The sequence below is a fragment of the Congzhengia minquanensis genome, assembly GCF_014384785.1.
Classification (GTDB): Bacteria; Bacillota; Clostridia; order UBA1381; family UBA9506; genus Congzhengia; species Congzhengia minquanensis.
Window position 1 is genome coordinate 633,113 of sequence record NZ_JACRSU010000001.1, and the last position, 55,459, is coordinate 688,571.

Annotated in this window: 61 protein-coding genes and 1 tRNA gene (2 of these 62 cut by a window edge); 25 read left to right on the plus strand and 37 right to left on the minus strand. The window is 46.8% G+C overall.

The window, feature by feature from the left end:
- The 4 genes from H8698_RS02955 to H8698_RS02970 all read right to left on the minus strand — a co-directional run.
- Positions 1 to 618 carry the 5' portion of a FecCD family ABC transporter permease gene (locus H8698_RS02955; RefSeq protein WP_249311105.1) on the minus strand. It extends 390 nt beyond the left edge of the window, so the window shows 618 of its 1,008 coding nt (coding positions 1–618); it begins with the start codon at positions 616 to 618; its stop codon lies off the left edge, out of view.
- Positions 618 to 1,586 (minus strand): ABC transporter substrate-binding protein, encoded by a 969-nt coding sequence (locus H8698_RS02960; protein ID WP_249311106.1) that lies wholly within the window; start codon positions 1,584 to 1,586, stop codon positions 618 to 620. Before H8698_RS02960 ends, H8698_RS02955 begins: the two co-directional genes overlap by 1 nt.
- Positions 1,586 to 4,174, minus strand: coding sequence for an FAD-dependent oxidoreductase (locus H8698_RS02965; protein ID WP_249311107.1), 2,589 nt, complete (start codon positions 4,172 to 4,174; stop codon positions 1,586 to 1,588). Before H8698_RS02965 ends, H8698_RS02960 begins: the two co-directional genes overlap by 1 nt.
- A gap of 128 nt (positions 4,175 to 4,302) precedes the next feature.
- Positions 4,303 to 4,815 (minus strand): P-loop NTPase family protein, encoded by a 513-nt coding sequence (locus H8698_RS02970; protein WP_249311108.1) that lies wholly within the window; start codon positions 4,813 to 4,815, stop codon positions 4,303 to 4,305.
- 142 nt (positions 4,816 to 4,957) lie between these two features.
- On the opposite strand from H8698_RS02970, the gene H8698_RS02975 reads away from it, so the two are divergent.
- The 4 genes from H8698_RS02975 to H8698_RS02990 all read left to right on the plus strand — a co-directional run bounded on the left by H8698_RS02975 (position 4,958) and on the right by H8698_RS02990 (position 8,568).
- Entirely contained in the window at positions 4,958 to 5,545 is a 588-nt protein-coding gene (locus H8698_RS02975; protein WP_249311109.1) for an AAA family ATPase, read from the plus strand.
- 155 nt (positions 5,546 to 5,700) lie between these two features.
- On the plus strand, positions 5,701 to 6,828 hold the full coding sequence (gene rodA / locus H8698_RS02980) for a rod shape-determining protein RodA (RefSeq protein ID WP_177677271.1): 1,128 nt from the start codon (positions 5,701 to 5,703) through the stop codon (positions 6,826 to 6,828).
- Positions 6,829 to 6,844: 16 nt separating this feature from the next.
- Positions 6,845 to 7,696 (plus strand): DegV family protein, encoded by an 852-nt coding sequence (locus tag H8698_RS02985; protein WP_249311110.1) that lies wholly within the window; start codon positions 6,845 to 6,847, stop codon positions 7,694 to 7,696.
- A 32-nt stretch (positions 7,697 to 7,728) separates the two neighbouring features.
- Positions 7,729 to 8,568: a carbon-nitrogen hydrolase family protein gene (locus tag H8698_RS02990; protein ID WP_249311111.1), complete on the plus strand. Its 840-nt coding sequence runs from the start codon at positions 7,729 to 7,731 to the stop codon at positions 8,566 to 8,568.
- A gap of 90 nt (positions 8,569 to 8,658) precedes the next feature.
- Here the strand turns inward: H8698_RS02990 and H8698_RS02995 are convergent, their stop codons facing one another.
- The 4 genes from H8698_RS02995 to H8698_RS03010 all read right to left on the minus strand — a co-directional run bounded on the left by H8698_RS02995 (position 8,659) and on the right by H8698_RS03010 (position 12,916).
- Positions 8,659 to 8,901 (minus strand): helix-turn-helix domain-containing protein, encoded by a 243-nt coding sequence (locus tag H8698_RS02995; RefSeq protein WP_249311112.1) that lies wholly within the window; start codon positions 8,899 to 8,901, stop codon positions 8,659 to 8,661.
- A gap of 350 nt (positions 8,902 to 9,251) precedes the next feature.
- Entirely contained in the window at positions 9,252 to 10,016 is a 765-nt protein-coding gene (locus H8698_RS03000) for a polysaccharide deacetylase family protein (RefSeq protein WP_249311113.1), read from the minus strand.
- Between the two features lie 121 nt (positions 10,017 to 10,137).
- Positions 10,138 to 11,508, minus strand: a complete 1,371-nt coding sequence (locus H8698_RS03005) for a TrpB-like pyridoxal phosphate-dependent enzyme (protein WP_177677263.1) — start codon at positions 11,506 to 11,508, stop codon at positions 10,138 to 10,140.
- 220 nt (positions 11,509 to 11,728) lie between these two features.
- Complete coding sequence (locus tag H8698_RS03010; protein ID WP_249311114.1) at positions 11,729 to 12,916, minus strand: copper amine oxidase N-terminal domain-containing protein; 1,188 nt, start codon at positions 12,914 to 12,916, stop codon at positions 11,729 to 11,731.
- Between the two features lie 156 nt (positions 12,917 to 13,072).
- Between H8698_RS03010 and H8698_RS03015 the strand changes: the two genes are divergently transcribed.
- Complete coding sequence (locus tag H8698_RS03015; protein ID WP_249311115.1) at positions 13,073 to 13,939, plus strand: helix-turn-helix domain-containing protein; 867 nt, start codon at positions 13,073 to 13,075, stop codon at positions 13,937 to 13,939.
- Between the two features lie 6 nt (positions 13,940 to 13,945).
- Here H8698_RS03015 and H8698_RS03020 read toward each other — a convergent pair whose 3' ends face one another.
- Positions 13,946 to 15,094: an FAD-dependent oxidoreductase gene (locus tag H8698_RS03020; RefSeq protein WP_177677259.1), complete on the minus strand. Its 1,149-nt coding sequence runs from the start codon at positions 15,092 to 15,094 to the stop codon at positions 13,946 to 13,948.
- A gap of 135 nt (positions 15,095 to 15,229) precedes the next feature.
- Between H8698_RS03020 and H8698_RS03025 the strand changes: the two genes are divergently transcribed.
- The 5 genes from H8698_RS03025 (at position 15,230) to H8698_RS03045 (ending at position 20,998) form a co-directional block, all read left to right on the plus strand.
- Entirely contained in the window at positions 15,230 to 17,182 is a 1,953-nt protein-coding gene (locus H8698_RS03025; protein ID WP_249311116.1) for a carbohydrate-binding domain-containing protein, read from the plus strand.
- Positions 17,183 to 17,198: 16 nt separating this feature from the next.
- Positions 17,199 to 17,948, plus strand: coding sequence for a polyphosphate polymerase domain-containing protein (locus tag H8698_RS03030; protein ID WP_249311117.1), 750 nt, complete (start codon positions 17,199 to 17,201; stop codon positions 17,946 to 17,948).
- Positions 17,949 to 18,030: 82 nt separating this feature from the next.
- Positions 18,031 to 18,717 carry a DUF4956 domain-containing protein gene (locus H8698_RS03035; protein WP_249311118.1) on the plus strand — a complete coding sequence of 229 codons (687 nt, stop codon included), beginning with the start codon at positions 18,031 to 18,033 and terminating at the stop codon, positions 18,715 to 18,717.
- 53 nt (positions 18,718 to 18,770) lie between these two features.
- Complete coding sequence (locus H8698_RS03040) at positions 18,771 to 19,445, plus strand: response regulator transcription factor (protein WP_177677251.1); 675 nt, start codon at positions 18,771 to 18,773, stop codon at positions 19,443 to 19,445.
- The gene (locus H8698_RS03045; RefSeq protein ID WP_249311119.1) at positions 19,445 to 20,998 is read left to right on the plus strand and encodes a sensor histidine kinase; all 1,554 of its coding nucleotides are present in this window, start codon (positions 19,445 to 19,447) and stop codon (positions 20,996 to 20,998) included. Before H8698_RS03040 ends, H8698_RS03045 begins: the two co-directional genes overlap by 1 nt.
- A gap of 74 nt (positions 20,999 to 21,072) precedes the next feature.
- On the opposite strand, the gene H8698_RS03050 is transcribed toward H8698_RS03045, so the two are convergent.
- A complete protein-coding gene (locus tag H8698_RS03050; protein ID WP_249311120.1) occupies positions 21,073 to 21,318 on the minus strand; it encodes a DUF6809 family protein in 246 nt (81 codons plus the stop codon).
- A gap of 124 nt (positions 21,319 to 21,442) precedes the next feature.
- On the opposite strand from H8698_RS03050, the gene H8698_RS03055 reads away from it, so the two are divergent.
- Complete coding sequence (locus H8698_RS03055) at positions 21,443 to 21,730, plus strand: DUF6809 family protein (RefSeq protein ID WP_249311121.1); 288 nt, start codon at positions 21,443 to 21,445, stop codon at positions 21,728 to 21,730.
- A 48-nt stretch (positions 21,731 to 21,778) separates the two neighbouring features.
- Here H8698_RS03055 and H8698_RS03060 read toward each other — a convergent pair whose 3' ends face one another.
- The 4 genes from H8698_RS03060 to H8698_RS03075 form a co-directional block, all read right to left on the minus strand.
- Entirely contained in the window at positions 21,779 to 23,149 is a 1,371-nt protein-coding gene (locus tag H8698_RS03060) for a hypothetical protein (protein ID WP_249311122.1), read from the minus strand.
- 150 nt (positions 23,150 to 23,299) lie between these two features.
- Positions 23,300 to 24,031: an amino acid ABC transporter ATP-binding protein gene (locus H8698_RS03065; RefSeq protein WP_249311123.1), complete on the minus strand. Its 732-nt coding sequence runs from the start codon at positions 24,029 to 24,031 to the stop codon at positions 23,300 to 23,302.
- A complete protein-coding gene (locus H8698_RS03070) occupies positions 24,015 to 24,710 on the minus strand; it encodes an amino acid ABC transporter permease (RefSeq protein ID WP_177677565.1) in 696 nt (231 codons plus the stop codon). Before H8698_RS03070 ends, H8698_RS03065 begins: the two co-directional genes overlap by 17 nt.
- A 91-nt stretch (positions 24,711 to 24,801) precedes the next feature.
- Positions 24,802 to 25,605: a transporter substrate-binding domain-containing protein gene (locus tag H8698_RS03075; protein WP_249311124.1), complete on the minus strand. Its 804-nt coding sequence runs from the start codon at positions 25,603 to 25,605 to the stop codon at positions 24,802 to 24,804.
- Between the two features lie 227 nt (positions 25,606 to 25,832).
- On the opposite strand from H8698_RS03075, the gene H8698_RS03080 reads away from it, so the two are divergent.
- From H8698_RS03080 to H8698_RS13480, 3 genes are all read left to right on the plus strand, one after another.
- Entirely contained in the window at positions 25,833 to 26,762 is a 930-nt protein-coding gene (locus H8698_RS03080; protein ID WP_249311125.1) for a copper amine oxidase N-terminal domain-containing protein, read from the plus strand.
- Positions 26,763 to 26,781: 19 nt separating this feature from the next.
- Entirely contained in the window at positions 26,782 to 27,336 is a 555-nt protein-coding gene (locus tag H8698_RS03085) for a hypothetical protein (RefSeq protein ID WP_249311126.1), read from the plus strand.
- A 97-nt stretch (positions 27,337 to 27,433) separates the two neighbouring features.
- Positions 27,434 to 27,535 (plus strand): TnpV protein, encoded by a 102-nt coding sequence (locus tag H8698_RS13480; RefSeq protein ID WP_430393565.1) that lies wholly within the window; start codon positions 27,434 to 27,436, stop codon positions 27,533 to 27,535.
- A 127-nt stretch (positions 27,536 to 27,662) separates the two neighbouring features.
- Here the strand turns inward: H8698_RS13480 and H8698_RS03090 are convergent, their stop codons facing one another.
- The 6 genes from H8698_RS03090 to mtaB form a co-directional block, all read right to left on the minus strand.
- Positions 27,663 to 29,228 carry a sigma-70 family RNA polymerase sigma factor gene (locus tag H8698_RS03090; protein WP_249311127.1) on the minus strand — a complete coding sequence of 522 codons (1,566 nt, stop codon included), beginning with the start codon at positions 29,226 to 29,228 and terminating at the stop codon, positions 27,663 to 27,665.
- A 355-nt stretch (positions 29,229 to 29,583) separates the two neighbouring features.
- A complete protein-coding gene (locus tag H8698_RS03095; RefSeq protein WP_249311128.1) occupies positions 29,584 to 30,798 on the minus strand; it encodes a hypothetical protein in 1,215 nt (404 codons plus the stop codon).
- Position 30,799: 1 nt separating this feature from the next.
- Positions 30,800 to 31,921 (minus strand): DUF58 domain-containing protein, encoded by a 1,122-nt coding sequence (locus H8698_RS03100; protein WP_249311129.1) that lies wholly within the window; start codon positions 31,919 to 31,921, stop codon positions 30,800 to 30,802.
- The gene (locus tag H8698_RS03105) at positions 31,918 to 32,862 is read right to left on the minus strand and encodes an AAA family ATPase (protein WP_249311130.1); all 945 of its coding nucleotides are present in this window, start codon (positions 32,860 to 32,862) and stop codon (positions 31,918 to 31,920) included. The genes H8698_RS03100 and H8698_RS03105 overlap by 4 nt, the downstream gene beginning before the upstream one ends.
- Positions 32,863 to 32,886: 24 nt before the next feature.
- Positions 32,887 to 34,476 (minus strand): hypothetical protein, encoded by a 1,590-nt coding sequence (locus H8698_RS03110; protein ID WP_249311131.1) that lies wholly within the window; start codon positions 34,474 to 34,476, stop codon positions 32,887 to 32,889.
- Positions 34,477 to 34,525: 49 nt separating this feature from the next.
- Complete coding sequence (gene mtaB / locus H8698_RS03115) at positions 34,526 to 35,845, minus strand: tRNA (N(6)-L-threonylcarbamoyladenosine(37)-C(2))-methylthiotransferase MtaB (RefSeq protein ID WP_249311132.1); 1,320 nt, start codon at positions 35,843 to 35,845, stop codon at positions 34,526 to 34,528.
- A gap of 170 nt (positions 35,846 to 36,015) precedes the next feature.
- Between mtaB and H8698_RS03120 the strand changes: the two genes are divergently transcribed.
- A tRNA-Pro gene (locus tag H8698_RS03120) sits at positions 36,016 to 36,092 on the plus strand.
- A gap of 204 nt (positions 36,093 to 36,296) precedes the next feature.
- Here the strand turns inward: H8698_RS03120 and H8698_RS03125 are convergent.
- Positions 36,297 to 36,461: a toxin-antitoxin system protein gene (locus H8698_RS03125; RefSeq protein WP_249311133.1), complete on the minus strand. Its 165-nt coding sequence runs from the start codon at positions 36,459 to 36,461 to the stop codon at positions 36,297 to 36,299.
- Between the two features lie 191 nt (positions 36,462 to 36,652).
- Here H8698_RS03125 and H8698_RS03130 point away from each other — a divergent pair, with 191 nt between their 5' ends.
- Complete coding sequence (locus H8698_RS03130) at positions 36,653 to 36,919, plus strand: hypothetical protein (RefSeq protein ID WP_249311134.1); 267 nt, start codon at positions 36,653 to 36,655, stop codon at positions 36,917 to 36,919.
- Between the two features lie 16 nt (positions 36,920 to 36,935).
- Positions 36,936 to 37,373 (plus strand): DUF6591 domain-containing protein, encoded by a 438-nt coding sequence (locus H8698_RS03135; protein ID WP_249311135.1) that lies wholly within the window; start codon positions 36,936 to 36,938, stop codon positions 37,371 to 37,373.
- A gap of 492 nt (positions 37,374 to 37,865) precedes the next feature.
- Here the strand turns inward: H8698_RS03135 and H8698_RS03140 are convergent, their stop codons facing one another.
- On the minus strand, positions 37,866 to 39,332 hold the full coding sequence (locus H8698_RS03140) for a lectin-like protein (RefSeq protein ID WP_249311136.1): 1,467 nt from the start codon (positions 39,330 to 39,332) through the stop codon (positions 37,866 to 37,868).
- An 824-nt stretch (positions 39,333 to 40,156) separates the two neighbouring features.
- On the opposite strand from H8698_RS03140, the gene H8698_RS03145 reads away from it, so the two are divergent.
- From H8698_RS03145 to H8698_RS03155, 3 genes are all read left to right on the plus strand, one after another.
- Positions 40,157 to 42,064 (plus strand): N-6 DNA methylase, encoded by a 1,908-nt coding sequence (locus H8698_RS03145; protein WP_249311137.1) that lies wholly within the window; start codon positions 40,157 to 40,159, stop codon positions 42,062 to 42,064.
- Positions 42,051 to 42,395 (plus strand): type II toxin-antitoxin system PemK/MazF family toxin, encoded by a 345-nt coding sequence (locus tag H8698_RS03150; RefSeq protein ID WP_249311138.1) that lies wholly within the window; start codon positions 42,051 to 42,053, stop codon positions 42,393 to 42,395. The genes H8698_RS03145 and H8698_RS03150 overlap by 14 nt, the downstream gene beginning before the upstream one ends.
- Before the next feature lie 295 nt (positions 42,396 to 42,690).
- Entirely contained in the window at positions 42,691 to 43,581 is an 891-nt protein-coding gene (locus H8698_RS03155; protein ID WP_249311139.1) for a DUF3737 family protein, read from the plus strand.
- Here the strand turns inward: H8698_RS03155 and H8698_RS03160 are convergent.
- Positions 43,511 to 44,290, minus strand: coding sequence for a MerR family transcriptional regulator (locus H8698_RS03160; RefSeq protein WP_249311140.1), 780 nt, complete (start codon positions 44,288 to 44,290; stop codon positions 43,511 to 43,513). The two genes, H8698_RS03155 and H8698_RS03160, sit on opposite strands and share 71 nt — an antisense overlap.
- A gap of 87 nt (positions 44,291 to 44,377) precedes the next feature.
- Between H8698_RS03160 and H8698_RS03165 the strand changes: the two genes are divergently transcribed.
- Positions 44,378 to 45,082 carry a DUF4097 family beta strand repeat-containing protein gene (locus H8698_RS03165; protein ID WP_249311141.1) on the plus strand — a complete coding sequence of 235 codons (705 nt, stop codon included), beginning with the start codon at positions 44,378 to 44,380 and terminating at the stop codon, positions 45,080 to 45,082.
- 104 nt (positions 45,083 to 45,186) lie between these two features.
- Here the strand turns inward: H8698_RS03165 and H8698_RS03170 are convergent, their stop codons facing one another.
- Positions 45,187 to 45,549 carry a response regulator gene (locus H8698_RS03170; protein WP_430393557.1) on the minus strand — a complete coding sequence of 121 codons (363 nt, stop codon included), beginning with the start codon at positions 45,547 to 45,549 and terminating at the stop codon, positions 45,187 to 45,189.
- Between the two features lie 152 nt (positions 45,550 to 45,701).
- Here H8698_RS03170 and H8698_RS03175 point away from each other — a divergent pair, with 152 nt between their 5' ends.
- The 3 genes from H8698_RS03175 (at position 45,702) to H8698_RS03185 (ending at position 48,661) form a co-directional block, all read left to right on the plus strand.
- A complete protein-coding gene (locus tag H8698_RS03175) occupies positions 45,702 to 46,373 on the plus strand; it encodes a nitroreductase family protein (RefSeq protein ID WP_249311142.1) in 672 nt (223 codons plus the stop codon).
- A gap of 117 nt (positions 46,374 to 46,490) precedes the next feature.
- Complete coding sequence (locus H8698_RS03180) at positions 46,491 to 48,299, plus strand: 5'-nucleotidase C-terminal domain-containing protein (RefSeq protein ID WP_249311143.1); 1,809 nt, start codon at positions 46,491 to 46,493, stop codon at positions 48,297 to 48,299.
- Between the two features lie 122 nt (positions 48,300 to 48,421).
- Positions 48,422 to 48,661, plus strand: a complete 240-nt coding sequence (locus tag H8698_RS03185; RefSeq protein WP_249311144.1) for a hypothetical protein — start codon at positions 48,422 to 48,424, stop codon at positions 48,659 to 48,661.
- Positions 48,662 to 48,694: 33 nt separating this feature from the next.
- Here H8698_RS03185 and H8698_RS03190 read toward each other — a convergent pair whose 3' ends face one another.
- The gene (locus H8698_RS03190; protein ID WP_249311145.1) at positions 48,695 to 49,072 is read right to left on the minus strand and encodes a type II toxin-antitoxin system death-on-curing family toxin; all 378 of its coding nucleotides are present in this window, start codon (positions 49,070 to 49,072) and stop codon (positions 48,695 to 48,697) included.
- Positions 49,069 to 49,311, minus strand: coding sequence for a type II toxin-antitoxin system Phd/YefM family antitoxin (locus H8698_RS03195; RefSeq protein ID WP_249311146.1), 243 nt, complete (start codon positions 49,309 to 49,311; stop codon positions 49,069 to 49,071). Before H8698_RS03195 ends, H8698_RS03190 begins: the two co-directional genes overlap by 4 nt.
- Before the next feature lie 148 nt (positions 49,312 to 49,459).
- Between H8698_RS03195 and H8698_RS03200 the strand changes: the two genes are divergently transcribed.
- Complete coding sequence (locus H8698_RS03200) at positions 49,460 to 49,711, plus strand: DUF6809 family protein (RefSeq protein ID WP_177679839.1); 252 nt, start codon at positions 49,460 to 49,462, stop codon at positions 49,709 to 49,711.
- A 74-nt stretch (positions 49,712 to 49,785) separates the two neighbouring features.
- Here the strand turns inward: H8698_RS03200 and rplQ are convergent, their stop codons facing one another.
- The 11 genes from rplQ to secY form a co-directional block, all read right to left on the minus strand.
- Positions 49,786 to 50,127, minus strand: a complete 342-nt coding sequence (gene rplQ, locus H8698_RS03205) for a 50S ribosomal protein L17 (protein WP_177679838.1) — start codon at positions 50,125 to 50,127, stop codon at positions 49,786 to 49,788.
- 33 nt (positions 50,128 to 50,160) lie between these two features.
- The gene (locus H8698_RS03210; RefSeq protein WP_177679837.1) at positions 50,161 to 51,111 is read right to left on the minus strand and encodes a DNA-directed RNA polymerase subunit alpha; all 951 of its coding nucleotides are present in this window, start codon (positions 51,109 to 51,111) and stop codon (positions 50,161 to 50,163) included.
- Between the two features lie 109 nt (positions 51,112 to 51,220).
- A complete protein-coding gene (rpsD, locus tag H8698_RS03215) occupies positions 51,221 to 51,847 on the minus strand; it encodes a 30S ribosomal protein S4 (protein WP_177679836.1) in 627 nt (208 codons plus the stop codon).
- 44 nt (positions 51,848 to 51,891) lie between these two features.
- Positions 51,892 to 52,284 carry a 30S ribosomal protein S11 gene (gene rpsK / locus H8698_RS03220; RefSeq protein WP_177679835.1) on the minus strand — a complete coding sequence of 131 codons (393 nt, stop codon included), beginning with the start codon at positions 52,282 to 52,284 and terminating at the stop codon, positions 51,892 to 51,894.
- A gap of 47 nt (positions 52,285 to 52,331) precedes the next feature.
- Positions 52,332 to 52,700 (minus strand): 30S ribosomal protein S13, encoded by a 369-nt coding sequence (gene rpsM / locus H8698_RS03225; protein ID WP_177679834.1) that lies wholly within the window; start codon positions 52,698 to 52,700, stop codon positions 52,332 to 52,334.
- Positions 52,701 to 52,808: 108 nt separating this feature from the next.
- Entirely contained in the window at positions 52,809 to 52,922 is a 114-nt protein-coding gene (gene rpmJ / locus H8698_RS03230) for a 50S ribosomal protein L36 (RefSeq protein WP_018590391.1), read from the minus strand.
- 61 nt (positions 52,923 to 52,983) lie between these two features.
- Positions 52,984 to 53,202, minus strand: coding sequence for a translation initiation factor IF-1 (infA, locus tag H8698_RS03235; protein ID WP_177679833.1), 219 nt, complete (start codon positions 53,200 to 53,202; stop codon positions 52,984 to 52,986).
- A 14-nt stretch (positions 53,203 to 53,216) separates the two neighbouring features.
- Positions 53,217 to 53,486, minus strand: a complete 270-nt coding sequence (locus H8698_RS03240; protein ID WP_177679832.1) for a KOW domain-containing RNA-binding protein — start codon at positions 53,484 to 53,486, stop codon at positions 53,217 to 53,219.
- A gap of 18 nt (positions 53,487 to 53,504) precedes the next feature.
- Complete coding sequence (gene map, locus H8698_RS03245) at positions 53,505 to 54,254, minus strand: type I methionyl aminopeptidase (protein ID WP_249311147.1); 750 nt, start codon at positions 54,252 to 54,254, stop codon at positions 53,505 to 53,507.
- Positions 54,251 to 54,904 carry an adenylate kinase gene (locus H8698_RS03250; RefSeq protein WP_177679830.1) on the minus strand — a complete coding sequence of 218 codons (654 nt, stop codon included), beginning with the start codon at positions 54,902 to 54,904 and terminating at the stop codon, positions 54,251 to 54,253. Before H8698_RS03250 ends, map begins: the two co-directional genes overlap by 4 nt.
- A 15-nt stretch (positions 54,905 to 54,919) precedes the next feature.
- On the minus strand, positions 54,920 to 55,459 hold the end of the coding sequence (gene secY / locus H8698_RS03255; RefSeq protein ID WP_249311148.1) for a preprotein translocase subunit SecY. It continues 756 nt past the right edge of the window; 540 of the gene's 1,296 nt are visible here — the last part of the coding sequence; its start codon lies off the right edge, out of view; it ends in the stop codon at positions 54,920 to 54,922.

The window sequence follows — 55,459 nt, forward strand, 5'->3', positions numbered from 1 at the left end:
AATGCACACAAAAATCACTGCGCCGGGCACAATTAGGCTTTTTGTCTGCACACCGGAAAGGCCGCCCACGCTGAAATAGTTATAAGCTGTGAGCACGTCGGTGTCTAACAGCGAAAGAAACGAAATGGCGGCGTTTAGAATTGCCGTAAACGCAATGCCCGCCAAAATGAACGTTTGTTTGCCGCCGCCGATTTTGTTTGCCGCAGTCAAAATGAGCAATGTGGTGCCAAACGCGCCGGCAAACGCCGCGGCAGGCACAAAAACAAACGCCGCCGGAAAAAAGCTAAGGCACAAAATTACCATAAAGCCCGCGCCGGAGCTAACGCCGATAATGCCTGGGCTTGCCAAATCGTTGCCCGTTACGCTTTGCAAAAGCACGCCGGAAACAGAAAGCCCCGCCCCGGCAAGCACCGCGGCGGTTAGGCGCGGCAGACGCACGGCATAGAGAATGAGCGTTTCGGTTTCAAACCCCTTTTGATGAAAAAGACCGCCGAAAAATGCGCTCCACGAAAGGTGTGCGCTGCCCAGCCGCAGGGACAGCACGGCTACAGCCAGCAAAATAGCCGTAAGCGCCGCCAGCGCCAGCGAAAAGGGCAGGCGTTTTTTTATTGCTTCCATCAGCTTAGTCCCGTGTAGAGCAGGTCGTAAAGATATTCATAGGCCTCGCCCCACCGCGCGTTGGGCTTAAACTGGAACAGGTCTTTGGGCAAAAAGTGCACCTGTCCGGTTTGCACGGCGGAAAGCCCCTGCCACGGGTCGCCGGCAAGCACACTTTCCATATAGGTCTTTGCCGCGGCTTCGTTTCCCATGGTGGAAACAAAAATGTGGGCCGGGTTTTCGGCCAGAATTTCTTCAATGCTTAAGCCGTCCAGCAGCACGGCGGCGTTTTCCGCTATGTTGCGTGTGCCCAGCTCGTTTAACATAACGCACACAAAATTGTCTTTTGCGGTTTTCGCCTTGGTGGCGCTGACTGTGGAGCCTGCCCGCACAAACAAAATGCTGTCCTGCGGCACAGACTTCGTTTCTTCGGCCCTTTTTTTCACTTCGTTCACCTTTTCCTCCACATCTGTTCCATAGGTTTTATAGTTTTCAAAATTGCCTGTGATGTCGGTGCAGATTTTCAGCATGTTCAGATAGTCGGAAAACGTTTCTACATGGAACACCGCCGCCGGAATGCCGGATTGGTTTAACAGCTTTGCCGCTTCTGCCTGGGCCGCTATGTCCGACGAGCAGATAACAAAATCCGGCTTATAGGAAAGTAGCCGCTCGGTATCAATGGTTTTGCCTGCGCCGCCGTCAACCAACAGGGCAGTTTCGTCTGCAAATCCGCGTTCTACGCTTTCACCAACGGTGACGGCTGTTTCGCCCCCAGCCAGCTTCCACACCTCCGCGAAAGAGGAAAACAGCACCGCCGTCCGCTTCGGCGCTTCGTTTAACACAATTTTTGTGCCCGCATGGTCCACAAAGGTGTAATAGGCGCCACCGCCGGAAAGCTCGGTTGTGGTTTTGCCTTTCCCACAGGCGGCAAGAGGCAAAGCCGCCACTGCCGCCATGAGCAGAATGAAACAGTTTTTTATAAATTTCATCAGCAAGTCGCCCCGCCTTTTAAGTGTTTTTGCGCCGAAATGTTTTCGGCCTTGCGCTGTAACAATTCATCAGACAACAACTGCTCCTCCACAGTTTCAAACCCTAAGCGAGCCACCGTGTCGGAAAACCGCTCGCCGGTAATTCCCTGCTCGCGGAACAAAAGAATGGCCTTTTCCACAACGGAAAGCAATTCTTCTTCGTTTGTGAACACCTTGCCCAGCATCTGACCCCGGGCAATTTTTTTGCCCCACCGTCCGCCGATGTAAACCCGGTAGCCGGTTTTCGCACTGTCAAACGCGCCGAAAGGACATCTTTTCACGCATCTGCCGCAATTGTTGCAGCTTTCAGAAAGGACAATTTTGCCGTCTGTAACTGCCGCCGCTTTCATAGGACAGACATTTTCAACGCGGCAAACCTTACAACCCCGGCATTTTTCCAGGTCGATTTGCGGCACGTTTGCACCCACAATGCCCAAATCGTTTAAATCGGGCTTTACGCAGTTGTTGGGACACCCGCCCACAGCGATTTTAAATTTGTGGGGGAGCTTTACCTCCCGGTAGCCCTGGTAAAACCGGCGGTGAATTTCGTCCGACAGGGCAAATGTGTCGATGTTGCCATACTGGCACGTTGTCCCCTTACAGGACACCACAGGCCGCACCTTAGAGCCTGTTCCGCCGGTTTCTAAGCCTGCCCGGCTCAAAAATTCCCGCAGCGGTTCAATGTTTTCATAAGGCACGCCCTGAATTTCCATTGTCAGGCGGGTGGTCATGGTAATTTCGCCGCTGCCGTAAATTTTGGCCGCTTCTGCAATTGCCTGGCTCTCCTCCGCTGATATTTTTCCGTTCCGGGTGATAACCCGGCAGTTAAACTTGTTTTTTGTGGTTTTGTCCCGCAAGAAACCCAACCCTTTCACCCGGGTTACGTCTTCGGGGGAAACTTCCGCCTCGCCGTCTGTTTTTAGCACGTTAAAGCTAGTAGAGCCCTCTAACACCTTTGTGTTGGTGTAGCCAAAATGGCGCAGCCTGTTTTGAAGGAAATAGGCCCGTTTGCCTCTGGCACAAACCAGCAGCAGCTTGTCGTCTTTATTTAAGCCCTCCACCTCGCCGTTTACTTTTGTCAGGTCTACAAACTTTACGCCGGGAATGGCCGGCACGCCGGAGGCGTCAATCACGCGGTAACCCTCTGCCGCGCCCCGCATATATTCCGCCGGGGTAAAGCTCTTAAGCGCGCCGTTTAGCTTGTTTTGCAAAACATACACCGCCTGCACAAAGGGGTGAATGGCAGTGGAAAACGGCGGTGCATAGGCGTAGTCTGCGTTTTCAAAGTCCTCAAGCCTTGCGTCCATATTCAGGCCTGTTACCGCAATGTCTATCATTTTGTCCACAGCGCCGGGGCCCAACACCTGCACGCCCAACAGCTTGTGGGTTTCCTGTTCCGCAATGAGTTTGGTGGCAAAAAACGCCGCATCGGGATAGTAGTGCGCCTTGTCATCGGTTACGGCAACGGCGCAGACAGCGTTATACCCCAGCTCGCGTGCCTGGGCCTCCGTGAGCCCCGTTCTGCCGCAGTTTAAGTCCGGCAGTTTCACCACCGAGGTTCCTAAAACGCCGGGATAGGCTTTTGGCTCTCCATGGTCTTTTCCGCTTAAAATCTGGGCCAGGGTGCGGCCCTCCAGGTTTGCCGAAGAACCCATAGGCGACCACTGAGGCGCGCCGGTCAGCCTGTTTTTCACCATTGCGCAGTCGCCGGCGGCATAAACGTCCGGCAAATTCGTTTCCATTTGCCCGTTCACCACAATGGTTCCTTTCACCATTTCCATTCCCGTGCCGTTTAAAAACGCGGTGTTGGGACGCACGCCGGCAGCGGCAATCACAATTCCGCAGGAAAATTCTCCGGCTGAGGATTTCACGCCGGTAACGGAACCGCCGCCCAAAATCTCCTCCGCTTTGGTGCTCAAATATACGCGAATTCCCTTTTTCTCCAAATGACGATAGATAAAGTCTGCCATTTCAAAGTCGAACACGCCGGGCATCACCTGGTCTGCAAACTCCAGCACCGTGACGGAAAGGCCCTGCTTCTGCAAATTTTCTGCAACTTCAAGGCCAATGAACCCCGCGCCAATTACCACCGCTTGCTTCACATTGTGTTTTTGAGCATAGTCACGGGCAGTTACAGCGTCTTCCGGGGTGCGCATTTTAAACACGCCGGGAATGTGAATGCCGGGGATTGGCGGAACAGCCGCCGACGCTCCTGTGGCAATGACCAGCTTGTCGTAGGAAAATTCCTCTTCGGCCCCTGTGTCTAAATTTTTTGCGGTAAGCACTTTTGCTTGTGCGTCGAGGCCGGTGGCCTCCATGCCCGTGATAACATCCGCTCCGGTAAGGGCGGCAAATTTTTGCGGAGTGTTTACCACCAGCTCTTCCTCGGTTTCAATCAGACCGCCCACATAATAGGGCAGGCCGCAGCCGGCATAGGAAATATCACGGTCTTTTGTTATGAGGGTAACATTAATGCTTCTGTCTTCCCGTTTCAGCTTAGCCGCTGTTTTGGTTCCTGCGGCAACGCCGCCAACAATTACTACATTCATTTTGGTTTCTCCTTATTTTTGGTATCGGCGGCAGCAGGGCGCGGCGCCTGCACATTCAGGTTTTAATGCTGTGCAGACCGCTGCGTTGCCGCCCTTCACTTCGATTTGTTTTCCATTCATATTCTAATTTACAATTCGATATCTACACAATAACTTTCATCAATCAAAATGTAATCACAGTTGTGCTGTTTGCACATATCGCGATAATAAGCGTTTTCTTCAAGTATAGAATTCGTTGTACACCACGAATCATCAACGCGCTGCTCAACTGCATTGGCGTAATATTTAATATCCGAAAAGTGATTTTTTATATATTTTTCGCTCATCACGAGGCAGTAATATTGAATTTCTTTCACATATTCGCCAGTAAAATCATTTTTCCAGTCAAAGGGAATATAACCACCCTCTACCACAAGATTCTGTTTGTTTTCAATAGCAGTTTTCATCATTTCTCGAATAATCGGCCACATATAGGCTTCTAATTCTCTGTCATCTTCGGGAGTTAAATCTGTGTTGCCGCTTCGTATTAAGCCCATTTTCAAATGGTCGATAGAAAAATAAGGATATTTATATTTTTCAAGAATTTTCTGTGCCAGCAAAGTTTTCCCTGTATGAGAGGCACCTGTAATTAAAAGAATCATTTTGTCATCTCCAACAAACAAGGTTTTATATTATTTATTTGTGATTGTAATACAGATATGGGCATATGTCAATAACTCCAGCAAAAAAACCGCTTGTTTTTTTCCGTTTCATTTGATACAATGGCAGCGAGGTGAACAACTTATGCTAATTTGGATTAACGGCGCATGGGGCTGCGGAAAAACTCAGACAGCAGCGGAACTTTGCAGGCGGACGGAGCACTCATTCTTTTACGACCCGGAGGAGGTTGGATATTGCCTGCGCAAAACAACGCCGAAAGCACTGTGGCACGACGATTTTCAGGACAATCCCCTGTGGCGCGCCATGAATATTACCATGTTAAAAAAGCTGTGCCGCGACTATGACGGCGTGATTGTCGTTCCCATGACGGTGATGAACAAAGCTTATTTAAACGAAATTCTCGGCGCGCTCAGGGCGGACGGCGCACCGGTGCAGCACTTTACGCTCATCGCAAGTGAGCAAACCATTTATAAGCGGCTGAGAAAGCGGTTTGAGGGAAAAAACTCCTGGGCGGGGCGCAGGGCAAAGGACTGTGTTACCGCGTTTTTAAGCCCTGTGTTTGAAACGAAAATTGAAACGGACGAAATAACGATTTCTCAGGCTGCGGAAGAAATTGCAAAAAAAGCGGGACTTGCGCTTTTGCCCAGGGGCAGAGCGTTGAAACGTCAAATCAGGCGGCTGAAAACCCAGCTGAATGCCATAAACAAATAACCCGCCCGGATTAATACCCCGCAAAAGGCGCAGCGGTGCAGGCAAACGCTTTCATAAATTCGAAAAAATTTGGGAAAATAAGAAAAATGACTTTACCAAAGATGAAAAATCTGATATAATAAATAGGAAGAAATTGCTAATTGGGAGGCCGCGTTTTGAGAAAGGATTTGCTAAAGAAACATTTTTCCCATTTGGATTATGGGGTAATTGCACTTGCGCTTCTTCTCACAGGTGCTGGGCTTATTTTTATCTACAGTGCCACCCAAAGTGCAGAAAGTGTGCGCAAAATTGCTGTGCAGGCCCTTGCAGCGGTTTTGGGCGTCGGGCTGATGCTGGCCCTTTCATTTGTGGACTACCGCGTTTATAAAAGCTATGCAACCCACATTTACATTGCAAGCCTGGCTGTTTTAATTTTTGTTTTAATCTTTGGCAGCGGACGGGAGGAAACCGGCGCAAACAGCTGGATTCGGTTCGGCGGCATTGGAATTCAGCCTTCTGAACTTATTAAAATTGCGTTTGCCGTGGTGTTTGCCTACAAGCTGTCTGCGGCAAAAGAAGCGGGAAAGCTCAACGACATAAAAGAAGTGTTAAAGCTCACCGCATTCTACGCCGGTATCACGGGCCTTGTAATTTTGCAGAATGACACGGGCACGGCCTTAGTGTTTACGTTCATGTTTGCGGCCATGTTTTTTGTAGCGGGAATCTCCATGAAATATGTCCTGTCGGCCTTAGGCGCCGCTTGCCTGCTGCTGCCCCTTTCATGGCTGGTAATGGCGCCCTATCAGAGAAACCGGATTATGGTGTTTTTTAACCCCGAATTAGATCCCACCGGGGCGGGTTATCAGGTTTTGCAATCGAAAATTGCCATTGGCTCCGGCGAGCTTTTGGGACGGGGCTATTTAAACGGCCCTCAGAATCAGCTTTCCCTGCTGCCCGAGAAAGAAACAGACTTTATTTTCGGCGTTATCGGCGAAGAATTTGGCTTTTTGGGCTGCGCCATTGTGGTAATTTTGCTGTTTTTGCTGGTGCTTCGGGTGTTTGGCATTTCCAAAACCGCAAAGGACGACGCAGGCAGCCTCATCTGCGTGGGTCTGGGGGCTATGCTGCTGTTTCATGTGGTGGAAAATGTGTGCATGTGTTTAGGGCTTTTGCCCGTGACCGGCATACCGCTGCCCTTTTTAAGCTACGGCGGCTCGTCTTTGGTGACAAACTTTTTGGCCATTGGCCTTGTTTTAAACGTTCATAACGTTTCAAAAGAACTTAGTTTTAATAAATATGATTGAAAGGAAACATAAAAATATGGCAGACATTCAAATTATTACGGACGCCGGGTCGGATCTTTTAAAAGAGGAACAGGAGCGGTTCGGCATTGAGGTTATTCCCATTAAAATTACAGCAGACGGCAAGGACTATCTCTCCGGAGTAGACGTGTTCTCTGACGAGTTTTACGAACTGCTGGAAACCTGCAAGGAAATTCCCCACACGTCCCAGCCCTCCACAGGGGACATTTACGACGTGTTTCAAAAACACATTGAAGCGGGGAAACAGATTTTGGTTATTTCCCTTTCGTCCAACGCCAGTGGGTTTTATAACAACATGCATCTGGCAAAAAATATGATTTTAGAGGAAAACCCCAACGCGGTTATCGAAATTTTAGACAGCAGGTCCTTTGCCTATATCTACGGCCAGGCGGCAATAAACGCCAGCCAGATGGCGAAAGATGACATGGATATTTTAGAAATTAAAGAAAAAACAAAAGAATTCATTGAAAGCTATGGCGTGTTTGTCATTCCGAAAAGCCTGACCTATCTGGAAAAAGGCGGCAGAATTAACAAGGCCTCGCTGATTTTCGGCAACATGCTGGACCTGGCTCCTGTGCTCACCATAAAAGACGGGCTGATGGAGGCTGTGGGAAAGGTGCGCGGCAGAAAGAAGCTGGCTAAAAAGCTGTTTCAATATTTAGTTAGCCACGCCCCGGATCAAACCGGAAAAGACCTGATTGTGGTAAACGGTAAAATGGACGAGGAAACAGAAGAACTGTTGGGCTATTTAACGGAGCAGTTCCCCGGCGTAAACATTACCAGGGCTAAGGTTGGCCCCACCATTGCCACTCACATTGGGCCAGTGTTCGGGGTGTTTTTTAAAAAATAATATCGGCCTTATTTAGCCTTAAGGAAAAGGGTATGAAAAAGATGTCAAATTTGAAAATTGCCGTCCTACAAAAACGTGCAGGACAAAATTGTGAGCAAAACACAAAAGATGGGCTGGCGTATTTAAAACAGGCAAAGCAAATGGGAGCAGACCTTTTGTTGTTCCCCGAGTGTTTCATCACCGGCTATGCACTACCTATTACAAACGACGAGGCGCTGGGCGGTGACAGCCCATACATAAAACAGTTCTGCCATGCGTGTTCCGAGCTTTCCATAGGCGCGGTGGTCACTGCGTTTACCAAAGGGAACGCAAAGCCGCAAAACAGTGCTTTTGTCATTGGCCGCGACGGTCAGATTTTAATGAAATACAGCAAGGTGCACACCTGTGCCTTTTCCGATGAGGCCTGCCTAGAGCGCGGAACCGCTTTTTCCGTATGCGAATTTGACGGCGTAACCCTGGGCGTGATGATTTGCTACGACCGGGAATATCCCGAAAGCGCACGGGAGCTGATGCTTATGGGCGCAGAGCTTATTTTGGTCCCCAACGACTGCGGCAGTATGGAGCCGCGGCTGTGTGCGTTGAAAACCAGGGCCTATGAAAACATGTGCGGAGTTGTTATGGCGAACCCGCCGGGTAAAGGAGCCGGCAGGTCCTGTGCGTTCTCTCCTATTGCGTGGAATGAAGATGGAGAATGTCTAAATATGGAGATTTTTGTCGCAGGAGAACAGGAGGAAGGGTTATTTCTGGCGGACTATGATTTAAATAAACTTCGAGATTATAGAAGCAGCGAAATGATGGGTAATACATTTCGGAATGTGCCCGCTTACAGACATTTGATGAATGGAACTGTCACAGAACCCTTTATTAGGTGACGAATTGTGACATAAAAAGAACAAGGGCGGTGCTGTTTGGATTTAATTGCTAATTATAAATTTGCAAATCACTTGCCGTCTTATGTGTCTTTATTCAAATTCTTCATCAACCTCTTTAAACGAATCTGCAGAGAAAAACTCTCCAAGGCCAATTCCTAAACCGTCACAGATTTTCTTAATGGTGTCAACCTGAGGCCGCTTACTGCCTGTGTTTATGATGTTGTTTAAAGTAGACTGCGTCATTCCGCACATCATGGAAAGCTTGTTTACGGTAATTTGTTTCTGCTCGCAAAGCTCCAAAATGCGTTTGGCTATGGCTTCTTTCAGTGTCATTCAAACTCAACTCCTAAATATAGAGATAGTATCACAAAAATGCGGTACTATATTCATTTTAATTGTTTCATTTGAAAAAGTTTAACTATACACAGTTTACTTTATGAACTTTATGTGATATAATAGATTACGTGATAGCGACATCTGCCGTTTTTTTAGGCGCGTTACGTCTGAAAATAGTTAAGGATATGCTCTTTTCGTGTATCTTGTGTGTGTGATTATATATTAAATATTTTTCGTCCTTTTATTTTCAGGTGTAAGTTAATAATAGGACAAAATTTTGTTCCGCGCCTAAAAAAGCGACAGATAGAAAAATAAGCGGGCGAACCTTTTCGGTTCGCCCGCTGTTTTCATTTGGCAAGCAGTTCGCCCAGCTCAAAATCCACACATCTGTTTATTCTGCCGTGGGGCGTGCCCGCGGTTAATGCCTGTTTGTCATCGCTGGTGAAGGTTGCGGAAAAGCCCGCAGCCCGCAGGGCCTTGTCGGCCTCTTTCGTCCAAATCCCGTTGGGATAGGACATGGTTTTCACTTTTTTCCCCGTAATTGCTTCAAGCCGGATTGCATTTTCCTGAAAATCTCCGGCAATTTGTTTTACATCTCCGCTGTCAAAAACGCTCCGAATTTCCTTTGCAGTTTTGTCGTGCAGGTGATGGGAGTGGCTCCCAATTTCCACCACACCGGAAGCAGAAAGCGCCACAAGGTGCTCCTGTTTTATATGGTCCTCTGTGCCAATTTTCGCAGTAACAATAAAAAATGTTGCCTTTGCACCATATTTTTCTAGCACGGGCAGGGCGCAAAAATAATCGCTTTCATATCCGTCGTCAAATGTCACAGCCACATAGTGGGCTTTGGGTAACTCCCCATTTAAAACCGCGTCTACTTCCGACGCAAAACAGAACGAATATCCGTTTTCCTTTAAAAACCTAATGTCTGCTTCAAACACGGCGGGCGGCACACAAAATGCGTTTTTGGCCTCCGCCGGGTCGTCTGAAAGTTTGTGGTACATCAACACCGTCAGGCTGGATTTTCCATAAGACTCCGCCGCAACGCCTGCGGCGGGCAGTGCAAACAGCGTCAGCACCAGTGTCAGCAAAAAAATTGCTTGTTTTTTCAAAGCATGTCCTCCCTAAACATAGCAAACTGCCGCCACGTTTAGTTTTGGGTTATTTGCGTATTTTATGCAAAACAAAAAAACGCAAAAGCGGCAGGTAATTCCTGCCGCCTTTTCTAAAATTTTATAATTTTATGTCTGGAATCGTTGCAAAGCCTTGTGCCAAATCGTCGTCTGAGGGAATATAGTCGGACATTTCACCGTTGTGATATTTTTCATAGGCCACCATATCGAAATAGCCTGTTCCGGTAAGACCAAACACAATGGTTTTCTCCTCGCCGGTTTCCTTGCACTTCATCGCCTCGTCCACCGCTGCACAAATGGCGTGGGCGCTCTCTGGCGCAGGTAGAATTCCCTCTGTGCGCGCAAACTGCTCTGCCGCAGCAAACACCTGTGTTTGCTCTACCGAACGTGCCTCCATCATCCCGTCGTCAAACAGCTGGGAGAGCACCGAGCTCATGCCGTGATAGCGCAGGCCGCCTGCGTGGTTGGGCGCAGGAATAAACCCGTTGCCCAAAGTATACATTTTTGCCAAGGGGCAAACCATGCCCGTGTCGCAAAAGTCGTAAACATATTTTCCCCGTGTAAGGCTGGGGCACGATGCAGGCTCCACCGCAATGATACGGTAGTCCGCCTCGCCTCTGAGTTTTTCCCCCATAAATGGCGCGATAAGGCCGCCTAAATTCGAGCCGCCGCCGGCACAGCCAATAATGATGTCGGGCTTTATGCCAAATTTATCCAGAGCGGTTTTCGTTTCCACACCGATAACTGATTGATGCAAAAGTACCTGATTTAACACGCTGCCTAAAACGTAGCGGTAACCCTCTGTGCCAACCGCAACTTCCACAGCCTCGGAAATGGCACAGCCTAAGCTGCCCGTGGTGCCAGGGAACTCCTCAAGCATCTTCCTGCCAACATTGGTAGTATCAGAAGGCGACGGCGTAACCGAAGCGCCGTAGGTGCGCATTACCTCCCGGCGGAAGGGCTTCTGCTCATAAGACACCTTTACCATGAACACCTTGCAATCCAGCCCAAAATAGGAGCAGGCCATGGAAAGAGCCGTGCCCCACTGCCCTGCACCCGTTTCTGTTGTAACGCCTTTTAAGCCCTGTTTTTTCGCGTAATAGGCCTGGGCAATAGCGGAGTTTAACTTGTGGCTGCCGCTGGTGTTGTTGCCCTCAAACTTATAATAAATTTTTGCCGGGGTACCCAGCTTTTTTTCCAGGTTATACGCCCGCATCAACGGCGACGGGCGGAACATTTTGTAATATTCCCTAATTTCTTCGGGAATTTCAATCTGCTGTGTTTCGTTGTCCAGCTCCTGCTGCACCAGCTCTTCACAGAACACGCCGGACAGCTCCTGGGCCGTCATGGGTTTCAGCGTTCCCGGATTTAACAGCGGCGCGGGTTTATTTTTCATGTCCGCCCGGACGTTGTACCAATATTTTGGCATCTCACTTTCTTCCAAATAAATTTTGTAAGGGATTTTCTGCATGGTTCGTTCCTCCTAAAAAAATATTTTGAAGAGCGTTGGTGAGAAATAAAAAACCTGCCTTTAAAATAAGTTTAAAGGCAGGATAAAATACATCATAAAAAAAACATATTCACTCTGCTCATCTCAGCTAAACTTATCTCAACTCAACTGCTTCCGCCTGCGCGGAACACTCTCTTCTACTAATTAAGATAGCACACTTTTCTAAAAATGTCAAGACTTTTTAAAGATTTCTTTCTAATGTTGCGGCCATTGGCAAATCATTCTCAATGGTAATCCATGCGCACTGAATAAATTCTTCTTTTTCAAATCCCATTAGCCCAATTGTGCCGCGCTTTGTTTTTGTTACCTCACAAAAATACAGGTTGTCCTTATTCACAAGATCGGTCTCCGCGGTAAAATAGCGCACCGTGCCGTTGGGCATGGCAACAGCACCTAAAAACTTACAAGCCATCAACGTGTCTGTGTTCCGAAACGTCACAAGCATCATCGGATAGCCGTTTGCCAACGTTTCAAAGCTTATGTCAAACTGTTCCTCCGCCGCAAGTCCTGCCTTTTTCACAATGGACAAATAGGTTTCGTATAGTTCGTCGCCGTCAATATCTCCAATGTAATAGTTTGTTTCGGAGTTGGTCTGAATTTCAAGCAGGTGGGAAATTACAATTTTATTCCAAACATCTCTTGCCAGTGATTCCGCTGTTTTAGACTTATTTTTAATTTCCTTGGCAAAGCTTGTGTGTTCAACAATTACCGCTCTGGGCAGGGACAATTGTTCAAAATCGTAGCGGATAAGGTTGTTATATCGCGCTTTTAATGCCGCCATGTCCACATCAGACAATTCCGCAAAATCCACAAATCCATCCGGAATATAAGGTCCCGGATCCTTGCTGTCCTGCTCAATTGGTTTTTCCTGCTCAGCTGGTTTCTGTGTTTTATCCGGTTTTTCCTGTTCTTCCGGCTTTTCCGGCTGTGATGGCTCTTCCGATGTTACAATCTGCACCATGCGGCTTGCCTCGTCCCAGTCCACTTTTGCGCCCATTCCTTCCGACACAGCGCGCACAGGAACCAGCGTTCGTCCGCCAATGAGTCGTGCAGGCGCGTCTAATGCAACGGCTTTGCTGTTTTTCATCAGTTCTGCGCTGTCAATAGTGATGGAAATTTTCACGTCGCCCTTCACCGCCAAAGCTGTACGGGTTGCTTCGTCCCAATCCACCTTTGCGCCCAGTGCCTCAAAAATCAGACGCATAGGTACCAGCGTTCTGTCGTTTTCAATTACAGGATCCACGTCGAATGCAAGCTCTGCACCGTCTACCATCACACGGATGGGCCTGTCCTCCGCCCCATACACCGGTACAGCAATTAGCACAAGAGCCATACACAAGCTAACAAAAAAAGCAACTGTTCTTTTCATTTTTCAATCCCCCAAAATGTTAATATTTTATATATTGTCATTATATATCGAAAAAAGTCAATTGTCAACCATTAACTTTAAATAAAAATGATAAAAGCAGTTGCAGCATAGCTTTGTTTTTTGGTATAATGAAAAAAAAGAAAGGAGTGCAATGTTATGGACCGCGCAGAATATCACCGTTCCTCCAGCAGGATGAACCGAATTCTGATAGAAACCGATACCGTTTTGGGACACATTAAATCGGCCTGGTGCAGAATTGTGCGTGCGGAATTTGAGCCAATGGAGGTACCCAGGCACCGCCACTCGCTGTTTGAACTGCACTTTTTTTTGACCGGCAGCGGCACAGCCACTGTAAATTGCGGCACGGCTGTTTCAAACGAAACCTACCCCATTGGCTCGGGCGAATTTTTATTGGTGCCGCCCATGGAAGACCACGCCTTTTTGGGAATTGCACCCAACAGCGCAAAATTTGTGATGGCCTTTTCTGCGGAAAACGATGGAGCATGTTTTGGCAGATGCAGGGTGTTATCCGGCACGCGGCAAATGGAAACTATTATTGAAATGATGCAAACAACCGCTCAGAAAAACGACCCCGGCGCAGACTACACCATTTGCGCCCTTGCCGGTGCGCTGATAACCGATGCTTTGCGCATTGCCTGCCCCGGCCTGTTTTCAGCACGCCCCCAGAAGTTTATTCAAGCCGAGAATTTGGCGGACTGTGCTGAACAGATTATTCGTGACAACATCGACCGAGGTATTACTGCAGAATTTGTTTCTAACCAACTGTTTTTAAGCCTAAAACAGTTAAACCGTCTGACTCTGGAACGCCGGGGAGCAAGTGTTTCCCAGCTCATCAGCAAAATCCGGCTTGAAAAGGTGAAACAGCTTTTAGCCGGCGGGAACGACACCATGGCGGAGATTGCGGAGAAAACCGGGTTTTCCAGCGGATACAGCCTGAGTCGCTTTTTTGTTCGAAGTCAGGGCATTTCTCCGGGCCGGTACCGCAGGGAAATCCGAAAATAACGCTGCTTAAAAATGCTTTGCCAAATAGGTTCCTAAATTTTGCCCCATGGTGAACGTGTTGCCCGAAACGCGGTAGCTTGCATGGGCCAGATAGTCTCCGCTGATGCACCGTCCCGCCATATAAAGATTTTCAATGCCCTTTGCTTTCAGCGCCCGGAGGGGAATGTCGTAGGGCTTCATTTTAACATCTGCGTTTTCATAGCCGCCCTTTGTGTGCACGTCCACATTAAAGGTAACGCGGCAAACGCTATCTTCATGTTTGGCCCCGGTAATTAAATCGTCCACCGTTACGGTGTATTCGCCTTTTAATCTTCTTCCGTCCCGCACGCCAATATAGGTCGGCGTGGCGATAACGGAAATGTTCTTCCAAATGCCGCCTAAGGATTTCAGTGCGTTCACCGCCTGAAACACTTCGTGACGGCCCTCAATGGTGGCTTTGGTAAGTGTTTTACTGTCAATTCCGCTGCCATATTGGTGGTTCACGCCAAAGTTATAAACCCCTTCGCGGATGTAGGAAAGCGTGGGCATTAAATAGCTTGGCGTAAATCCTGCCCGCTTTAGCTCGGCGAGCATATTTTTTTTGCCTGCTTCAATGGGGAAACCAGGATAGTTGTTGGTGAAAAACTTAACTTCCTCCCGGTCTAACCCGGTGAGCAGGGCAAGATAGCTCATGGGCTGGCCCTCTTTTCCGTCTGCTCCAAATTCAAAACCGCACCCGGCAAAAAAGCCAACGTCGCCGTCGCCGGTTGCATCTACAAATATTTTCCCCCGGATTTCTAAAAATCCGTCCTTGTTTAAAACGCTCACAGCGGTAATTTTGCCGTTTTCTACGTCAGCGTCAAAAATTTTGGAGAAATAAAAAATGTCTACGCCTGCATCAACCAAACGGCGCTCTAAGTAATATTTCATTTGCTCCGTGTCGAACTTAAAGTTTTCCGTTTCCGGCTCAAACTGTGTTCCCACAGCGGCCCTTAAGGTTTCTACAAACCCTTTTTTGTCCTTTGCGTCCATCACGTAGCCCAGACAGTCGGAGGTGAGTATCCCCCCCAGCTCGCCAAACTGCTCAATCAATGCTACGTCTTTTCCGCCCTCCGCGGCAAACAGTGCCACAGCGGCGCCCGCGGAGCCTCCCCCGCACACTACGATGTCATACATAGTAAATCCCTCCTTTGGTTAGGCCCATTATATCAAAATTTATGGCCTTCTGCAAATTTTTTTTGAGTTTTAATGTTGATTTAATAAATGGCCGGTATGATAAGTAGTAACGAAACACAGAAAGGAAGGATGAACATGAAAAAAATTGCGATATCCACGGCGCTATGCCTGCTGATGCAAACCTGTTATCTGCTTTCGGCCTGCGCCTCTTATGAAGACAATTTAGGCACAATTGATTTAACGGCCATGACTGTGACAGGTGCGGGCATCGCCGTAACGGACAACACCATATCCATTACCGAAGGGGGCGACTTCACCGTAACAGGCGAAAATAACAACGCCATGATTTATGTAAACGCTCAGGACAAGGTAAAGCTCAGGCTCTCGGGCGTTTCGCTAAAAAATGAAAGCGGCCCAGCCATTTTCTTTGACAACGCGGAAAAATCGCTGATTACCGTAACGGAAAACACCGAAAACATTGTAGAAGACGGTTTGGACTACGGCGACACAGACGCCAAAGCAGCCATTTTTTCCAACGACGATTTGGAAATTAAGGGAAACGGCAGTCTCACCGTTGTGGGAAATTACAAACACGGCATTGCCTCGGACGACGACATCTCCATTGAAAACGGCGTGCTCAATATCACGGCAAACGTAACAGACGGAATTCACGTGAACAATACCTTTAAAATGAGCGGCGGCACGCTGAATATTTCTGCCGTAAGCGACGGAATTCAGGCGGAGGAGGACGCGGTGATTGACGGCGGCGTGATAAACATTACCAAAAGCGAGGAAGGCATTGAAAGCGGCACCACGCTCACCATTAACGGCGGTGAAATTAACATTGTGTCCACAGACGACGGGCTGAACTCCGGCGGCGGACTGGGTACAGGCGGATTTGGCGCAGGTGGGTTTGGCGGAATGGGCGGCCGCGGCCAGCGGCCGGACGGCGCGCAGTCAAACGAAACGCCCCCTGAACTTCCAAACGGTGAACAGCAAAATGGAACACCTCCTGAGGGAACACCGCCCGAGGGCGCTGTGCAAGACCGCAAAGCTATGATGCCTCCCGACGGAGGCAAGACTGCCGGAAGCGGCGCAGACGCCTCAAATACCGAAGCCAATTCAAGTGTTGAAGCCACAGACCGCAGCATTTATATTAACGGCGGCATAATTAAAATCGACGCGTCCGGTGACGGGGTGGATTCCAACGACTCCATCTATATGACCGGCGGCGAACTTTATGTTGATGGCCCCACCTCAGGCGGAGACAGTGCAATTGACACTGAGGGACGGTTTGAAGTGTCCGGCGGCACGGTTGTGGCCGTGGGCAGCAGCGGCATGGCAATGGGCGTTACCAGCGGTTCCGACCAGTGTGCATTTTTAGTAAATCTCTCCGAAACCGCCCAGGCAGGCTCTGTTGTGTCGCTTGTCGGACCGGACGGGAACACGGTTTTTGAATATACTGCAAAAAAAGCCTTTTCTTCTGTAGTGTATTCCTCTCATAAATTAAAAGAAAACGAAACCTACACGTTATACATCAACGGCGAGGAGAAGCAAACCGTTGAAATGACGCAGAAGCAGGTTACGCTGGGCAGCCGGGGTGCAGGCGGTTTCGGCGGCCCGAACGGCTCTGGCGGCGGACGTTTTCCTGGCGGGGCAGACGGTGCTGACGGAACCGAAGGATTTGGCGGAAAAGACGGCGGTGTCCGTCCCCAAAACGGCTGGGGCGGAGCACAAAAGCCCATTCAGGTGGTATTAAACGGCGCGGCGCTCACCTTTGACGCATCACCCACCATTGAAAACGACACCACCTTAGTGCCTTTTCGCGGCATTTTTGAAGCGCTGGGTATGGAGGTAACCTGGGACGAAGCCACGCAAACCGTTTCAGCCTGGAAAGACGGCGTTACTCTAACGCTCACCATTGGCAGCGCCGAAGCGGACAAAAACGGCGAAAAAATAGGTCTTCTGACCGCGCCGGTTCTCTCGAAAGAGGGCAGAACGCTGGTTCCCGTGCGGTTCATTGCAGAGAGCTTAGGCCTAACTGTCACATGGGACGAAGCAACCCGCACGGTGAACATAACCGCATAGAAAGGAGGAATGAATTATGGCAATTGAAGTATTTAACCGGTATGAACAAAAATATCTTTTAACCCGCGAAACCTTTTTAAAGGTAAACGAGGCGGTGAAACAGCACATGGAGCCGGATGCTCACAGTGCGGGGGACGTGTTCTACCCCATTTGCAACATTTATTACGACACAGAAGACTGCGCCCTAATCCGCGCCTCCGTTGCCAAGCCGGCCTATAAGGAAAAACTGCGTTTGCGTTCTTACGGCAGAGCGAAGCCCGACGATTTGGTCTATCTGGAAATTAAGAAAAAATACCGCGGTTTGGTAAACAAGCGGCGCACCGCAATTCCTCTTTCCTGTGCGGCGGAGTTTGTTCAAACCGGCGCCCTGCCCCAGGTTTTGCCCTGCATGAACCGGCAGGTAATGGGCGAGCTTTCTTACTTTGTGCGCACCCATACCCTTATGCCAAAGGCCTTTGTGGCCTACGACCGCATTGCCTATTTTGACAGGGAAACCCACGACCTGCGCATTTCGTTTGACCGCAATCTCCGGGCCAGGAGCGACAGGTTGTCGCTAACCTCCGCTGACACAGGCACGCCGATCATAAAATCCGACGTTTATGTGATGGAGGTGAAAACCAGGTTTGCCGCTCCCCTTTGGCTGACAGATTTGCTGGCAGACCAAGGACTATATAAACAGAGCTTTTCAAAATATGGCAGCTTTTATTTAGACGCGCTGACAGCGCCCGCGCCCGCCGCCCAAACGGATGCGAAAAAAACAGCTTAACGCTAATAGTTTACCAAACGCCCCAAATGCGGCCCGCCGTTGAGGTGCAAAAATACAAGCGGGCCGGAAAGGATTTTACACGATGAACGACTTTCTCACTTCACTTACCGCCGGTTCGGGCGAAACGCTGACGGCTACAGCCGTGCTGCTTGCATTGTTGGTTTCCGGCCTGAGCGGTTTCATGATTGGCTTTACCTACTTGAAAACCAACGACAGCGAAAATGTTCAGCGCAACTTTGTGTTAACGCTTTTTATGCTGCCTGTGATTATGAGCGTGATTATCCTGTTTGTGGGCAGTAACGTTGCCCGCGCGTTCAGCCTTGCGGGCACAGTTTCTATCATTCGCTTCCGCAGCGCCCCCGGCGACCCAAAAGACATTGGTTACATCTTCTTTTCCGTGGCGGCGGGTCTTGCCTGCGGTATTGGCTTTTATTTTTACGGCCTCGCCTTTGTGGTGATTTTGTGCATCATTATGGCTATTTTGGAAAAATCGAAGTTCGGACGGCCCCGGGCACGGGCACGTATGCTGAAAATCACCATTCCGGAGGATTTAAACTACACCGGCGCCTTTGCAGACGTGTTTGAAGCCTATACCAAACGTATTAGCCTAAACGCCGTAAAAACGGCGGACTTAGGGTCTGTGTTCGTGCTGACATATCACATTGTTATGGCGGAAGGAGCAGACGAAAAGGAACTGATTGACCAGCTTCGGTGCAGAAACGGGAACTTAACCATTTCTATTTCCGAAATTCCCGCCATTGCAAAATAGGTTGAAAAAACCATCTGCACATGATAAAATAAAGAAAAAAGGAGGCGGGGCAAATGCGCATTTTGGTTGCAGAGGACGAGCGCGACTTAAACCGGATTATCACCAAGCGTTTAGAAAAGGCGGGCTATAGCGTTGACAGCTGTTTCGACGGTGAGGAGGCTCTGGACTTTTTAGACGCCGGCGAGTATGACGGCGTAATTTTAGATATTATGATGCCCCGGCGGGACGGGCTTTCGGTGGTGGCGGCCATGCGGGAGAGAAAAGACCATACTCCCGTGCTGTTTTTAACCGCCCGCGACACGGTAGAAGACAAAGTTACCGGCTTAGACGCCGGTGCGGAGGACTATCTGGTAAAGCCCTTTGCTTTCGATGAGCTTCTGGCCCGCATTCGGGTGATGACCCGCAAGCGCGCAGGTCATAGTACCAATGTGCTTACAGCCGCCGACTTGACGCTTGATGCCGGCCGCCACACCGTTACCCGGGGCGGAAAATCCATTGACCTTTCCGCAAAGGAGTTTGCCATTTTAGAATATATGCTGATGAACAAGGGGCTTGTGCTGTCCCGGGAAAAAATTGAAAACCACATTTGGAATTTTGACTATGCAGGCGGTTCAAATGTGATTGACGTGTATATCCGCTATCTGCGGAAAAAGATTGACGACGGCGAACAAACAAAGCTGATTCATACCATTCGCGGCAAGGGGTATGTGCTGAAGGAGGAATTTTAATGCGCGGCATGAAAGGGCGGCTTTCCATAAAGGCCCGGGTAACGGCTTGGTTTGCCGTGATTATGTTCTGCATTGCCACAGCGGTGTTTTATGTGATGATTGTGCACCGCACGTCTCAGGTGAAGGCTGACGCGAAACACAGCTTAGAAGCTTCTGTGGCAGGCTTTGCAGATATGGCGGCACGCACCGGGGGCGATTTTTCCGAGTTCGACGGCCAGCGCCTGTCGCAGGACAGGGCCACGCTATCACAGGACGAAACTAAGCCGTCGCAAGACGGGACAGTTCCGCCACAGAATGAAGACGCGCCAGCCCAGGAACCCCCGGACAACCCCGGCGGCCCGTCCCGAGGCAACAGCAGTTCTCCCCAGGGCGGCCCAGACGACGGCAGGTTCACAGGCGGCAAAAAGCCCCGCACCTATGCCGGCGGCGTGCACATGGCAGTGTTTTCAGAAGACGGCGAAACCCTGCTGGGGCAAATTCCATTTGAGTTTGACGAAATTGACTTTCAAAACGGCGAGTTAAGAGCCGTCACCTCCAACTCTGAACGGTATTTCATGTTAGACCGCAAGGTTGCAACAGACAGCGGCGATGTGTGGGTGAAAGGCGTTATCAACATTTCCGGCGCTTTAAATGCCGTAAACTCCACCGTGGCGGCGGACTATGCGTTAATTATCGTGTTAATTCTCATCGCGGCGGCAGGCGGATATTTCATTGTAGGAAAGGCTTTGGCGCCCATTGCCAAAATGCGTAGAACCGCCCAGGAGATTGCCGACAGCAGCGACCTTTCCCGCCGCATTCAGCTTGGCGACGGCAAAGATGAGGTTTATCGCCTGGCCGCGGTGTTCGACGAGATGTTAGGCAAAATTGAACACTCCTTTGAGGCGGAAAAACAGTTTACCCAGGACGCGTCCCACGAGCTTCGCACCCCCGTTGCGGTGATTTTGTCCGAGTGCGAATTTGCCTTAGACTGCGCCAAAACCGACGGCGAGTTCCGGGACTCTTTAAGCGTTGTAAAGCGTCAGGGTGACAAGATGGCCAAGCTCATTTCCGAGCTGCTGACCATTTCTCGCATGGACAAAAGCAATGTTGCACCCAGCCTGGAAGAGACCGACCTTTCAGAGCTTTTAGAAATTGTGTGCGACGAGCAAAAGGAGCTTTGCCAAACAGGAACAGCCTTTTCTTTAAACATTGAGCCAAACGTTGTGGCAATGGCTGACAGCGGGCTGATTGCCCGGCTGTTTATTAACCTCATTTCCAACGCCTGCCAGTATGGAGCGGAAAACGGCACAGTGGCCGTGTCGCTGAAAAAGGACGGCGCAAACGCGGTGTTTTCCGTAACCGACGACGGCATGGGCATTGCGGAGGAGGACATTCCAAAAATATGGGAGCGGTTTTATCAGGTGAACAAGTCCCGCACCAACGAAAACGGCAGCATGGGGCTGGGACTTTCCATGGTGAAGCAAATTGCCCGTCTGCACCGCGGCCGCGTGTGGGTAACAAGCACTTTAGGCCAGGGAAGCACCTTTACGTTTACCATGCCTCTGGGGTTGTAGCAGCCTTATTTCTTTAAATCATAAACCGGCGTTACCAAAAGGTAGCGCCGGTTTTGTTATTTACCGTAATAACCCTATTTTTTATTCATATATACTTCAGCCATTAACTGTGCCCCGGCGCAAAAGCCCTGATGAAAGGCATTTTCAACCTCCACCCAGTTTGCTGCATTCATATCATTAAAAATGCTTTCAAACTTTTCTAATTCATCTTTTGTAAAATTATTCTCTTTTTCACAAACATTCTGTAGTAATGACCAATACTTTGAGTCTTTCGGAATAAAATTGGGTGTGCCTAAAAATAAGTCGCGCAGTTCGTTCAAAACTAATGTCATATTTTTTATATAATAAAAATTTTTATATTTATAGCAGTTATAATTCTATTTCGGAATTATGATATCTCAAAAATAATATATAATGGCTTTATAGTGATAGGAGGTGATAAGAATGGAATCGGTTTTACACAGAATTTATATTGGTAGCTTAGGTCCTGTAAAATATTACGAGCCTAGGAGCGTAGAATTTTGGAAACAGAACGAACAGGTAAACGCCATTTTGGAAAAATGGGCAGCGAAGCTGGGAAATGAAGACCAGCTGGACATTTTTGACGAAATGCTTACGGTTTATATTCATATGTCCGATCTGGAACGGGAAGAAATGTTTCAACGCGGCTTTAACCTCGCCGCGAAGCTGATGAGTGAGGTTTTCTTTGAAAACACCCACGAAGCTAAATAAATTGAAACAAAAAAAGGAAGGCCGCCTGAGGGCGGCCTTTTTTTCCGTTTACATTGCGCAGGTCACGGTGGGGTTCGAGTTATAGCCCGAGCCGGTGAGCTGTGTCATGTGTTTTAAATATCCGTTTTCATACCGTTTTTTCATATAATCCGAATCCACAGCGTCAACATCGCCCCAAATGCGTACCTTTGTTTCGCCGGGATAATAGCAAATGAGCTGTTCACCGGGATAGCCGAAGAGCTTTGTCAGGTTCATTTTGGTTCCGCCCGGGCGGCACAGCACCTTGCCATCTGTGTCATACAGCACGCCTTCGGCAAAGAATTCATGAAATCCGTCGCCGTTTAAGTCCACCGGCACGCACTTGTGCAGGGGAATGGGGAAATCGTATTCCACGGGCTCGCCCGTCAGCGCGTCGAACAGATAGGTTTCCGACGGAATGTGCATGGCAATGGGCTCAATTTTCACAGCCAGGGCAATTTTGCGGTAGTCGGGCTTTGTGGTCATCACCCAGCCAATGTGCATGTGGTTGGTGTTGTAACCCGTCACTTCGCTCTGCACTGCGCGCCAAACCACGTTTCCCTGCGCGTCGTAGGTCACAACACGCCAGCAGCCTACAAAGTCCTTATCTTCACGGCAGGTGTAAATATACATGTTGCCGTCAGGCGCCCGGAACGGAAGAACCGTGTCGCTGTGACCGCGGAATTCCCCGTCGGTGCACACCACAACGTCGTGACCGTCGTCAATGGAGATGAGGCGTTCGCCCCAGAACACTTCGTCAACGCCGTCTTCATTAAAGTCGAACACGGAAATGGCGTGGGAAGACCTGGGCCCCGGCTCGTCTGCACCGATTACCCGTTCCCACCGAAGCGACATGTCGGAGTTGTAGGCCTGCAAAAACATGTCCCCATAGGTTCCCTGGGCGGTGATTAACACCGGCTGGCCGTTGGCATAGCCCGCCGTCATGTTCTGGCGGTAGGAGTGGGTTAAGGGTTCCATTACCGTGTTTTTCACCGGGAATGGCCACGTGCCCATGGTGGAACCGTCCCGGGGGTCAATTTTTTCCAGAACGGTGCTCAACACGCTGAAGGGGCGCTTATCGTCTGTGTTGTGCACAAAATAAATCTCGTCCATTCCGTCGTTGTCCAAGTCAAAGGCCAAAAACGGCGAAAACCACGTGCCGGGAATAACGCCAATGCCAAATTCCCGCCGCCAAATACGCTGGCCCTGTTCGCCGTAGAGCGCCAAGTTCATGCGGCCTGTGGGAAAGTGCAGCGACTCCTCCCAGGGGTCAATGTTGTCCGACTCGGAATATCCGAACAAAATATATTCCGGCTCGTCCTTCGAAATGTGCAGCTGAACAGACTTCACCTGTCCCAGCTTCATTCCCAAATCAAACTCTTTTAATATTTTCACGTTCATATGAAAAAGCCTCCAAATATAATTTTCAAGCTTATTTTATCGCAAAGCGAACCAAACCGCAACACATATTTTGCAAAACGCCCCTCTTTTTTATGATGATTGTTGCAAAACAAAAAGGCCTTTGCACAAAGCGGTGCAAAAGCCTTATCATTATAAAATACAGTTTAAAAACGCCTGGGTGCGCTCGTTTTTCGGATTTTTAAAAATTTCCTCCGGCGTGCCTTCTTCCATAATTACGCCTTCGTCCATAAAAATCACCCGGTCGGCCACGTCCCGCGCGAAGCCCATTTCATGGGTCACCACTGCCATTGTCATGCCGCCTTTGGCCAGCTCTTTCATCACAGCCAGCACCTCGCCTACCATCTCGGGGTCTAAGGCCGAGGTGGGCTCGTCAAACAGCATAATGTCGGGTTTCATGGCCAGTGCGCGGGCAATTGCCACACGCTGCTGCTGACCGCCGGAAAGCTGGTGGGGATAAACGTGAGCCTTATCTGCCAGGCCAACCCGGGCCAACAGCTCTTTGGCGTTCTCTTCAGCCGTTTTTTTGTCCATCTTTTTTAAATCCACCGGGGCCAGCATCACGTTTTTTAACACCGTGAGATGGGAAAACAGGTTAAAGCTCTGAAACACCATGCCAATGTTCTGCCGCACGCGGTTAATGTTGGTCTTTTTGTCGCAGATTTCAAATCCGTCCACCACAATACTGCCGGAGGTGGCCGTTTCCAGCTGGTTTAAGCAGCGCAAAAAGGTAGACTTGCCCGAGCCGGACGGCCCGATAATGCAAACCACCTCACCCTCGGCAATTTGTAAATCAATGCCGCGGAGCACCTCTAACTTCCCAAAGGATTTATGCAAATTCGTTACGTTAACTTTTATGTTCATAATTCACTTTTTTCTCCAAATATTTTGACACCAGCATTAAAATGGAAATTACCACAAGGTAATAAACCGCCACCAGAATATATGTAGCGAAAAACTGGTAAGACTTGCCCACATACACCTTTGCCCGGTTCACAATATCTGCCAGGCCAATAACCGACAGAATGGAGGTGTCTTTAATGGTGATGATAAACTGGTTCACCAAAGACGGCAGCGTAATTTTAAAGGCCTGGGGCAGCACAATTTTCGTCATGGTGCGCCAGTGGGAAAGGCCCAGGCTTCTGGCCGCCTCCACCTGTCCGCGGCTCACGGCGTTAATTCCGCTTCTAAAAATTTCGGAAAGGTATGCCCCGGCGTTTAAAGACAGGGTAATTACCCCTGCCAGAAACGGTGAGATGCGCACCGTATCCGTAATTTGCATGGCTGTCAGCATCAGCTGAATGAGCTGGGGAACGCCGAAATATACGATAAACGCCTGCACAATCATTGGCGTTCCGCGGACAATCCAGACATATGCGCCCGAAAGGCCGCGCAGCACGCGGAACTTTGAAATGGCAAAAAAACAGGTGATCAGCCCGATGATAATACCAATTATAATAGACAGCAGCGAAATTGCCACCGTCATTTTAATGCCTTCTAATAAAAGAGGCGTCGCTTCCTGAATTGTTCTTAAAAAGTCCATAAATCTTCTCTCTGATTTCTAAAATATTGCCGGCCGGATAAAAGCGCGCCTTTAAGGAAAACGCGCTTTTATCCCCGGCGCACAGCGTCTGTTAAGACTGATAGCCGTATTTTTCTAAAATTTTGTCATATTCGCCGTTTGCCTTAATGTTGGCAAGGCCCTTGTTAAACATTTCAATCAGCTCGGGATTTGTTCCCTTTTTCACCGCAAAGCCATAGTCGCCGGGATTGAGCACCTCGCCCACGGTTTTCAGGTCTAAGTTTTCTGAGTCGATGGTATATTGAATTACCATGCGGTCTTCAAAGCAGGCGTCGTCCGTGCCGTTCTTTAGGGCTGTGTACATGGTGGGCGAATCTTCATAATACACCAGTTTTAAGTCATATTCATCCTTTTTGCTCTCGGCATAGGCCGCGCCCTGGGTGCTGGTTTTTACGGCAATCTGCTTGCCCTTTAAGTCTGACAAATCTTTTGCATCGCTGTCCTTTTTCACGACCAGAATCTGGCCGTCTTCAAAATAGGGTTCGGAAAAATCAAAGGTTTCCCGGCGTGCGTCGGTAATGGTCATGCCGGCAATCATTGCATCGGCCTGGCCTGCCTGCACCGCGCCCATAGAGGCGTCGAACCCCTCGTTTTTCACTTCATATTGAAAGCCCTGGTCTTTGGCAACCGCCGCCAAAATGTCCATGTCAATGCCCACATAGGTGTTTGTGGACTGGTCTAGGAACTCATAAGGCGGGAACGCGTTGTCCGAATAAATTACATAAGTTTTGTTGCTGGCTGCGCCGCCCGGCGCAGAGGATGCAGAAGTACCTGAATCAGAATTTCCGCAGGCAACAAGGCTTAACGCCATCACAGCCGCCGCGGCCACGCATAAAAATTTTTTCAATTTCATCATACCGCTTCTTCTCCTTTATTTTTAAATTATTTGTATAGGTTTTTATTTTACCACATTTTCACAAAAATTACAAGCCCAATCCGCAATTTTCTGTGAAAAAAATAAAGCGGCGGCTTAAAAAAACCTGCAAATCCGCGGCAAACTTGACAAATTCAGCATCGGGTGGTATAATCATTACAAAATTGTTAAATTTAAACTTGAATAGAAAAAAAAGGAGTATGTTTTATATGAAAAAAATAATTAGTATGCTGGCGTGCTGCGTCATGCTGCTGGCGTGCACGCAGGCGCTGGCGGCAGAACCCATCACCGTGGTTTTAGACTGCGCGCCGGTAGAATTTACCCAGGAGCCGGTAATTTTAAACGACAGAACGCTGGTTCCCGTCCGTGCCATTTTCGAAGCTATGGGCGCTTCCGTGGACTGGAACGGCGAAACCCAGACGGTGACCTCCGTGCTGGGCGACACCACCGTGGTGATGGTGGTGAACAACAAGGTAATGACGGTGAACGGCGCGTTTAAAACGTTAGACGCCGCGCCCCAGCTGGTAGAGGGCAGCACCATGGTGCCCACCCGGGCCGTGGCTGAAAGCTTTGGCTGCACCGTGGAGTGGAACGCGCAGGACCGCAGTGTAAACATTTTCTCTCAGGCATTTTTGGCAAAAACAGCTGCAGCAGAGAGCTTCAGTTCCGTAAAGAAGCTGACCCAAAGCGGAAAAACCGCGGTTTCGGCCTTTAACATTCCCTATTTTGAGGGGTATGACGTGAAGACCGACGCGCCCGACGGCACGGATTTTGAAATCAGCACCACCACAGACGCGGGCCACGCCTCGCTCTCAGTGCGTTCTGATCTTTACACCGGCGAGGACGCGCGCTTAACCGACGAGTATGTAAAAAGCGTGGCAGACGGCATTGTCACCGTGGTTTCCGGCACTTTGCGCTCCTACGGTGTTGTGCTTTTAGGCGGCATTGAGTTTATGAAAATTGAATATACCGCGCCGCGCACCGTGTTTGGCATTACCGACCACGAGCCGGACATTACGGTTTACATGGGCCGGAAAAACGGCGTCGTTTACACCGTGACCTATTCAATCTACGGCGAAGTTGGCAGAACGGCAATCGGCGACTTTAACTACATGTTAAACGCGCTTTTAATCGCCTGATAAAAAAGGAGGGAACCCCATGAAAAAGAAGCTGTGTTTGTTTTTGGCCTGCTTGGTAAGCGTTTGTCTGCTCTCTGGCTGCGGCGGGCTGGTGTTTTTAAAGGGAGCAGACGGCCCCACTGCTGCAAAAAGTACTGAAGAACCGAAGAACGGTCGGCGTTTTGCCCGGGACTATTTAAACCAGACCAAGTCGGAAATTGAGGCCGCCCTGGGCGAAAAAGACCAGGAGACCTATTACGGCGGGGCGACGGTTTTTAAACTGAAAAACGCTGACATGTGGTTTTGGTTTGGCGGCGACGAACAGCAGTTTGAAGACGTTCCTCAGGACGCAAAATGCGTTTTCGTCCTTGCTACCCTGCGCGACGCGGCGGATTTTGACGACAGCGTTGTGACAAAAGATGTGCTGTCTGCAAAGCTGGGGTTTAACTTTTCTGAACCGGAATTAGACGAGCACGACGGCGTGTATGAATACACCGCCCACAAGGACGGAGTGCAGTGCACCGTTTCCTGCGCGGAAGACGGCACCGCGCTGGCCCATGATGACTATGTGATTTATAAACTGATAAACGAATAGAAATAAAAGGCCGCCCTTTTGCTATCGCCTGATAAGGAAGTAAAAAATCTTTTTATACTAGTCTGCCGACCGAGCGAAAGCTTAACGGCTTGCTGACATTAATGGACAGGCGGAAAGTATGTTTTCTCGGCTGGTAAATGAAATGGCCAAATGGCAAGGCGTAACGGAACGGTTAAAGTCCATGAATACAATGGCGTGAGCAGGTAAAATGAATGCCGTCCGTAGTACAACGATTTAGATCATCAATGCGGACTTCATATTCACATAATAATTGATGCCCGCAGACTAAAACAAGTCTGCGGGCATTACTGTTCGTAGTATTGTTATTATTTCAGAATAATGTATGTAGTAGGAAGAGTTGCATTCCCGCTATAGGGAAGCAGATATTTATGCTCAACTAAATTGGTTACCGGAGCTGATATAGCATCCTCAAATAATCTAAGATATGCCATATCTTTTGCATACTTTTTAAGGTGAACTGGTATGTGATTTGTTAGTATTTCTTTAACCGTATCCATTAAAAGCTCCGCTTCATCAGAGATTTGAGTTGCTGTGTCTAACAAAATTTCTTTGAGCTTTTGATGTTGCTCTTTAGTGAATACGGGTACATTTACAGTCAGTTTGTTTTCATTTTGAAGCACAAAGCCTTTCCTAACCATGTCTGCAGCAGCAGCTAAATCATTTTCACTAAATTGAACAGTATTGCCTTTTGCAATATCCAAAAACACATTGGTTACATTCTGTCTGTTAAAACAATACTGATGCACCATCTCCCCGTTGATTGGAAAGTCCATAAATTGCACATAATCGCCGCTGTTGTTTTCAACATTTGCAATACCGAACCTAAATTGTGAATTCCAATCGCTTATTTCGCACTTTTCTTCGCCCCAAACAAAACATTCTGTGCCGAACTTATCTTTGGGATACACCACCTTAATTTTATTTTGCAGAATTTCAATAACTGCACGATAAAGAATAAAACTCACCATTTGCCAATTAAATGAATTCTTATTCATATCTGAACCGATAAAACCAATATTTCTGATTTCAGTTTCATTTTTCTCGATTGATTCAATGATAAGTTCAGCTACTCGTTCTTTTAAATCAGCGGTTTTTGTCATTACCTCGTTCACAAAATCTTGTGTAAAGATAATAATATTTGTATAGTATCTGTTTCCAACTTTTTTTAAGAGCTCATATTCATACAACTCGCTGAGTTTATCTTCTATATAAGGGAGGGGGACTCCAATTTCCAAACTAATTTGCTCAGCAGTAATTTTGTCGTTATAACAGGCAAACAAGATGTTTTGAGAAATTTTGCTATCACACAAATGATAATACCGGTTTGCGCCATTGCCCCAAAACAGGAGTGATAAACCTTTCGGATTGTAACTCTGTTGTCCGTAATTTCTTTCCATAACCATACCTCCTTTCAATATTTGTCGTGACTTGAATAGTAGATATTTAGCCATACTTTCGCTAATGGAGAGTATGCAGGATATTTCCGAACAAGATTTATTCTCGATATAATACAGAATAATAGCTCTACGATATTTTTCTGCAAGAAGTGTCAATTCACGGCGTAATATATAAACCTCTGAAGAATCATCTTCAGGTATCAAATCTTCAAGTTGCAAGTTGTCATTCAACTCACACATTTTTATTTTTGCTTTATTCTTACACCACTGTTTATAAACATTTCTGGCAACCGCCCACATAAACCCATAAAAAGCGTCTGTGTTTTTTATATTATCAGCTGATTTATAAATTTCCAATATAATATCCTGGGCTAAATCTTCTGCTTCAAAATGGTTCGATGTACGAGCAGTGCAATATGAAAAAAGCGACATTGCTGTTTCCGTTATTCGAGAATCAAGTTCGTGCTTATCCACGCTAACACCTCCTTTTGTTTAAATCCTCACCGGCGATTTCACCAATATAGTGTCTGAAAAGGCGACATGGTTAAGGTTTGGGGGAAAATAATTTTATTTTTTGAAATGCCGCACACATAAAGGTGTCAGCTTTTTCGTCACCTAAAATTAGACGAAAATGAATGATATGCAGTTTGTGATAATGATATCCGCAGGAATAATGAGCATCGGATTTTGATACCAAAATTCAAACAGGCAGGACTACCGCTTTGTAGCATAAAAAGTAACGGTGCAACCCCTTTTTGAGGTTGCACTGTAACTTACATAGGAATTACTTCCTTATAAGATTTGCCCATTTGGGACGGCCTTGTTCATTTTATTTTCCTTTCACCAAAGCTTTCAGCCGTTCGGTATCTTCTTTTCCGCAGGGTTCTTTGCCGTAGCGCGCCTTTTCATAAATTGCCTGCACGTCGCCGCCGCCTGCCTTTTCGCTGATTTCACCGGGGGTTGCCGACTGCGCCACCCCTTCCGGCAGGGCGGACTGAACAAACCGCCGGTAAAGCTTTCTTATTTTCACGTTCTCCGCCGGGCCGGAGATTGCTGCTTTTTTCCGCGCCTTTGCGCCCCGGCGCACGAATGCGCGCTCCACCTTGTCCGGCACAATGCGCTCGGTTACGTCTTTATCCGTCTCTTTCGCACCGGCAAACAGGGCCTTCACCCTGCCATAAACGAACACCGCCAGAGCAATTGCACCAATTATAATTGCCGCATAAACCAAAATAAACACAATGTTGTCTAAAATGTCCCAAATGGGCGAAATCTCGCCGCTCTTTTCAAAAATACCGGCATTAAACACGCCGCCCAAATCAATCTGCTCCGCCTGCTGAATTTCAGAGGGCTTTCCCACATCTATTTTTCCCAAAACCATTCTAATTAGAAACAAAATGCCGTTTTGCACAGCCGTCACAGCACTCATCAACACCGTTTTCGGCACAACCGCCATCACCGCCGCAGTCACCGCGGCAAAAACGAGCAAAACCGCCCCCGCCTGAGAACGGATTTTTACAAACGGCACGTTGGAAAGCTCCTTGTTGTCCTCTAAAAATGAGCCGGTGCGCAAAAGCCCCGTCTGCAAAAAATAGAGGGACAAAAAGCACACCGCGCCGTAAAAGCAGATGGTGGTGAACTGCTTCAAGCCATAGGCAGCACCCACAATGTAGAGCACACACAAAAATACAGCCAGCGCCCAGTGCACCGCATATTCCTCCGGGCCGCTTTTTTTCAGGCGGCAGTAGAACGAGTCTGCCAGCAAAAACACCAGCCCTGCGGCAAACCCAAACGTGAACCCTGCGGGAATGACGAAAAACGCCACCGCCGCCACGCCGATATGGGCGGCGCAAAACACCAGTGGGTTATAAAAAAGCCGCCGGAAGATATAAAACAACACCGCGGTGCAAAGCACAAGCCCAGCGGTCACAGCCGCAGCGGCGCCGTCCATTGGCCTGCCCAAGCACAAAAACGCCGAGATAACATAACACAGCGATGCCCGCGAAAACAGGCTTGCCAAGTCGAACATCAAATCCCGTTTCATTTTAATAGTGCACCTCCCACCGCGTTACGTTCGCTTCGCGGATTTCCGGCAACGCCCCTGCATCAGGCCGCACAACAAAAATGATATGCAGGCCGCCAGGCCGGGCAAGCTGCTCATAAAGGGCGGCCTTAGCCGTTCCCTTTGCACCGGTGATTAAAACCGTTTCTTGTTTTTCGCCGCCGTTGTCTAAAAGGCGCTGTGCCGTCTCCTGAAACGGCGCGCAGCCCTTTTCCAAATCGATGCGGGCCAGCGCCTCTTTCATGGCCGTTAAATGTCCCGGGCCACAGCCGCTTTTCATGTTTGCCGAAGCCTGTGTGACAATGTCACGCCCGTTGGAGGCAAGCGAAATCTCCGCCCCCTTTTGCACAAACAGGGAGGCAAGGGTGGCCGCAATGCGGATTTCTTCCTCCCGCACCCCATTGTCCGCCCAGTCGGAGTCCGGCTCTAAATCAAGGGCCAGCCGCACCTCCCCGGCGCGGGTGCTTGCGTGAATATTCACCTTCAAATCTCCCGTTTTGGCGGTGGCTTTCCAGTTAATATCCCGCATGGGATCAAACGGTGCATAGTCGCGGATTCCGCGAAACGCAAAGGGGTCTGGCTGCTGCGCCTTCGCCTCTCTCTGGCCCATAATTTTTGAAAAAACAGGCAGCAGCCGCGCCACGTCCGCCCGGGCGGGATAAACAGAAAATTCAGCGCACTGCCCTCCGTTTGGGCGCACGTCTGTGAATTTGGCAGACATTAAAAGGTCAGACGACGTGAGGCTTACGCTGTCAATGGTGTAAAACCCCCGCTTTTCGCACAAAAACTCGTGGGTTCTGGTAATGCGCATGTAGGGCATGACGGAAAAAATATCGTTTTTATAAACCTTGTCCGACCGGGTTACATTTTCGCCGCCGGTGAGCGAAAGCCCCCGGGCAAAAGAAAACTTCACCCTTAACACGGGCACAGGAAAGGCCTTTTTATTTTCAATCACTTCGCTGAGGGCGCTGTTTTCGCCTTCAACGGCAAAAGGCGTCACAAACGAAACTGTGACGCCGAGATTTTTCTTCCAAATGCGTTTATAAATGTACCTTTGAATGTAGAATAACAGCAGGGCGCAGGCCGCAGACAGTATCATTTTCATGCCACGCCCCACTCCTCCGTGGGCACGGGCACGGCCTCCAGCACATCGCCAATGATATGCTCCGCCGACGTGTCAGCCGTTACAATCAGCCTGTGACACAGGCATGCCGGGGCCAATTCCTTCACGTCATCCGGCGTTACAAACTCCCGTCCCCGGCACAGCGCATAGCCCCGCACACAGCCAAGCAGCCCCAATACCGCCCGGGGGCTGATGCCGGTGCACAAGCTTGTGAGCCGGCGGGTGCGGGCCGAAAGCTCTGCAATATAATCTAAAACAGCCGGGTGCACAAACACCTGCTTTGCCGCGGCCTGAATTTCTACCAGTTCCGAAACGGAAACCACCGGCTCCAGCCCGTCTAACGGCGAGGCCGACATAAACCGTTCCATAATGGCAAGCTCCTCCTCTTTTGAGGGATAGCCCAGGCTGAGTTTCATCAAAAAACGGTCAAGCTGGGCCTCTGGCAGGGGAAATGTGCCCGCCGTTTCCACCGGATTTTGGGTGGCAATAACGAAAAACGGCTCCTCCAGCCGGCGCACAACCCCATCGGTGGTAACCTGCCGTTCCTCCATGCACTCTAACAGGCCGGACTGTGTCCGCGGCGTAGCGCGGTTAATTTCGTCCGCCAGCAAAATGTTGCAAAACACCGGACCGGGGGAAAACACAAATTCTTCGGTTTTCCGGTTATAAATGCTTAAGCCAGTTACGTCGGAGGGCAAAAGATTCGGGGTGAACTGAATTCGTGAGAACGCCGCCCCAAAGGATTTTGCCAAAGACTTTGCCAGCACGGTTTTGCCCGCTCCCGGCACGTCCTCTAAGAGCACATGCCCGCCGGCGCACAGGGCTGAAAGGATTTTTAAAATTACGTCCTCTTTTCCCACCACAACCTTAGAAATATTGTCCGCAGCGCTTTTTATGCGCTCCTGCGCTGATTTTAAATCCATTATCACACAACTCTTTTCTAATTATTATGAATAGGACTGAATTTGCCGAATTGCGTCCTGCACGGCCGCCTCGCTCTCCAGCGGCTGGGAATAAATCACGCTGCCGCCGCAGGTTGCCGTGGCAAGGTAGATAGAACCCGCCTTTTTAATGACGCAGGAAATGGGCTTGTTTAAATACTGGCTCACGCCCATCTGTTCGGCATAGGGGCCAATGGCCACCATCTCACCCGTTCTGGGGTGTTTCACCTTTGTGCTGGACGAAATCACCACCGTGGACGAATATACCACGTCCCCGTCCGCCGCAGAATCAGCCGGGCTGTCGGATGATTTGCCGTCTGTCCCGCCCTGGGGCTTTGCCGGCGGAATTGTGTCAAGCTCCTCTGCAAACTTTGCAAAGTCCTCCGGGGTGTTTGTTGCGGTTTCTGCCGCCGCGCCAGCCTGTTTCATCACGTCGTTCCGTTTTAGCACGAACGTGTCGCCGCCGGTTTTCTCCACCGTAATCGTATTCACGTCTGAAAGCAAACTGAACAGCACCGCCGCGTCTTTCGTCAGCTTTGTTCTGTCAATGTTTGCTTCTTCTGAAAACACTAATTTTAGCCCCTCCGGCGATTTTGCCGCAGAAACGGTTTTCATTTGGTCGGGCGTTAAAATCTTTTCTAAAATCTGCATTACCGACTGGTCGGTGCTCTCGGCAGTTTTCATCGCCACCAGTGCTTCAGCGTTGTCGCGGTAGAGATTTGTAGGAATTTCCAAAAGCCGGGACGTTTCTGTTTCGCCGGTTTTCAGGCGGTAAGAGGTAATGCCCTTGTCTTTTACAATCTCTTTGGTTAAGCCGTCAAAAATAACCGGATTGTTGTCATAGGTATAAACACCGTCTCCCCGGTCGTAATAGGAATATAAATAGCCGCGCCCTGCGTCGCTTTCAATGTGCGACCAGGTTTTTAAAACCGCACCGTCGGCTGTGGTTTCATAGCTTAAAACGTCCAGCCCGGTACTCTCACCTTTCTTCTGACGGCTGATAAATGCATCGATTAAGCTCACATTTTTCACCGCGGTACTGCCGTCTGACAGAGTAATCTTTGCGGTTTTGTCGTCGCCAATGTCGTAATAGCCCACTGCCGCAATGTTCTTTTGCGGCGGCTTTGAGCCAATTTCAGGAATTTTCAGGCTTGCCGCAATCCGCTCCGCCGTCATGGAGCTTACCCCCGTGCGGAGCAAGGTAATTGAAATGGCATAAGGCTCGGGGTTGGGTATGTTTTTAATAAAATACTGCACGGCCCTTCCGCTATCTGTTTCAAAGGTGTTTTTTAAAATCACCTCCGTTTTATTTTCGGTTTTCACATTGCCTTTGGCCTCAAAACCCGAATAGGCAACTGCGTTATTTGCATCCGGCTCCTCGTTTATCAAAACAAATTTACCTACTGCAGTGCCATTTTTGTCGGTTAACGTGCCGTTTGCATCAGAGCTCCAGCCCTTTGGCACCGAAATTTCATATCCCTTGGCAGAAATTGTTTTCACCAGCGGCTTGCCAACGGCAAACCACACGGCACAGGCCGCCGCGGCAACAACCAAAACTGCGGCAATCACGCCAACCGCTATTTTTCCTTTTTTCATGTTTCTCACTCCAGTTTCTAACGGGGAAACGCGCTCCCCCATTTCCAATTTAATTTTTATGTTCCTCTGTCAGCTCGCCAATGGCAAGCCCGTCTTTCTCACCGGTAATGGCAACGGTATGAAACTCCCCGCTAACATCCCTTTGGCTTTTGGCCAAAACGGTGATGTAGTTGTCCGTTTTCCCCTCATAAAGATTGGGAATTCCCTTATGCTCCTGCTCAAACAGCACCGAAACGGTTTTTCCAATGTAAGATGCCACAAACTGCTGGTTTAAGGTTTTCACAAGCCCAATCAGCTGGCGGCTGCGATCTTCTTTCACTTCGGGCGCAACCTGGCCATCCATCTTTTCAGCCTTCGTGCCTTTGCGCACAGAATATTTAAAAACATGCGCGTCGGCAAAACCAATTTTTTCAACAAAGGCCAAGGTGTTTAAAAACTCCTCCTCCGTTTCCCCGGGAAAGCCCACCATTATGTCGGTAGTAATAGCCGCGCCGGGCAATGCTCTGCGAATTTTTAAAACTGCGGCTTCATAGTCCGCCGTGGAATAGTGTCGGTTCATTCTGATAAGCGTTTCGTCACATCCGCTTTGCAAAGACAGATGAAAGTGCCGGCAAATTTTTGAAAGTCCGGCAATTTGCTGTGTAAATGTATCGTCAAACAAGGTTGGTTCCAGCGAACCCAAACGAATTCGCGCAATTCCGTCAATTTTGTTTAATTCAGCCAGCAGGTCAATTAAATATGGCCCGCCCCGCTCTTTGCCGTAGGAGGCCAAATGAATTCCCACCAGCACAATTTCTGAAAAGCCGCTTTGGCTCAGGCGCTTAGCCTCGGCAACGCAGCTTTCCAGCGAGCGGGAACGAATTCTGCCCCGGGCGTAGGGAATAATGCAGTAAGAGCAAAAGTTGTTGCACCCGTCCTGCACCTTTAAAAAGGCCCGGCTTCTACCCTCGTAGCTGGTAACACAAAGTTCTTCAAACTCGTCTTTTTCGTCCAAGCCCGACACAAGGCATGCCCGTTTGCGGGTTAATAAAAATTCCTCCACTACGTCCGCCGTGCGGCCCTTGTCCCCCGTGCCTAAAATCAGGTCCACCTCTGAGATAGCCGCAACCTCCTCCGGTGCGGTTTGGGCATAGCACCCCATCACCACCAGCACCGCATTGGGGTTTAACTGTTTTGTCCGCCGAATCATCTGGCGGGACTTGCGGCTCGACAGGTGCGTCACCGTGCAGGTGTTAATTATGTAAACGTCGGCAGCCTGGTCGAAGTCAGTTAAGAAAAAGCCCCTTTTTGCAAACTGTTCTGCCACCGCCTCCGACTCGTAGGCGTTCACCTTGCATCCCAGCGTGCAGATGGCAACGGATTTTGTCATACTTCCTCCAAAAGATTATGATTTTTCACGGTAATATTATACCATGCTCCACCCCAAATGGCAAGTAAATTGCCTCAATCGTAAAAAAAGTTTAAAATTTAGCGCATTTTTTTATAAAAAATACTTGCAATTTATCGCAGATTGTATTATAATAATCAAGTACGCAAAAACGGGATGTAGCGCAGTTTGGTAGCGCACTACGTTCGGGACGTAGGGGCCGCAGGTTCAAATCCTGTCATCCCGACCAGAATTCGCGGTCGAAATAGATGCAATCTGTTTCGACCGCATTTTTATGCAGTTTTTCGGCATTTTTGAGATTTGAAAAACGAATTGACAATGATAGATGCACCCATCGATTTTAGAAGACTTGAACGGGGGACAATGATTAAATTATTATAATACAAAAACAGCATTGCTTAACAATAACGCAATGTTGTTTTTTGTTTATTTATTACTTTGTAAAATCAACATTTGATGTAAGTTCATTTATATGCTCTTTTAAGATAATATTTATATACTGAGATAAAGAGCGGTCATCGTTTTCCGCAAGTACTCGCAGTTTCTCAAGAATATCGTTATCAATTGTTATGCTAATTTTTTCTTTTAATGGTTTCAATATCCTCACCTCGAAAAATATTATATACATAATTCGCATAAAGTATTGACAAGTAGGATAAAGTAGTATAAAATACTACTAGCGAATGTCGACAAAATATATTATGAGGTGATTAAAAGATGAAGTATTGTCAATCATGTGGAGCGGAAGTTCACGAAAATGCCATTGTGTGCACAAAGTGTGGTTGCAGCTTGTCACAGCAAGAGAAAAAGGTAGCAGGAAAGAAAGGAAATGACGGATTAGCTATAGCAAGTAAAATTTTTCTAATACTAGGATGCATTGTTCAAGGATGGTTGCTTATACCGCTTGCTTGGTGTTTGCCTATAACTATTTCGATTTGCGGTAGAATGAATCGAGGAGAACCTGTTGGTACAGGTTTAAAAGTTTGTTCTCTATTATTTGTAAACTTAATTGCAGGTATTTTATTATTGTGTCGTTCAGATGAGAATAATCAGTGAAGAGGAGTATTGTAAAATGAAAAAATTATTATCAATAGTATTAGCATTAACTTTAGTATTAACATTAGCCGCTTGCGGTAGCGAAACAAACAATGCTGTAGAAAGCAATAATGATGTATCCGCTGTTGAAACATCAAACGATGTTGGAAATTCTGCTGAGAACAATGAAGAAGCTCCTGCTGAAACTTCTACTGATGCAGAGTGGAAGCAGTTTTTAAAAGAGTATGAGGAATGGGTTGATGAATATATTGAAATTACAAAAAAATATAATGACAATCCTTCCGATATGTCAATTTTGTCAGACTATACAGATATGATGACAGAAATGACTGAATGGACAAGCAAGACCGAAGAAATGGAAAAAGAATTAGAAAATGCTTCTCCTGCTGAATTAGCAGAATATTCTGCAAAACTTGCAAAAATAGTTGCAAAACTTGCAGAAGCTACATATTAAAGACGATATAAATATTTGCATCTATTTCGTATGTGAAAGCCAGTCGGAGCAAAGGAAAGCCTTGCTCCGTTTTTCTTTGTCAGGAAAAACAAACGCCCGCTTTCTTGCTTCTCCTCTTTCGTAAGAAGTCCCGCTCGGTTCGCCTGCTCAGTTGTAAACGCCTTCGCGGCGGCTCTCTGTCGCTATCAACTTTTCACGACTTTGCGCCTCCGGTGCTGTCAAGCCCTTATTTTACTGTATTTTTACGAAAGTCCAATAAAAATACTTACAACAAATGTGAACGGTAATTTTGATAAAAAATTACCGTTCTTTTTGTTTGCCCATGCCGAGCAAACAAAAAGAGTAACCTTTTTTCTTGGCTACTCTTAAAATTCGTATTCAATTTTATTTTGCAATAATGTTTACTTTTAAAGTGCATATCGCATATACAGGGGGAGGATAATTCAAAGGTCCTGTATGTACTAAGCCGCCCCCATTTATAGTTCAAAAAAACTATTGCAGATTTTTAAAGCTTCTAAGGGACATGACTAGTGCCTGCTCTCGCGTAGCATTTGCATATCTTTCTGCTTCCTGTTTAGAATTTGTGTTTCTGGGTGCAAACAATTCATCCCCTATGCCGCTGATGACACCGTATTTTGTCATAAAATAAACGCTTGGCTTTGCATACTCAGAAATTTCTTCATCATCAGCATATTTGGGAACGCCGGAATAATTAATCGTAAACTGCTCATCCGTCGCCAAGGTCCACTCTGGCCATTCGGAGCGTTTATACACCCTGCAAAGCATAGTAGCCAGCTGTTCTCTAGTAATCCATTCATCCGGTGCAAATTGCTCTTCACTATAACCAGCCACTGCACCGATGTTATAAGCTTTTAAAATATAATTTCTGTTTTCATTTTCTCCAATATCTTTAAATTTGCACTCGGAAGACATTACTGCACGTCCGTCTGTCATGGATTCAAATAGCTCAACACAAATTGCGGCAAACTCGCCGCGTGTCACGGGCTGTGTCATATCCTTTCCTACTAATACGTCTGGAATCAGACCGATATCCGCCGCTTCTTGAAGTTCTGAAGTGGACCATTCCGCAGAATCTGCCCAGGTCTCCCACTCGCAGATAAAGCCGATTGTGTCTGCGGAAAAATTGTCTTCTTCGCCGGGATAAGTATTGTCATTATACATATCATTCCATGCAAATCGCCTGCTGCTTCCAACTGCAGGGTTTGCCGTGTTGTAGATCTGAACATACTGCTCCTTCTCTCCGTCGGAGCGAGTGTGGCTGTTGGGTTCGATCGAGTCCCAGTTGGAATAAGAAAACACCTCGCCTGTAATCCATGCAGGCGAACCTTCCGCTGTCGTTGCACCGATCCAATATTGTTTCTTAGAACCGCCTTCTAATAGTCCCTCTACAAATTTCTGTTCCGCTTCGGAGGTAATGGTTACCAGATGTCCTCCAAGTTCTTCGCAGCGTGCCTTTGCCTGGGTCCAGGTCAACCCCTCATCAAAACGTTGATAGCTGTGATTTTGATAAATACTATCTGTCAGCTGCTGGTAGCTTTCATTGTTTCGGATCAGAACAAATTCCCAGCTGCTGTTTTCACTCACCAGTCCCGTATATACCCCGTCAGCCAAAGTTCCTGACAAAGAAACAAACGAATAGCCGGAAGGATGATTGATCCATTCATCTCCCTCTACTACATATTTTCCCCCGTCATAGGACACATAAACAGTATAAGAACCATCCTTCGCATTGGATTTCCCAGGCATATTATAAAATTCAAATATTCCTGTACCATCTTCATTCACAGTAAGCGTCAGACCTGTTTGCCCCTGATTGGCGTAGTACCAGCCTTCATAGGTGCCCGCAAAAGTGGTAACTTCATCAGACGCTGCTGTACATACCAGACATGTAGCGAACAAAAAGAATGCAGCAAAAAACAGGCAAGCGATTTTTTTCATAATTCTCTTCCTTTCTAAACAGATCTAAAATAGTTTATTTTAACAAAATTTATTTTATCACATTTATGAATTAATGTCAATTCATATCGGGAAACAGTTAGTGTCAAGTAAAAATTAACAAGCTATTCAACGAACCATAAAAAACTTACCGATTTTTACTTGACATTATATTTTACCCTGCAACAGATTACATGCACCCCTGATTTTGGTAATCTTTTATTGTCATTATTGATATGCTGAGTTTGGAGATGTTCAAATGTAAATATTAGGAATTAATGAACCCTGTTCAGCGGCTCAAATAGTCTCCAATGGCAGATGATACACTTGTCCCAATAAAAAATAAGTGGTGAAATGTACTTTAAATTTAAAAATGGATAGCACAGTAGCTAATTTTTCTGAGTTCAAAGATTAAGCCTCCATAGAGTGATTATATCGAACTTACAAGCGAGTGCAACTTTCTTGTAAGGGTGATGCACGAAATGACAAGGGGTACATTTTATCAAAATTAGCATTCTTTGTCAAAACGAAGCAAAAAAGTTCTGCTCTGTTTTTTGTCAAAAAACATCCGCCAGTTTTTTTATTAGTGCAGTCAAGCCCCTTATTTTTGATAACCTTTATAAAATCCTCTATCGAAAGTAATTGTTATACTTTAATGAATAATGTTACAAATAAAATTTTAAGATAAAATAAAAAATTGATAAACTTTGAAAAATTTTATTGACAAATTAATACTGTTGTTTTATAATACTAAATATCAAGAAAGTTTAAAGATTACATTATATAAATTTAATTAAAGTATTTTAATTACTTTTGAGGTGTTTTAAATGGAAACAATGAGTCCGATAACCAAATATTTTTTAGAGCCCATATTAAAAAAATCTCCAATCTCACTTGAAACACTGAATCAGGGACTGCTCGTATGTTTTGCTGCATATGTAATAAAGAAAAAACAAATAAGCGAACATGATAGCTATTTTAGAAAAAACGTACAAACAAATACAGAAATATACATTCGTGATTTGATTTATGATGTAATACACCCAAACGTTCCCAAAGAGCTGAGAGAGGCAGTAGATGTAATAACGGCTGAAAATAAGTATTGCGACATAACAGAAATGACGGAATTTTTATTGAACAACAAATTAAATATAGAAGATTGTCAGAAAATTGCTAACGATTTAGCTGTCCACTACTATCCCATGGTGATTACAGAATCTATCACTACCCCTGCCCCCATTAACGAATTATGCCTGTCTATTTTAAACCCAATCAACGGTTCCTTTTACGACGGTGTAGCCGGTCTTTGTTCAACCTGTATTGCAGCAGGTCGATATGCCAAAGAACGAAACGGAGAACTCTTTATTTATGCGCAGGAAAAACTGGAAATATTGTGCGCCGTTTCTACAATTCGGGCATATATAAATGAAATTGAGTTTTCGCAGATACTGAGCGGAGATGTGTTTACAAATCCCCGTTTTAAAAATGATTTTGGAGAAGGCCTGATGAGATTTGATTACTCCATCATGTTTCCTCCCCTCGGTTCCTCCTGGTCTAATTTAGAACAAACGATCGTTAACGATTCATATGACAGGTTCAAATTTAGCTACGCGCTGCCAAAATCCAATTCTGAGTGGCTGTTTATTGAGCACCAAGCGGCTTCTTTAACCGATACCGGCCGAGGTATTATCGCAGTTTCAACAGGAACCTTATACAATTCCTCATACAGCTGGATTCGGCGTCATGTAATTGAGGAAGGATATATAGAATGCATTATCACATTGCCATCAAAAATTTTATCTTACACAACAATGCCGCTGAGCCTAATTGTAATCAATAAAGCAAAGAGAAACTCCGCTATCACAATGATACAGGCTGAAGGCCTATTCTCAAAAAACAATTCTACCCGTGTTGTAGACCAGCTGGACAAGCAGGTTATGAATAAAATTGTATCAATCTATAACGGAACATGCATGGATCAACAAATCGGAAGAGTAATAAACGAACAAGAACTTTTGCAGAATGATTGTATCTTATTGCCCAGCCGTTATATATCGTCCTCCTCTATTGAATCTGAACTGGGCCGGGTATTTGTGGATCTTAGCAAAGTTACAAATTGGCCCGTACTTAAAAATATTTCTGATAAAATATACCGAGGTATGAACGTTTCAAAGACGGCAGAAGAATGTCCGGATGGGAAGTATAGAATCATTAATTATGCAGATATCCAGGACGGAAACATTATTTTAGAGAATTTAAAAACCTATCATATAAATGCTGATGTTTCAAAATATGTAGTTCAACCAGGAGATGTTCTCGTCTCGTGTAAAGGTGTTACGATTAAAACCTGCGTCGTACCTGATGGCATTCATAATATCTTATTATCCATCAATTTTGTCGGGATACGGCTCAATAAAGAAAAATGTGATCCGTATTATTTGAAATATTGTTTAGACAGTCCAGTTGGACAAGCATTTTTAAAAGGCCGTCAGGTCGGAACCTCCATTATTACCTTAAAAAATAAAGATTTTGAAGAATTTCCAATTTCTTTAGTGCCTATAACGGAACAAAAACGTTATATTGCTGAGTTTGAAAAAACAAACCGTTACATTTGTAACGAGATTGAACAGTTACATCGCCATTTAATTCATGAAAAATGGCAATTTTATCAGCACCTTGGATTAGGCGAAATTATTACAAGAATTGGGGAGGACTATCAAGATGAATCAAATTAGAACCGGCGATATTTTTTTGGTGGACTTTAAAGCAGATACTTCAAGCAACATAATTCGTGGGTTTCGGCCAGCGATTGTTGTAAAAACTTCGAACAATTCACCTCTGATTCATTTAGTACCTTTAAGTACGAGTGTAAGAAAAAAATTGAATTGTTTTCATATTAAAATCACTGGTTATGGATTGGATAAGCCAAGTATTGCCTTAATTGAACAGATTTGTCCAATGGATAAATCAAAGCTTGGCAAAAAAATTGGATCAATATCTAAAAAAAGTGAACTTCAGCACATTCTTAATAGTGTAAAGCATTTTTTTGAACTTGATGCGGCATAGGTAAACGGTATTTTAAATAAAGAGAACTTGAGTATAATTGGGAGGGCCAGATGTGCTGGCTGCCCCCTATTGTAATTTTGGAGCGGAAGCTGAAACTGGCGCCTTAATGGCCCGTTTGGTTTGGAAAATATAACAACGTGCCCCCTGCTAACAAAGCAGGGGGCTTTCACGCTCTTTAAACAGACTTATCATAGACAAAAGGCATAGTGATCTATAAAAGATGAGTATTTGCCATTTTTGCCGCTATGCGTTATAATAAAGACAGTAAAATAAAATAGGCATGGAGGAACAAGCTATGAAACTGATACAAAATCAAACGTTCGACGCGGAGCGGGCGTTGTATGGCGAAAAGGAGCTTCATTTAAATAACTGCACGTTCGATGGTCCGGCAGACGGCGAAAGCGCATTAAAAGAGTGTGAAAACATTCAGGTTGAAAACTGCCGGTTTCACCTCCGCTACCCCTTTTGGCACGACAGCGGCCTGAAGGTGAACGGCTCAGAGCTTACGCCCCTCTGCCGCGCCGCCCTATGGTATGACAATCGTGTAGAAATTAAAAACAGCAAGCTGCACGGCATTAAAGCCCTGCGGGAATGCAGCGACGTTGCGATTTCCGGCTGCGACATTTGCTCTGCCGAATTTGGCTGGTCGGTGCGGAATTTGCAAATGCACCATTGCACCGCCGAAAGCGAATATTTTCTTATGCGCTCTGAGAACATGCGGCTGAGCCATGTGCGGCTGAAAGGAAAATATTCGTTTCAATACATAAAGAACGCGGTTTTTGAAGACTGCGAGTTTGACACGAAAGACGCATTCTGGCACGCCGAAAACGTAACGGTGAAAAACAGTGTTATTAAGGGGGAATATTTGGGGTGGTATTCAAACGGCCTGACGCTGGATCACTGCAAAATTATCGGCACCCAGCCCTTATGCTACTGCAAAAACCTGACGCTTTTGGATTGCGAAATGTCCGGCACCGACCTATGCTTTGAAAAATCCCAGGTCAACGCAACCATCAAGACACCGGTAGACAGCATTAAAAATCCTTTGTCCGGCACCATTTGCGCGCCGTCGGTGAGCGAAATTATTATGGACGATGAAAACGCCCGTGGAAAAATCATTGTAGATAAAGCTGTATTTGATAGTCCCACTGCAAAATCCCCGTCACCACAATGCTGTGCACAATGAATTCCGGCCTTGCACCATATGCTTCTTTCGCCCGTTTTAAAAGCACCTGAAGCACTTGGTCTTTATTCTCCTCTGTGCAGTTTGCGCAAAGGTAATCCCCCTCCGGCAAAACAGTAAGCCCCTCTAACGAAGGGAAACTGCAGCACACGGCAAACAGCCTGGTTTTGCCCTTTATTGTAATCATGCCTGCCGCGTCTTCAAACAAAAACTTTGGCCGCTGCTGTTCGTTTAACTGCTCATAAAAGTGGCTGTGGTAGCTCCACAAATTTTTTAAATTGGGACGCTCTAAATTGTCCGACAGCAAAATCACCCGTTTGGGCATGTGCTTCACAAACCAGTCTTCTTCGCCGCCTTGCGCGGCGCTTTTCTTTTTTTCATAGTCCAGCCGGGCGCGCTTAATTTTTTCTTTCGCATATTTTAAGCGTGCAATTTTTTGATCTGCGCTCTGTTCCGCCTGCTTTAAACGCGCAATCACGCAGGACAAATCCTTTTGCTGCAAAAGTTCTTTTATGTCTGTGAGCGAAAAGTCCATTATTTTTAAAAGCTCAATGGTTTTCAACTGCACAATCTCCTGCTGAGAATAATAGCGATATCCCGAAAATTTGTCCCTCTGGCACGGCTTTACAAGGCCAATCCTGTCATAGTGCCGCAGGGTTTCGGTGGTGGTGCCTGCAAGTTCTGCCGCCTGTTTTATGGTAAATTCCTGCATAAAAAAATCCCCCCTTGACTTTTGTGTTACACAAAGGTGTATAATGTAATTATACCATAAAAAACAACATTGTGGGAGGAATATTTTATGAAAAAAATATTAAAAAATCAGATTGTAGCAATCGGCCTTGCGGCGGTCGTGGCTGCCGCCGGCACGTTGCTCACCGGCTGCGGCGCAAAGCCTTCCGGCGAGGAACATGAATTTGTGGAAAAAAACTACACCGCCCCGGCAGAAGACGTGAACACCCTGACCATTGACGTGAAAAACCGGAAAATTGAACTGCTTCCATCGGAAAACGGGCAAATCTGCATTACCTATTATGAAAGCGACAAGGAATTTTATGAGCTGAACCGAACGGAAGAAAAAGAGCTGCGCATGACCTATGCCGAAAACAAACAATGGGGCGACTATGTAGGCAGAAAAACCGCTCCGGAAAACAGAACTGTCCGCATTGAGCTTCCTCAGTCCGCTTTACACAGCCTTACGCTTAACACCACCAATGCAGACATTTCCCTGCCGCCCCTTTCGGTTTTAAATTCTGTAACGGTGTCAGTAAACAACGGCAACATTGCGCTGGAAAACCTAAACCCAGGAAACTCCGTTACGTTAAACGCGAAAAACGGCAACATCAGCGGAACCATTGCAGGAACAATGGACGAGTTTGCAATTCACACACAGGTGAAAAAGGGAGAAAGCAATTTGCCGCCGGAAAAGGAAACCGGCACAAAAACGTTGCTTGCCTCTGCCAACAACGGTAATATTCAGTTAAACTTTCTTGGACAAAATGAATAAAAAACACGGGCAGGCAATTGCGCCTGTCCTTTTTTTGCGCTTTTGGTTTCCTGTACCGTTGTGTCAGACAAGCAGGCCAGTGAATATAATGTTAGTAGGAAATTCTATTTTATGTAAAGAAGCAAAAAAATGGCAACAATATCAGGAAGAGTCATTTTCGACAGGGACAGAAACGTCACAGTCACCTCGTCAGATTCGCCGTCGCTTTGGGTTGCCACAATTACGGGAATTGAAGAAAGCCCTGCGTCCGCCTTGACAATGGACAAAAATGTATAACCGTCCATCACGGGCATAACAAGGTCCAGCAGGATGATGGAAATGCCCTCCTTGTAGCGCCGTGCGATTTCAAGTGCTTTCTGGCCGTTTTCGGCCTCCAAAACTTCATATTCCGTTGCCAAAATCCCACACAGCAGCTCCCGGTTGAGCATGTTATCTTCCACAACCAGGACCTTTTTCCTTGAATGCATTGGACAATCCCCTTTCGGACATTTTTCAGCATAATATATGTAACTCGTTCTATCACCGTGCAGGATAAAAAGCAAATAATCTTTTTAAGCAAAAAGCAAAACTTGACGCGGTTAACAATCACGTGCTATAATCATAAAAAAGGAGGAATATTATGGACATTTTAGACACCATGAATTCACGGCATGCAGTGCGCGCATTTAAAAATACACCTATAGACCTTGGCAAAACCACTGCCTTAAATGAGCTGATTGAGAGCATAAATAAACGCAGCGGACTGCATATTCAATTAATTACAAACGAACCAGAGGCGTTTTCCGGCATTATGGCCCGCATGGCTGGCTTTCGAAACGCAAAAAACTATATAGCACTGATAGGAAAAAACGCCCCCGGCCTTGAGGAACGGTGCGGATATTTTGGGGAGCAAATCGTGTTAAAAGCGACTGAGCTTGGGCTAAACACCTGCTGGGTAGCCCTGACCTTTAACCGGGGCAAGTGCCGTAAAAAATGCGAAATTGATTCAGAAAAGGGTGAAAAGCTTTTAATGATCATTGCTCTGGGCATCGGTGAATCAAATGGCACGCCTCACACCTCAAAACCCCCAGAATCCTTTTATACTCCCACTGGGAACGAGCCCGAATGGTTTGTCCGCGGCATTAGAGCTGCTGCTCTGGCTCCAACCGCCATGAACAAACAAAAATTTTTCTTCACTTTAAGCGGCGGTTTCGTTTCCGCTGAATCACCCAAAGGCTTTGAGGTGGATTTGGGAATTGTGAAATATCACTTTGAAGCGGCGGCAGGAAAAGGGAATTTTCAGTGGAGGTAATTTATAATTGACAGTTTTTGCAGATTTATGATATACTGAAAACACAATTAACAACCCTGCCAATTTGTGTTACTTTTAATCTAATAAGTCAATTCTCTTGAAAGGACGGAAAAACAAATGAAAAAACGAATTTTAACACTGCTGCTTGCCATTACATTGGCACTGGGCGTTTGTACGCCTGCGGTTTTTGCCGGGGAGGACAACGCGGCGGTTACTATTATCCACACTACCGACGCCCACGGCAGAACGCTGGGCTATGCGGCCATTGCCAATTTGGTGAAACAGCACGAAAGTGCAGGAGAAAATGTGCTGCTGTTAGACTCCGGCGACATTTTCCACGGCCTGCCAGCGGCGAACTTAGAGCGCGGCGGCAGCATAGCGCCGCTTTTAAAAGCGGTGGGCTACGACGCTGTGACCACAGGCAACCACGACTATAACTTCGGCACTGACCGCCTAAAGGAGCTGGGCGAACAGGCCGGGACACCCATTTTAGCTGCCAACGTGGTGGATGAAGATGGTAATCTGGTGTTTGAGGATTATAAAATTTGGAACTTTAACGGCTTTAAGGTAGGTGTGTTCGGCATTGCCAACGACCACACAAAGACCAAAACTGCCCCGGCCAACACCGAGGGCATTGAATTCCGTGACGACATTGAAACCGCCAAAAAAATGGTAGACGAATTAGAGGACCAAGCGGACTACATTGTGGCGCTAACCCACATCGGAAGCCAGATTGAGTCTGAGGGCACCAGCATTGATTTGGCAAACGAGGTTAAGGGAATTGACCTGATTTTAGACGGCCACTCCCACAATACCAACGACGGCATTATGGTTGGCGAAACCACGCTGGTAAGCGACGGCTATTACCAGGAGAGCGCCGGCGTGGTTCGCGTTTACAGCGATAAAAAGGAGGAATTTTCTCGCTTCTCCATTACCGGAGATACGCCCGGGGACGAAGAAATTCAGGCCCTTGTCGATGCGACTGACAAGGCCCAGTCTGCGCTGTTAGAAGAAGAGGTCGGGGAAACCAGTGTGTTCTTAAACGCAGAATATCCCTTTGTCCGCACCCAGGAAACCTACATGGGCGATCTCATCTGCGACAGCTACCGCCTGGAAACCGGGGCACAGATTGCTGTTGAAAACGGCGGCGGAATTCGCGCGTCAATCCCAACGGGCAAAATTACCCGGGGCCAGGTTTACGAGGCGTTTCCTTTTGGGAATTACATCGTGACAAAAGAAGTAACAGGGGCAGATTTTATTCAGATTTTAGAAGACTCTGTGAGAGAAGTTACCGAAATGGGCGGTTCTTTTCTGCAAATTTCTGGCGCAGGCTATGCTTATGACGCAGCGAAAGAACCCGGCAAGCGCATTAGCGGCGTTACCGTTGCGGGCCAGCCAATTGACCCAGCCGCGACATATACCGTTGCCACCAACAACTATGTGGGCACAACATTTTCAAAATTTGCAGACTATCCGGTGTTAAACGAATATTGCGCTTCTGACGAGGCGCTGATTTCCTGCCTGGCAAAGGGCGCCGTAGCGTTTCATGATGAAACTCCCCGCATAACGGTGTTCGGCGGCATTGGGAACGACTACCGCATTTGTATCGACGCATATTTAACCGAGAACGACGTTGCCCCCGTTGTGAGCGGCGAGTCTGTTCTTCTTCCTTTCCGTGCGGTGTTTGAGCTGTCGAACTATTCCGTGTCGTGGGACGGCGCACTGCAAACGGCAACCGCCGCAAAGGACGCAAGCACCGTCAGCGTTTGCTATTCAGACGGAACGGTGGCCATTGACGGCGTGCCTGTTGACGCAAATGTTACTATGGTGCAGGACAGGGTGCTGATAGACAGCGCAGCCATTGCACAAGCGCTGAACAAAGCCGTTTATGTTGATGAATTTACAAAATCTATTGTATTATTTTAAAGGAACTAAAGCCGCCCCAAAATGGGCGGCTTTTTTTATTTTGCTCTTGCATAACAATTGACGAAATGGTATAATTGAATTAAAAGAATTGCGCAATTGAAATTCGTGAGAGGAGACCGAGAATGGATAACGAAAAATTGCTTGAAAGCATTGGCGTTATGTTAGACAGACAGTCAAACGAATTAAAAGCGGACATGAAAGATTTGGAGAGCCGCATGAAAGTTGTGATTGAAAACGATGTAACAACGCGGATTAACGCTTTGGTTGACGGTTATAAGCTGGTTCATGAAAAACAGTGGGAGCTGGAACAGAAGTTGTCTCAGCTTGAACGCAGGCTTGAAAAATTAGAAATTGCAGGTTAAAAATTAAGCCGCCCATTTTGGGCGGCTTTTAATTTATACTTCGTGTTCTGCAATCCAATTCATAAGTTCCTGCTCGCCAATTTTTCCAGAAGCAAGAGCCAGACCAACTTGAACTAATTCTGATTGCGAATAGGTCAGCAAAACGCCGTTTATGGCGAGAAAAATTAGCATGGCATGGATTCCTAAACGTTTATTTCCGTCAATAAAAGGGTGGTTCTGAATAAGTCCAAAGCCAAGCTTGGCCGCTTTTCTCTGGATAGACGGATAAAGTGCTTCGCCGTCAAATGACTGAAACGGCGCATACATTGCAGACTCCAAAAGGCCAATGTCTCTTAAACCCTCGCTGCCGCCTGTTTCGCAAATGAGTTCTTTATGAATTTGCTTCATTTGCTCAATTGAAATTTGTATCATTCTGCCAATTCCTTATATGCCTCTTTGTTTTGTCCAATCAGTCTTTTCGAAATATCCATAATGTCTTCATCTGAAATGGTTTGTTCTGTTTCGGCCTGAGCAAAATCAATTACTAAATAACGCGGCGTATTATTTTTTAAGATAACAGCAGAGCCAACTTCATCTACCAGTCTGGCAACCTTTGAAAAGTTTTGATTTGCTTCTGTAATGGAAACCATACTTTTTGTGTTAATTTTCATGTTGAACACCTCCTGCCATTATTATAACCGAAATGTAGGATAAATTCAACCTATATCATAAATTTTTATTCTCTGACATCACTTTGAATTCGTGTACAACCCATTTTCTATGCTATACTGTTTTAAAAAAATAAAAAGGAGAAAGCCCATGAACATTTTAGACGAATTTCGGGACTTGTGCTTTGATCGTCCAAATTTCTTATCGAAAAATTCGGACTATTGGAACTATTCCCAAAAAATCATTGAAAAAGAAGAACACCTGACCAGCGAAGAAATGGAAAAATTAGAAAGCATATTGGCCGACGTGAACAAATCGAACCGCATTGAAGTTGAAAACGCATTTAACCAGGGCTTTTGCGCCGGCGTAAAGTTAATGGCGGAAATATTTTCAAAAAAATAAAAAAAACAAGAAACTGTTATCAACAGTTTCTTGTTTTATGCATAAATTTTTGTATACAAAATTTAAGTTTTCGATTAAACCAGCTCAATTACTGCCATTTCAGCAGCGTCGCCGCGTCTGGGGCCCATTTTTAACACTCTTGTGTAGCCGCCGTTACGGTCTTGATATTTCGGAGCGATTTCGTCGAACAGTTTGAAAACAACCTCTTTATCCGTAATGTAAGACAGTGCTTGTCTTCTGGAATGTAAGGTGTTCTTTTTGCCAAGTGTAATCATTTTATCAGCGATGCTTCTAAGTTCCTTTGCCTTCTGCACTGTGGTAACCAGTTTCCCGTTTGCCAAAAGCGCCGTGGTCAGGCTGCGAAACATTGCAATTCGCTGGTCGGTTGGCCGACCTAATTTTCTTGTTCCCGGCATCTGTCACTACCTCCTTGATTAAATAATTTTGCGTTAGTCCTCACGTTTTGCAAAGGACTGTCCCAGTGCGTGAAGCTTTCCGATAACTTCCTCTAAGGATTTTCTTCCCAGGTTGCGGACTTTCACCATATCGTCTTCTGTCCGGTTGGTTAAATCCTCCACAGTGTTAATTCCCGCACGCTTTAAGCAGTTGTAGGAACGAACAGAGAGGTCTAACTCCTCAATGGTCATCTCCAGCACTTTTTCCTTCTGGCCGACTTCTTTTTCAATGAGAATATCGGCGTTCTTTGCTTCTTCCGAGAGGTCAATAAACTGCATTAAATGCTCGTTTATGATTTTCGCCGCAAGGCTCACCGCCTCGTCGGGGCTGATGGACCCGTCGGTCCAAACCTCTAAGGTGAGCTTGTCGTAGTCTGTAATATTGCCGACACGGGTGTTTTCAACAGAATAGTTCACCCTGTGCACGGGTGTGTAAATTGAGTCTACCGGAATTACTCCGATAATATTTTGGTTGATTTGCTTGTTCCGTTCTGCCGAAACATAGCCGCGGCCCTTAGAAAACGTAATTTCCATATAGAGCTTTGCGTCTTTGCCCAGCGTTGCGATTTTAAGGTCGGGATTGCAGATCTCGATGTCAGAATCCAGCTTAATATCGCCGGCGTGGATGACGCCTTCACCCTCCGCCTCAATATAAACAACCTTCGGCGTGTCACAGTGTAATTTCACCGCGATTTGCTTGATGTTTAAAATAATTTCCGTAACATCTTCTTTCACGCCGGGTATTGTCGAAAATTCGTGCAGTACTCCGTCAATCTTCACAGAGGTTGCGGCAGCGCCCGGAAGCGATGAAAGCAACATTCTTCTGAGCGAGTTTCCCAGCGTTGTGCCGTAGCCGCGCTCTAAAGGCTCTGCAACAAACTTGCCGTAAGTACCGTTATCGTTAATCTCTACACACTCAACTTTAGGCTTTTCTATTTCTAACATAGTTAACCCTCCCTCATATATTTTGGTTAAATTTCACGCACACCAACATGCATGTAAGCGCCGAGGGTAATCTCGATTGTAAAGCTTTGAATGCGAAATAACAATATTATTATTTCGAATACAATTCGACAATAAGATGTTCCTCAATTTCAAGGTCAATGTCTTCTCTCTTCGCCAAGGTAACTACCTTGCTTTCGCATGTGTCGTGGTTTGCGTCAAGCCATGAAGGAACGGTTCTTCCCGAAGTGATGTCCAAAATTGCTTTGAACTTTTCAGAAGACCTGCTCTTTTCCTGCAATGTAATTACATCGCCGGGCTTAACCAAATAGGACGGAATGTCAACTCTCTTGCCGTTTACCTCAAAATGGCCGTGCGTAACTAAAATTCTGGCTTCCGGTCTTGATGTTGCAAATCCGGAACGGTAAACAACATTGTCTAATCTGCTCTCAATAATCTGGAGCAGGTTTTCACCGGTAACGCCCTGTTTCTTTTCAGCCATATCAAAATATTTTGCAAACTGAGATTCCAAAACGCCGTAATATCTCTTTGCTTTTTGCTTTTCTCTTAACTGTAAACCATATTCAGACAGCTTCTTTCTGCTCTGCCCATGCATTCCGGGAGCACCCTTCCTGCGGGTGACTGCACATTTGTCTGTGTAACATCTTTCGCCCTTTAAAAACAGCTTCATGCCCTCTCTGCGGCAAAATCTGCACACTGCGCCTGTATAACGTGCCATCTAAATTTACACCTCCTTAAATTTTAAACCAATTCGTAAATGCATCAAACTCTTCTTCTCTTCGGCGGTCTGCAGCCGTTGTGAGGAATGGGTGTTACGTCTTTAATCATGGTAACATCAAGACCTGCAGCCTGAAGCGCACGAATTGCAGCTTCACGTCCTGCGCCGGGGCCTTTAACAAAAACCTCAACTGTTTTTAAACCGTGTTCCATTGCAGCCTTTGCTGCTGTTTCCGCTGCCGACTGTGCTGCAAACGGCGTGCTCTTTCTGGAGCCGCGGAAACCCAAACCGCCTGCGCTTGCCCAGCTGATTGCGTTGCCGGCAACGTCGGTGATGGTGATGATTGTATTATTAAACGTTGAACGAATGTGAACAGCGCCACGTTCGATATTCTTTTTAACCTTCCTGCGGGTACTTCTCTTAGCAACCTTTGCCATTTAGATAGTTCCTCCTTTCGACAGTGAATAGCCTTAACAGGCAGTTATTATTTCTTCTTGTTGGCGATTGTACGTTTCGGGCCTTTTCTGGTCCTTGCGTTTGTCTTTGTCTTCTGACCGCGAACCGGAAGACCTTTTCTGTGTCTTACGCCGCGGTAGCAGCCAATTTCCATCAGTCTTTTTATGTCAAGTGCGACATTACGTCTTAAATCGCCTTCAACAACATAGTCTCTGTCGATAATTTCTCTAAGCTTTGATACTTCGTCTTCGGTCAGGTCCTTTACCCTTGTGTCGGGGTTAATCCCGGCTTCGGCAAGAATTTTCTTGGAACTGGGAAGGCCGATACCGAATACATAGGTCAAGCCAACTTCAACTCTTTTTTCTCTTGGTAAATCCACGCCTGATATTCTGGCCATGCTTGTTTCGCACCTCCTGTATTTGTGTTTAAATCTATAGCCACACCGGGAAAGTTTACACCGCTAAAGCTCGTGTATCAGCCGCTTTTCCCGGAAAATTACAGAAACTTAGCCCTGCTTCTGCTTGTGCTTCGGGTTTTCGCAAATAACCATTACCTTACCCTTACGCTTGATAATTTTGCATTTTTCACACATAGGTTTTACACTTGGTCTTACCTTCATGTTGTAAATACCTCCTTCATGGCAACTTTACCGCCATTTTGCGGCAATTTGTTTCTTACAGTTATTTCGCTCTCCAGGTGATGCGGCCCTTTGTCAGGTCATAGGGCGACATTTCAACCGTCACCTTGTCACCAGGGAGAATTCTGATATAATTTGTTCTGAGCTTTCCTGAAATATGAGCCAAAATTTCGTGGCCGTTTTCAAACTTCACCTTAAACATTGCGTTGGGCAGAGCTTCTGAAACAATGCCTTCCAGCTCTATTACGCCGTCTTTTGCCATATACGATAAACCTCCTATACGTCTTGGTTAAACTTCGCTAATTCCTTTTTTAAGTCAGGGTTGGTAACCCGGACACCTGCGCTTATTTTTTCCTTTACCAGCGCAGATACATTTCCCGTATTCTCAAGATGCTTCCATTTCTTGCGCTTGGGGTTATCCACCCGGCGCAGGCTCCCATCGGCAACTGAAACGAATTGTTCGTCAATCACCGACAGAACTACGAAATGTTTATCCTTATCTCTTCCAGCCTTTGAAATAACAATATCACCGGCACAGAAATTCAAACTATCATCACCTCAAAATTAGCATTTCGTCAGGATTTCGGCACCATGATCCGTAATTAAAATGGTATTTTCATAATGTGCCGAAAGCTTTCCGTCTGCTGTTACCACTGTCCATTCGTCGGGTAGCGTTATCACCTTGTACGTACCCAAGTTTACCATTGGCTCAACCGCAATGGTCATGCCGGAAACAAGCCGCGGCCCGCGGCCCGCCGTTCCAAAGTTGGGAACCTCAGGGTCTTCGTGAAGGTTTCGCCCCACGCCGTGCCCCACTAAGGCCCGAACCACCGAACAGCCGTTGCTTTCCACAAATTTCTGAATGTTTGCAGAAATGTCGAAGAGCCGGTTTCCTGAAACTGCTTGTTCAATTCCTTCAAAAAAACTCTGTTTTGTGACGGATATCAGCTTTTCTGCTTCAGGGGAAATTGTCCCCACCGCATAAGTTCTTGCCGCGTCTCCGTGGTATCCGCCGTACACAGCGCCAATATCAACACTCACAATGTCCCCCTCGTGGAGGACTCTTGCATGGCTCGGAATTCCATGAACAACTTCCTGGTTTATCGAGATGCAAATGTGTCCGGGATATCCGTTATAGTGGTAAAACGAACAAGTAGCCCCGCTTTTGCTGATATATTCCGCTGCGATTTTATCGAGCTCCATGGTTGTAACACCGGGCTTAATGTGGTCTTTTAATGCTTCAAAGGTTTCGGCAGTAATTCTGCCGGCAACCCTCATTTGTTCAACCTCATGTGCTGATTTTATTTTAATCATAAACCCGCCTCAACCTGTCTTTCCCCAATGGCCTCCATCACTGCTTTGGTGGTGTCTTCCACCTTGTCCCGGCCGGTAACCGAAACCAGCAGCCCCTTGGCCTGATAATATTCTTTTAAGGGTTCGGTCTGCTCACTATATACTTTAATTCTGTTTCTGATAATTTCCGGCACATCGTCCTCACGCCGGACGAGGGGGCCTCCGCACTTGTCGCAAACACCCTCTTGTTTGGGCGGGTTGTCATGGATATGATATGTTGCGCCGCAAACCTTACATTCGCGCCGGCCCGAGAGCCGTTCCACAATAATATCCTCGTCCACATGGATTTCCAGCACCAAATCAACTAAAATTGGCAGCCGGTCCATAATTTCCGCCTGGGAAAGGGTTCTGGGAAATCCGTCTAAAATATAGCCGCTTTTGCAGTCGTCTTCCTTTAAACGTTCCTTCACCATTTCCACAACGTCATCATCGGGAACAAGCTCCCCGCGGTCGATAAAGGCTTTTGCCTGAATCCCCGCAGGAGTGTTTTCCGCGATAGCGTTTCTAATAATTCGTCCCGTAGAAATTGCGGGGATTTGAAATTTCTTTGCTAATTTTTCCGCCTGAGTGCCTTTTCCGGCCCCGGGCGGTCCCAACAGAACCAATTTCATAAATGAACCTCCGGCTTATTCAAGGAAGCCTTTGTAGTGTCTCATAAGCATCTGGGACTCTAACTGTTTCACTGTTTCAAGCGACACACCAACAACGATCAGAAGTGACGTACCGCCGATTGAAATACCGCTCATTGACGGAATAAATGCCAGCAGCAACGGGAATATTGCGATTGCAGCTAAGAAGATAGCACCCAAAAGCGTTACCTTTGACAAAACCTTTGCAATATAGTCCGATGTGGGCTTGCCCGGTCTGATGCCCGGAATAAATCCGCCGTTTCGTTTCATGTTGTTCGAAACCTCAATGGGATTGAACTGAATCGCAGTATAAAAATACGTGAAGAACAAAATCAGCAGGAAGTAGCATATAATATAGAAAGGATGCGTTTCGCTGAACCATCTTAAAATCGCGCCCCAAACACCCTCTGTCGGTGCGTTTGTACCATGAATAAACATGGAAATTGTTCTCGGGAAAGACATGATGGAAACCGCAAAGATAATTGGCATAACGCCGGCCATGATAACCTTGAGCGGAATGTGTGTGCTCTGGCCGCC

Excerpts from the sequence above, each read along its gene's own strand:
- H8698_RS03030 (WP_249311117.1), top strand. The coding sequence starts at position 17,199 with ATGGCAATTGAAGTATTTAACCGGTATGAACAAAAATATCTTTTAACC.
- H8698_RS02985 (WP_249311110.1), top strand. The coding sequence starts at position 6,845 with ATGGCAGACATTCAAATTATTACGGACGCCGGGTCGGATCTTTTAAAA.
- infA (WP_177679833.1), bottom strand. The coding sequence starts at position 53,202 with ATGGCAAAAGACGGCGTAATAGAGCTGGAAGGCATTGTTTCAGAAGCT.
- rplQ (WP_177679838.1), bottom strand. The coding sequence starts at position 50,127 with ATGCCGGGAACAAGAAAATTAGGTCGGCCAACCGACCAGCGAATTGCA.
- H8698_RS02965 (WP_249311107.1), bottom strand. The coding sequence starts at position 4,174 with ATGAATGTAGTAATTGTTGGCGGCGTTGCCGCAGGAACCAAAACAGCG.
- H8698_RS03150 (WP_249311138.1), top strand. The coding sequence starts at position 42,051 with ATGAATCAAATTAGAACCGGCGATATTTTTTTGGTGGACTTTAAAGCA.
- H8698_RS02960 (WP_249311106.1), bottom strand. The coding sequence starts at position 1,586 with ATGAAATTTATAAAAAACTGTTTCATTCTGCTCATGGCGGCAGTGGCG.
- H8698_RS03065 (WP_249311123.1), bottom strand. The coding sequence starts at position 24,031 with ATGAACATAAAAGTTAACGTAACGAATTTGCATAAATCCTTTGGGAAG.
- H8698_RS03075 (WP_249311124.1), bottom strand. The coding sequence starts at position 25,605 with ATGATGAAATTGAAAAAATTTTTATGCGTGGCCGCGGCGGCTGTGATG.
- H8698_RS03110 (WP_249311131.1), bottom strand. The coding sequence starts at position 34,476 with ATGAAAAAAGGAAAAATAGCGGTTGGCGTGATTGCCGCAGTTTTGGTT.
- H8698_RS03080 (WP_249311125.1), top strand. The coding sequence starts at position 25,833 with ATGAAAAAAATAATTAGTATGCTGGCGTGCTGCGTCATGCTGCTGGCG.
- H8698_RS03055 (WP_249311121.1), top strand. The coding sequence starts at position 21,443 with ATGGAATCGGTTTTACACAGAATTTATATTGGTAGCTTAGGTCCTGTA.
- H8698_RS03070 (WP_177677565.1), bottom strand. The coding sequence starts at position 24,710 with ATGGACTTTTTAAGAACAATTCAGGAAGCGACGCCTCTTTTATTAGAA.
- H8698_RS03060 (WP_249311122.1), bottom strand. The coding sequence starts at position 23,149 with ATGAACGTGAAAATATTAAAAGAGTTTGATTTGGGAATGAAGCTGGGA.
- H8698_RS03160 (WP_249311140.1), bottom strand. The coding sequence starts at position 44,290 with ATGCAGGAATTTACCATAAAACAGGCGGCAGAACTTGCAGGCACCACC.
- H8698_RS03015 (WP_249311115.1), top strand. The coding sequence starts at position 13,073 with ATGGACCGCGCAGAATATCACCGTTCCTCCAGCAGGATGAACCGAATT.
- H8698_RS03165 (WP_249311141.1), top strand. The coding sequence starts at position 44,378 with ATGAAAAAAATATTAAAAAATCAGATTGTAGCAATCGGCCTTGCGGCG.
- H8698_RS03170 (WP_430393557.1), bottom strand. The coding sequence starts at position 45,549 with ATGCATTCAAGGAAAAAGGTCCTGGTTGTGGAAGATAACATGCTCAAC.
- H8698_RS03020 (WP_177677259.1), bottom strand. The coding sequence starts at position 15,094 with ATGTATGACATCGTAGTGTGCGGGGGAGGCTCCGCGGGCGCCGCTGTG.
- H8698_RS03010 (WP_249311114.1), bottom strand. The coding sequence starts at position 12,916 with ATGAAAAGAACAGTTGCTTTTTTTGTTAGCTTGTGTATGGCTCTTGTG.
- H8698_RS03195 (WP_249311146.1), bottom strand. The coding sequence starts at position 49,311 with ATGAAAATTAACACAAAAAGTATGGTTTCCATTACAGAAGCAAATCAA.
- H8698_RS02995 (WP_249311112.1), bottom strand. The coding sequence starts at position 8,901 with ATGACACTGAAAGAAGCCATAGCCAAACGCATTTTGGAGCTTTGCGAG.
- H8698_RS03040 (WP_177677251.1), top strand. The coding sequence starts at position 18,771 with ATGCGCATTTTGGTTGCAGAGGACGAGCGCGACTTAAACCGGATTATC.
- H8698_RS03175 (WP_249311142.1), top strand. The coding sequence starts at position 45,702 with ATGGACATTTTAGACACCATGAATTCACGGCATGCAGTGCGCGCATTT.
- rpsK (WP_177679835.1), bottom strand. The coding sequence starts at position 52,284 with ATGGCAAAGGTTGCTAAGAGAAGTACCCGCAGGAAGGTTAAAAAGAAT.
- H8698_RS03140 (WP_249311136.1), bottom strand. The coding sequence starts at position 39,332 with ATGAAAAAAATCGCTTGCCTGTTTTTTGCTGCATTCTTTTTGTTCGCT.
- mtaB (WP_249311132.1), bottom strand. The coding sequence starts at position 35,845 with ATGACAAAATCCGTTGCCATCTGCACGCTGGGATGCAAGGTGAACGCC.
- H8698_RS03095 (WP_249311128.1), bottom strand. The coding sequence starts at position 30,798 with ATGAAACGGGATTTGATGTTCGACTTGGCAAGCCTGTTTTCGCGGGCA.
- rpmJ (WP_018590391.1), bottom strand. The coding sequence starts at position 52,922 with ATGAAGGTAAGACCAAGTGTAAAACCTATGTGTGAAAAATGCAAAATT.
- H8698_RS03135 (WP_249311135.1), top strand. The coding sequence starts at position 36,936 with ATGAAAAAATTATTATCAATAGTATTAGCATTAACTTTAGTATTAACA.
- H8698_RS03180 (WP_249311143.1), top strand. The coding sequence starts at position 46,491 with ATGAAAAAACGAATTTTAACACTGCTGCTTGCCATTACATTGGCACTG.
- H8698_RS02975 (WP_249311109.1), top strand. The coding sequence starts at position 4,958 with ATGCTAATTTGGATTAACGGCGCATGGGGCTGCGGAAAAACTCAGACA.
- H8698_RS03035 (WP_249311118.1), top strand. The coding sequence starts at position 18,031 with ATGAACGACTTTCTCACTTCACTTACCGCCGGTTCGGGCGAAACGCTG.
- H8698_RS03155 (WP_249311139.1), top strand. The coding sequence starts at position 42,691 with ATGAAACTGATACAAAATCAAACGTTCGACGCGGAGCGGGCGTTGTAT.
- H8698_RS03045 (WP_249311119.1), top strand. The coding sequence starts at position 19,445 with ATGCGCGGCATGAAAGGGCGGCTTTCCATAAAGGCCCGGGTAACGGCT.
- H8698_RS03200 (WP_177679839.1), top strand. The coding sequence starts at position 49,460 with ATGAACATTTTAGACGAATTTCGGGACTTGTGCTTTGATCGTCCAAAT.
- H8698_RS03185 (WP_249311144.1), top strand. The coding sequence starts at position 48,422 with ATGGATAACGAAAAATTGCTTGAAAGCATTGGCGTTATGTTAGACAGA.
- H8698_RS03025 (WP_249311116.1), top strand. The coding sequence starts at position 15,230 with ATGAAAAAAATTGCGATATCCACGGCGCTATGCCTGCTGATGCAAACC.
- H8698_RS03100 (WP_249311129.1), bottom strand. The coding sequence starts at position 31,921 with ATGAAAATGATACTGTCTGCGGCCTGCGCCCTGCTGTTATTCTACATT.
- H8698_RS03210 (WP_177679837.1), bottom strand. The coding sequence starts at position 51,111 with ATGTTAGAAATAGAAAAGCCTAAAGTTGAGTGTGTAGAGATTAACGAT.
- H8698_RS02990 (WP_249311111.1), top strand. The coding sequence starts at position 7,729 with ATGAAAAAGATGTCAAATTTGAAAATTGCCGTCCTACAAAAACGTGCA.
- H8698_RS03105 (WP_249311130.1), bottom strand. The coding sequence starts at position 32,862 with ATGGATTTAAAATCAGCGCAGGAGCGCATAAAAAGCGCTGCGGACAAT.
- H8698_RS03005 (WP_177677263.1), bottom strand. The coding sequence starts at position 11,508 with ATGCAGAAAATCCCTTACAAAATTTATTTGGAAGAAAGTGAGATGCCA.
- H8698_RS03085 (WP_249311126.1), top strand. The coding sequence starts at position 26,782 with ATGAAAAAGAAGCTGTGTTTGTTTTTGGCCTGCTTGGTAAGCGTTTGT.
- H8698_RS02970 (WP_249311108.1), bottom strand. The coding sequence starts at position 4,815 with ATGATTCTTTTAATTACAGGTGCCTCTCATACAGGGAAAACTTTGCTG.
- H8698_RS03190 (WP_249311145.1), bottom strand. The coding sequence starts at position 49,072 with ATGATACAAATTTCAATTGAGCAAATGAAGCAAATTCATAAAGAACTC.
- rpsD (WP_177679836.1), bottom strand. The coding sequence starts at position 51,847 with ATGGCACGTTATACAGGCGCAGTGTGCAGATTTTGCCGCAGAGAGGGC.
- map (WP_249311147.1), bottom strand. The coding sequence starts at position 54,254 with ATGATTAAAATAAAATCAGCACATGAGGTTGAACAAATGAGGGTTGCC.
- H8698_RS03250 (WP_177679830.1), bottom strand. The coding sequence starts at position 54,904 with ATGAAATTGGTTCTGTTGGGACCGCCCGGGGCCGGAAAAGGCACTCAG.
- rpsM (WP_177679834.1), bottom strand. The coding sequence starts at position 52,700 with ATGGCCAGAATATCAGGCGTGGATTTACCAAGAGAAAAAAGAGTTGAA.
- H8698_RS03145 (WP_249311137.1), top strand. The coding sequence starts at position 40,157 with ATGGAAACAATGAGTCCGATAACCAAATATTTTTTAGAGCCCATATTA.